The following is a 56,338-nucleotide window of genomic DNA, read 5'->3' as shown; positions in this document are numbered from 1 at the left end:
TGGCAGCGCCGAACATGTCCGCATCCTGTTCGAAGCGATGAAGCGGATGACGATCGACAAGGACGCGCATATGGGCGATCCCGCCTATGTCGACGTGCCCTATGAAAAGCTGCTGTCGAAAGAGCATGCAAAGGCGCATGCCGGCGCGATCAAGGCGGGCGAGATCGCCAGTGTTTCGCGTCCTGATGGCTCACAGCGCGACACTACCCACATCTCGGTGATCGATAAGGACGGCAATGCAGTCGCGATGACCCACACCCTCGGCAGCCCCTCGGGCGCGATCACCGACGGCCTCGGCTTCATGTATAATGGCACGATGAGCCGCTTTAATCCGCTTCCCGGCAAGCCCGGGTCGATCGCACCCGGCAAGCGGCGTCCCAGCTCGGCTGCACCGACGATCGTCTTCAAGGGCGACGAGCCCAGCATCGTCATGGGAGCGCCAGGCGGCAGCTATATCGCGCCGGCCGTTGCGCAATCCCTGATGAACATGATTGATTTCGACATGTCCGTGCTCGAAGCCGTCTCGGCGCCAAGGATTGTAGGGGTGTCAAACACGATCGACATCTGCAATCGGATTCGACACTCTGTCGAAGACGGGCTGCGGGCGCAGGGCTACCAGGTGGCGCGGTCGCCGCAGACATACGCGTTCGCCGCAGTCCACGCGATCAAGATTGACGGCGGCATCTCGAAAGGCGCGGCCGATCCGCAGCGCGACGGGATGGCGATCTCCGTCGGCTAAAGCGTGTCGCGCAAAAGTGCGCAGCGGTTTTGCGACAACGACATGCGTGAAAACAACGACGTCGATCAAAGTGTTACAGCGTCCTTCGCGGCTCTCGGAAGACGCGCGCTGGAGGGAGAGTTCAATGGTCACATCCATTATCAGGCGGTTGATACAGGCGCTGTTCGTCATTGTCGCGATGACGATCATTGTCTTCATCGGCGTCAATGTGATCGGCAACCCGGTCGACATCCTCATCAACCCGGACGCCAATCAGGCGGAGCGGGCACTGGTTATCGCCCATTACGGTCTGGATCAGCCGCTGTGGAAACAGTATCTGCTGTTTCTCCAAGGACTTCTGCATGGGGACTTCGGCAACAGCTTCGTTTATGGGCGGCCGGCGCTGGGTCTGATCCTCGAACGTCTCCCGGCGACGCTCGAACTGGCGATCACGGCTCTCGGCATCGCGCTGCTTTTCGGCTTGCCGCTTGGGCTGTATGCAGGGCTCTACCCCAATCGGATTTCCTCCAAGCTGATCATGAGCGGCTCGATTCTGGGCTTCTCACTTCCGACCTTCTGGGTCGGCCTCATGCTGATCATGGTGTTTTCCGTCGAGCTCGGCTGGTTGCCGACGAATGGCCGCGGCCCAACGCGGGAACTGCTTGGTGCACAATGGTCGTTTCTGACCGGAGACGGCATCCGGCATCTCTTATTGCCGGCCTTCAACCTGGCTCTGTTCAAGACGTCGCTCATTCTTCGGCTGACCCGCGCCGGTGTACAGGAGGTTCTTCCCCAGGACTATGTGAAGTTTGCCCGCGCCAAGGGATTGCGAGAGCGGCGGATCATTTCGGTGCACGTTCTCAAGAACCTGATGATACCGGTGGTGACCATCATCGGTCTCGAGTTCGGCTCACTGATCGCCTTTTCGGTCGTCACCGAAAGCATCTTTGCGTGGCCGGGCATGGGCAAGCTCATCATCGACTCCATCAACCTTCTCGATCGCCCCGTCATCGTCGCCTACCTGATGATGATGGTGCTGCTCTTCGTTGTCCTCAATTTCATCATCGATATCTGTTATACCCTTCTGGATCCTCGGGTCCGGCTGGAAGGAAAGGCTTGACCCCATGGCCGAACCAAACACGCAAGACACAAGCGCTCCAACGCCCGAACCCGGTCGTCTGTCGAAAGGGATCGCGGATTTCTTCAGCTCTCCGGCAGCCGCGATCGCATTCCTCACGCTGGTGATCATCTGTTGCCTGGCGTTGCTCGCGCCATGGATTTCCCCGCAAAATCCCTATGATTTGATGCAGCTCGACATCATGGACGGGCGACTGCCGCCGGGGTCCGAATCCATGACCGGGCTCGTCTATCACCTCGGTACCGACAGCCAGGGCCGCGATATCCTGTCCGGCATCCTCTATGGCCTGCGCACCTCGTTACTGGTGGGCGTTCTGTCGGCTTTCGCTGCTGCCATTATCGGAACCTCTGCCGGGCTGTTCGCCGCTTACATGGGAGGGCGCACGGAAACCGCAATGATGCGGCTCGTCGACCTGCAGCTGTCTTTTCCCACCATCTTGATGGCGCTCATGATGCTCGCCATCCTCGGCAAGGGTGTGTCCAACGTCGTGATCGCACTGATTATCGCCGAGTGGGCGACTTATGCCCGCACGGTCCGCGGCACCGCTCTGGTCGAGCGCGAAAAGGAATATATCGAGGCGGCCCGGATGCTGCGCCTGCCCGGATGGCGCATCCTCTTCAGGCACCTGCTGCCGAACTGTCTTGCGCCGGTCATCGTCATAGCCACCATGCAGATCGCCAGGGCGATCAGCCTCGAAGCAACCTTGTCCTTCCTCGGTCTCGGTGCATCCGTGACCGAACCCTCGCTCGGCATGCTGATCTCGACCGGCTACCAGTATCTTCTGACAGGCCTCTACTGGATCAGTTTCTTCCCAGGCATTGCCCTTCTGGTCACGATTGCGGCGATCAATCTCGTCGGCGACCGGCTACGCGATGTCCTCAACCCGAGGAACATGTCATGACCCCGTTGCTGCAAGTGAGCAATCTCGTCACCGAATTCGGCGACGGCAGGGGACGCCCCAGCCTTTGCGCCGTCAATGATGTGTCGTTTACGGTGGAGCGCGGCAAGGTCCTTGGTCTTGTGGGAGAATCCGGATCCGGAAAATCGGTGACCGGCTTCTCGATCATGCGGCTTCTCGATAAACCCGGCCGGGTTGCCGGCGGCAGGGTCATCTTCGACGGCGCCGACATTGCGAAATATTCGGACGAGGAGATGCGGCAGCTACGCGGCAAGCGGATCGCCATGGTATTCCAGGATCCGATGATGACGCTCAATCCGGTCCTGACGGTCGGGACGCAGATGGTGGAAGCCGTCCAGGCACATGAGCGTGTCTCAAAGGATGCCGCCAGGCAGTGGGCGCGGGATGCTTTGGCGCTGGTCGGAATACCAAGCCCTGAAGAAAGGCTTGCCGCCTACCCACATCAGTTTTCCGGCGGAATGCGCCAGCGCGTGGCGATTGCCATCGCGCTTCTTCACAAGCCGGACCTTATCATTGCCGATGAACCGACAACAGCGCTGGATGTGACGATCCAGAGCCAGATCATTTCCGAATTCCAGAAACTCACCGAAGGGGGAAATACGGCGGTGATCTGGATCACCCACGATCTGGCGATCGTCTCAAGATTGGCCGATGAGATCGCTGTCATGTATGCCGGCCGCCTCGTCGAGACCGGACCGGTGGGCAAGGTTCTGACCGATCCCCACCATCCCTACACTGCCGGCCTGATCGCTTCCGTTCCTTCGCAAAACAGACGCGGAGAGCCGCTTCGCCAGATCCGCGGCATGACGCCGGCGATCAACCGCCTCCCACAGGGATGCAGTTTTCGTACGCGCTGTGATCGGGCAACCGACGGCTGTCTGGTCATGCCGGCGCTCATGCCGGAAGGTGATCGCTCCTTCCGCTGCATTCACCCCGTAACGAAAGAGATAGCATGATGACCGCCATGCCCCTGATCGAAGCGAGGAACGTGTCGCAGCGCTTCGGAGCCAAGCCCGACCTGGCCGCCAAGATCGCGCTCAAGCTCAAGCTGGCCAAACCGGCGCCTGTCGTTCACGCACTTGATGATGTCAGCCTCAGCATCCGGCCTGGAGAGGTTGTCGGCCTTGTCGGCGAAAGCGGCTGCGGAAAGTCGACGCTTGGCCGCGCCATTGCAGGGATCACCTCGCCGAGCCAGGGCCACATTCTCTGGAAGGGGATGGACCGAAGCGCCATGTCGAAAGGCGAGCAGCATCAGTTCGGTCTCGCCAGCCAGATGATCTTCCAGAACCCGATGGCGGCTCTCAATCCGCGAATGACCGTCGAGGAGCTTATCTGGGAGGCGCCTCGAACACATGGGCTTGCCCGCTCGACGGAACGCGACGCCTATGTCGACAGATATTTGATGCTGGCCGGTTTCAACCCGGCCATGAAAAAGCGATACCCGCACCAGTTTTCCGGTGGCCAGCGGCAACGCGTCAACATTGCGCGCGCGCTTGCCGTGCAGCCGAAATTCCTCGTCTGTGACGAAAGCGTCGCGGCGCTCGACGTTTCCATCCAGGCCCAGGTCATCAACCTGTTCATGGAACTTCGTGACAAGCTCGACCTGACCTATTTGTTCGTCAGCCATGATCTCGGCGTCGTGGAACATATTTCCGACCGCGTTGCGATCATGTATCTCGGCCGCATCGTCGAAGAGGCGCCCGTCGAGGAAGTTTTCAGGCGGCCCAATCATCCTTACACGAAAGCGCTCTTGGCCGAGGTGCCGCGCATCGAACCCGGCAAACGACAGTTCAAGCCCGTCGATGGCGAACTCCCCAGCCCGATAAACCCGCCGAAAGGCTGTCACTTCCATCCGAGATGCCCATTCGCGATGGACCGCTGTCATATGGAAGTGCCGGTGAAAAAGGAAATTGCACCGGGGCATCTGTCGGCTTGCCATCTCAATGATGAATGATCTCAAACGACAGGACCGCTGACAGCGATCTGTTTGTGCAAGTGGTTCGCGGGTTTGTAGGCGTGGCGTCATCTTGGATGAGTAACGATTTGAGCAAAATTTATCCAGAAGGCCGGCAACTCGACCCCGGCCCTGAGGGAAGGGAAGAATTTTCTGTTGTCGCAAATGAAAAATCTGTTTTACTGATTTTCACTGCTGTGGCTTTAAGGGGGATATTGTCGATGGTGGGGACCCGCAGAGATATTTTGCTTGGTGGTTTGGCGTTACTTGGCGCCGGTGCAGTCGGGAAACCGGCGCTCGCCGCGGCGTCTTCCTATTTTGGTGGCACGATCGTCGATAATGGCGTGACGTTCCGAGGGACCAACTTCGCCAAGATCGACAAACAGTGGCACCGCCAGGTCGTCAAATACTTCAGCAGCGAGCCGATCGGCACCGTCGTCGTCGATACAAGGCACCATTTTCTTTACGTGATTATGGAGAACAAGACCGCCATCCGCTACGGCGTCGGCGTCGGTCGCGAGGGCTTCAAATGGTTCGGCCGCGCCACGATCGATGCCAAATCGCTTTGGCCGCGCTGGACGCCGCCGCCGGAGATGCGCAAGCGCCATCCAGAACTGCCGGAATTCGTGGCGGGAGGCTCCCCGAAGAACCCGCTTGGCCCGCGCGCCATGTACCTGCATCGCGACGGCGTCGACACCGGCTATCGCTTCCATGGCACGCTTGAGCCCTGGAGCATCGGCAAGGATGCCTCCAGCGGCTGTATCCGCATGTTCAACGAGGACGCCATCGATCTTTACCAGCGCTGCCCCATCGGCACGGCCGTACAGGTTCTCCCGCATATCGCCGACCAGGCTGAAAGCACCACTCAGGTCAGCCAAACAACTCCGGTCGAATAAGGAATATCACCCTGATGTCTATCACGACCGGATACACGAGACGCCTTCTTGCTGCGGCCATGCTCCTGGGGCTTGTGGCCTGCTCCACCACAGAAATCGCCTCCCTGGAAGAACCCACCGCAGCGCCGATGACCGGCCAGACCAACGATCCCGCGCCCGGTTTCGAAAAAGTGGCGGCGGGCAGCGAAGAGGATTTTATCCTCAATGTCGGCCGGCGGATCTACTTCAAGCAGGACTCCGCCGCGCTCGATTCCGTCGCCATGGCAACCCTGGATAATCAGGCCAATTGGCTCAATAGGAACCCGACCTGGCTGCTCAAGCTGCAGGGATTTGCCGACGATTCCGGTTCCGCTTCGAAGATGGAGACGCTGTCGCAGAAGCGCGCCGATGCGGCAATGGCCTATCTCACCTCGAAGGGGGTGGACGCCAAGCGCATGTGGGCCAGGGGCTACGGCAACGATCGCGAAGTTCGCGACTGTACGGATCGCTCCTGCAAGGTGCAAAACAGGCGCGTCGTCACCAATCTCCGCACCCAGCCCGACGCGGTCTGATCGCAGATCGAACCAACCAATCGTCTCTGAGAAGACTTACGGTTCAAGGTATCGGCAAGGCCCGGTTGAAGTACAACAAGGGCCTCGCCAGCCTACCGTTAATGTGAAGGTGGCAGCACATAATCGAATGGTAACGGCAGATCGATGACGAACCTGATATCCGCGGCATTCGCCGCCACGACCAGCTGATAGTCGCCCGGTTCGGCCCGAAAGGCACCGGCCCCGACGTCGAAATAAGCGAGATCGCGCGGCAGGATCTTCATTGTGACCGTGCCGGTCTCACCGGGCTGCAGCGATAGCTTTGCGAAGGCGCGCAGTTCCTTGTCCGGCCGCTCCACTTTGGTCTTCGGTGAACGCACATAAAGCTGCACCAGTTCCGATCCCGCCCGGTCGCCGATATTGGTCAGATCGACACTGACAGTCACGCCTTCGGCGCCCATTTCGCTGGCCGAAAGCCGCGGCGCACCCCAGTCAAAGCGCGTATAGCCAAGGCCGAAGCCGAAGGGGAAGAGCGGCTCGACGGCGCGTATGTCGTGATGACGGTAGCCGACGAAGACGCCTTCGGCATAGCGTACATGCCCATCCTTGCCGGGATAGACGATGGGATCGCCAGTGATGGCGGAATTGTCGGCCAGCGCCTTCGGGAAGGTCTGCGGCAGGCGCCCGCCGGGCTCGGCATCGCCGAACAGGATATCGGCGACGGCATTGCCCAGTTCCTGCCCCGGATACCAGATCTGCAGCACGGCGCGAACCTTGCCGAGCCAGGGCATTTCCACCGGGCCGCCGGTCTGCAACACGACCACGGTGTTTGCGTTGACAGCCGCAACCCGCTCGATCAGTTCCTCCTGCCGGCCGGGAAGCCGCATGTCGGGCAGGTCCAGACCCTCGGTATCCCATTCGCCATCGCGGCCGACGAAGAGAAGCGCAACATCGGCATTGCGGGCCGTCTCGACGGCTGCCCCGATATCGGCCTCGCCGAGCGGCTTTTCCAGACCGAAACGGACGGCGATGAGGTTGATGCCCTCCCCGCTCGCGGTAGACGGCTCATACTCGACGGTAACCGCATAGTCCCGGCCGGCTTCGAGCGTCAGGGTGCCGCGCTGCTCGTCATTGGCTGTGCCGAAATAGTTCTCGCCGCGCGTCCAGCCATCATGGCCGTCGACCGTCAGCACAGCATCGACGAAGAGCCGCGCCAGGCCGGCATTGGTCATGCCGAAGACATGATCACCGCTCTCCTCGGGCACGAATTGCATCTTCATCCGGGCCGAGAAATCTGCGGGGTCGAGTTCGCCCGACGGCAGCTCGAACCAGAAGAACTCGCCCTTGTCGACGGTCTCGACATGCAGCGGATTGCCCTGACAGCCACGCCCCTTGAAATATTCGACGGTGATCTTTCCCTTGAACACGTCGATCAGACGGTTGTGGCGGCAGCCGACCGCATGGCTGATGCTGTTGGCATTGGAAAGCGCGGCCCGAATGCCTTCGAGCGGGCTAACCGTATAATGCGCCGCCATCTGCGCACTGCCGCCGCCCATGACACGCGCGCTTGCGGCATTGGGGCCAATAACGGCAATCCGGTCGAGCGAGGTCTTGGCAAGCGGCAGGATGCCGTCGTTCTTGAGGAGGACCGCGCCTTCCGCGCCGAGGCGCCGGATCAGTGCCCGGTCTTCAGGCAGATCGATCGCCTGCTCGGTGAGATCGGGCTTCTTCTCGAAGGCGCCGACCCGCTCGAGCAGACACAACATGCGCCGCGCCGCCGCCCGCACAGTGGCGGCCTCAACCTTGCCCTCGCGCACGGCGGCAACCAGCTTCTCGCCGCGATCGCGCGCCGGACCCGGCATTTCAAGATCGAGACCGGCGTTGATCGTCTCTTCAGTCGAATGCGATCCGAACCAGTCGGACATGACGATCCCGTCAAATCCCCATTCCTCACGCAGCACCTTGGTCAGCAGCCAGTGATGCTCGCTCGTATAGGTGCCGTTGAGGCGGTTATAGGAAGACATGACGGCCATCACGCCGGCGCGGCGGACGGCCTGTTCGAAGGGCGGCAGATAGATTTCGCGCAACGTCCGCTCGTCGATATCGGAGGACATGGTCTGCCGCTCGATCTCGGATTCATTGCCGGCGAAGTGCTTGATCGTCGCCGCGATCCCCTCGCCCTGGACGCCGTCGATATAGGCGACGGCGAGTTCGGCGGTCAGCATCGGATCTTCGGAATAACATTCGAAATTGCGTCCGTTGAGGCCGGAGCGATGGATATTCACCGTGGGCGCCAGCAGTACCGCCGCACCCTTGCTCTTTGCCTGACGCGCCAGCGCCACACCCATCTGCCGGACGAGATCAGGATTCCAGGTGGCGCCGAGGGCGACGCCGACGGGAAAACAGGTCGCCTTGACGCCGGCGACCAGTGAGCCGGCGCCGCGGGCGCCATTCGGCCCGTCTGTCACCTTGATCTTCGGTACGCCGAGACGCTCGACAGGAACGGTCGTCCAGAAATCGGCGCCGGATAGCAGGGAGACCTGCTCCTCGAGCGTCATCTGGTCGAGAATGGAATCGATCATGCAAACCTCCCAAGAAAATCCTTAAACCTACCGATTACTCGGTATTTTTAAGATGTCAATCGGGCAAGCCTGATGTATGGATGAAGAGCACCGGAGAAATCAGTTGAGGCGCGCGCCGATCGCCGCTCCAAGAGGCAGGCAAGAGACGATGGCGGAATTATCAGAACAGAAGACCGGACAGGACGAAAAGCGGCAGCGTCGATCCACCAAGGGCGAAGCCCGCCGCGCGGAAATCCTGACGGCGGCGATGCGGCGCTTTGCCGAAGACGGCTACCAGAATGCCGCCATCGCCGACATCGCCCGGGATGTCGGCCTGTCGCTGCCCGGTCTTCTGCACCACTTCCCGACCAAGGTCGATCTCCTGCTCGCCATCCTCGCCAGGCGCGATCTCGAAAGCGCGGATTTCATCGGGCACTACCGCTCCGATCTCAGCGGCCTGCTCAAGGGCATGGTTGCAGTCTTCCGCCGCAACGCCGAAATGGTCGAGGTGGTCAGGGCCTTCGCCATCCTGAATGCTGAGAGCCTGATGAAGGATCACCCCGCCAAGCCATGGTTTCTCGCTCGCGCCACCCAGATGCAGAACGATGTCGCCTCGACCTTCGAACGAGCCATCTCAGATGGCACGATCGACGCCAAGATCGATGGCGAGGCGATGGCCGCCGAACTGATCGCCGTGATGGACGGCCTTCAGATGCTCTGGCTGCGCGATCCCACCCGCTTCGACATGGTCGGCGGCCTGGAAGCCTATGTCGGCCGGCTGTTGGCAAGCCTCGGTTTGGAAGACTGATTGGATTTATCTTCCATCAAGCCGGGCCAACCAGTTCACGATGCCGCTTACGGCTTCGCGATACCTCTGCCCGACCAGCAAACCCGTATATCTCGCACCCTGAATATCTATACGTGCCGCCAATGTGCCGCGCTGTCGCCCGGCCTCGTCCTCACCGCCGCATCGGAGCGGCGGTGAGGGCTCTCCCAAGAAAGCAACGTCAGGCCCTTTGCAGTCTCCAGGTCCTGATTTCGAACGGCATGATGTCGGCGGGTCCTCTCCGCTCCATCGGCTCTTCGAGAATGTTGAGCGGTTGCGACGCCGACCATCCGGAAGGCAAGGCAACCGCGAGCTGGCCGCGCCGGCCGGCAGGTTCGTAGAGGCGCAGGATCAGGTCGTTGCCCTCTTCTGCCGGTTTCAGGCCCGAGAAGGCGACGGGGGTGCCGGCGATGCTGAGTGGCGCGAAAGACCCGGCGGAGAGATCCTTGGCTTCGGTCGCGACGAGCGGCTGGTTGAGATCGATCGCCTCGTCGAGGACGCCGCCTTCATGCCAAGCGCCTTCATGCGGCATCAGCGCATAGGTAAAGCTCTGTTCGCCTTCGTCTGCCAGCGGATCAGGATAGATCGGCCCGCGCACCAGGCTCATGCCGATCACGTTGCCACGGGCGCTGTGGCCGTATTTGGCATTGTTGAGCACTGCGACGCCGAAGCCGGGTTCGCTGATATCGACGAAACGATGGGCGACGGCCTCGAACATTGCCTGCTCCCAGGAGGTGTTCGTGTGCGTTGCCCGCTCGACGAAGCCGAAGGCGCATTCGAACGTGGCCTTGCGAGCCCGGACGTCGACCGGGTTCAATGTTCGTAGCAGGGTGCGGCGGTCATGCCAGTCGATCGTCGTTTCGATATCAAGCCGTTTGGCGTTGGCTGTCAGCACATAGGTCTGGGTGACGCTTGAATTGCGGTATCGGTGGATGACGCGGATCGCCGCGCGGTGCGGGCCGCTTTCGACGAGGGCGATGCTCTCCGGCGCCTCAAGGCGGACGGCCTTTTCGGCATAATCCGCATCGATATCCCAGGCGTCCCAATTGCGCGGCTTGTCGGCCGGATAGACCCAGAGCTGGTTTGCCGAGCCATCGACCGATTCACGACCCGTCGCCTTGTGGATGAGGCTCGCAACCGCGCCATCCTTGCCGATGATGACGGCGAGATGGTCGTTTTCGAGGCGGTCGGGACCGGCCTTCAGCTCACCCGCCGGCTGGAGTGCGCGCTTGTCGAATACCGCGACGGATAAGGGGGCGACGATATCGGTGGCAGAGACGACAGTGCCGTCGGCAAACGTGGCGCTGAGCGCCCGCGGCGCAAGCGACGGATTGACGACAACGAGCGCATCGGCGATCCCGCCCTTCGGCAGATTGGCCGACAGCACTTGCAATGCATTTGCCTGCTCGTTCCTCGCATTGTCGATGACGCCATCGAGCTCCTGCTCCGCATCCTGATAGACTTCATGGATGCTCGAGCCCGGCAGAATGTCGTGGAACTCGTTCTTCAGCACCACGCGCCAATCCGCTTCGAAGCTTTTGGGCCTGTCGGCGCCCAGCAAATGCGCCAGCGACGCCAGAGTTTCAGCGGTGATCAGCGCCCGCTCCGCCTGGCGATGCTTGCGCTTGACGCCGCTTTGGCTCGTCAGCGTGGCGCGGTGCAATTCGAGATATATTTCGCCGTCCCACACAGGAAGGCTCTTTTCCCCCGCGGTGCGGTGCGCCTGCTCATAGAAGCTTTTGACCGTGCCCCAGCGCGCCTGCGGGATGGCCGGGAAATCACGCAACTGCACTTCGCGCTCGACCATTTCAGGCGTCACGCCGCCGCCGCCGTCGCCGTAACCTACAGCCAGAAGCGAGGTCTCATGCTGCGTCTTGCCGCGGAAATTCTTCCATGTCGGTACGTAGCAATCGGCCTGCACGAAGCCGTTATAACCTTGCATCGGATTGTCGAAGGTGTGGGTCAGCACCCGGCTGCCGTCGAGGCCCTTCCACCAGAAGAGATCGGAGGGAATATGATTGGTCTCGCTCCAATTGACCTTGATAGTGAAGAAGCTGTCGATGCCGCCTTGCCTCAGTATCTGCGGCAGAGCGCCGGAGAAACCGAAACAATCCGGCAGCCAGCAGACCGTGTGGCGCGTGCCGAAGGTCTTTTCGAAATAGCGCTGGCCGTAGAGAACCTGGCGGACGAGGCTTTCGCCGGTCGGCATGTTGGTGTCGGGCTCCACCCACATGCCGCCGACGGTTTCCCACTTTCCTTCCGCGACCTTCTGCTTGATGCGTTCCAGAAGCTCCGGGTCTTCCTCTTCCATCTGCGCGTAATAATGGGCGGTCGATTGGTTGAAACGGAAATCGTCGGAACGCTCCATCAGCGACAGCGCCGTATTGAAGGTGCGCCGCATTTTGCGCCGCGTCTCGCGATAGGGCCAAAGCCAGGCGAGATCGATATGCGCATGGCCGGTCAGCAGCAATTCGCCATTCGGGGGAAACCGCTTCTGCAGCGCCTTCAATCTTGCCGTCAAAGCCTCGAAGGCAGAGGCCGCCGAAGCGCTCTGCTCGTCGGTCAGTCCTGCGGGATTTGCCTCAAGCTCCGGCAGTTCCCAGATCTTCTGCTGCATCACGGCGTCCGACGTGCGGGAGACATAAGCCGCCGTATCCGAGGGCCAGTCGAGGTTGCGAAGCGCATGCTCGGCCGCCTCCATCAGATGCGGCACGACGTCATGCTCGCCCAACACGTCGATCGCTTCGGTAACCTGCTTCAACAGAAGATGCAGACGATGCGCCGGACCGTCGAGCCAGATGAACCGGGCCTTGTTCAGCCTCGGCGCCCGGTTCGGCTCCCCGAACGGAAAGCGGGCGACGCTTTCCGTCGCAATCTGGAAGCGGCGCCCCTTGACCGGAAATTCCTGATGGTAGGGATCGAGGCCGAATGTCTCGCTCTGGCCATCGGGATAGCTCAGCGTGATCAGGCTCTCGCCGCCGAGATCGAGCTGCAGGCGGATATCTTGGAGAGGCCAGCCCGCCGGGGCTTCAGCGCTCGCGGCAAAATGTACGACGCCCCGACGATGCGGCCAATCCTGCTGATGGCCGATCGACTCGCCCTCAAATGTCCAACCCTCGATCGCCGCACTTTGTCGATCCCGCCAATGCGCCAGCTCGGCAATGCGGACTTTGAGGCCATTGAGGCGTTGGGTGATAGTCAGAGACATGGCTTATCCTGTTGAAAATCGACGGCGAACGATCCGGAATCATGGCTTAGGGCGATGAAGATGGTGCGACAGAGACCGCGAAAGCTCGGTCCCGCTCCTCCAAGAGTTCCGAGCCCGTTAGATTAAGTAACTTTGATTTCCCGTCAAGCCCGAAGGAAATTCATTCGACGCCATTCTTGTCGATGTCCCAATCTCATTTCCATTTATCCCAGCTTCCTTTCCCAATGTTCGATAAGTCGCTTCCACCCGTTCAAAAAGGAGGCGAACGAACTCTGCTGGCTGCCAAAGCACCGAGAGGGATGATTGCCCGTACGTCTTGAACCGTTAAATTTGGCGACGACCGCGAAACGGGCATGCCGTGCGCGGGTCGTGGACATGGCGCTGAAGCCTGGGGCGTTGACCAGGAGATAGACTCAGTCATAAGCCGTACGGCGGTGTGTACCGGCAACAGAAATGGCTATGTCCGGGTGGCGCCCGTGGTTCCCGCGTCCGCGCCAACAGCTCTAACTCCGTCCCATATATCGCCTCGAACGTCTTGGTGCCCTTATGGACGGCGTGACCATACGGAAGCGGCGATTGGGCGGAATGGTGATTGAAACACAGCGGAATCGCTTGAGAATGGTGGGCCCGTTGCCCCATCCCCTGTCCGTCACGTGGGTGGTGGATTTCAGCCGGGGGCAGCACCGCTCGCCGGTATCGGGAAGCACCACGGTGCAGCCGAGGGCGGCGACGCGGGAAAGGTGCTGGCGATCGGAGGAATTCACCCCTAGATCCTGAAGGTAAACAGCTCATCTCGTCAATCTGGACGAGAACACGCCAACATGCATAATGCATCACGTGGTGGGGATTATTTTAGGCTCAATTCGACTTAGGTGGGGGATGCCTTTGGTGACTTCTCCCTAAAGGTGCCGTCATTGCGCGTTCCATTGCAGTGAACCGCGCCGGGTTTGCCGGAGGCTCCAACTTCTGAGAAAGTGGAGCCGATATGAGCAAGACAACAAACAAGTTTTCACCTGAAGTCCGCGCCCGAGCAGTGCGGATGGTTTTGGATCACCAAGTCGAATATTCCTCGCGATGGGCAGCGGTTTCCTCGATCGCCGCCAAGATCGGCTGCACGGCGCAGACGCTCAATGAATGGGTGAAGAAGGCGGAAGTGGACGATGGTTCCCGGCCCGGACTCTCAGGCGAAGTCGCCGAGAAGATGAAGGCGCTGGAGCGGGAGAACCGCGAGCTTCGGCAGGCCAACGAGATACTGCGCAAAGCGTCCGCTTATTTCGCGATGGCGGAGCTCGACCGCCCATTGAAGCGATGATCTCCTTCATCGACGAACACCGCTCGGTATTCGGGGTCGAGCCGATCTGCAGACTGCTGCCGATTGCCCCATCAACCTACTACGAGAACGTTGCCAAACGCCTGGACGTGGACCGGCTGTCGGTCCGCGCCCGCAGCGACATTGCATTGAAGATCGAGATACGCCGTGTGTTCGAGGCAAACTTCCGCGTCTACGGCGTGCGCAAGGTCTGGCGGCAATTGAAGCGGGAGGGCTTCGATATAGCCCGCGGCACCGTCGCCCGGCTCATGCGATCGATGGGACTTCAGGGTATTATCCGGGGCAAGCCGATCCGCACGACGATCCCGGACAAGACGGCTCCGAGCCCCCTTGATCGGGTGAACCGCCAATTCAAGGCTCCTGCGCCGAACAGGCTCTGGGTTTCGGATTTCACCTACGTCGCCACCTGGCAAGGCTTCGTCTACGTGGCCTTCGTCATCGACGCCTTCGCGCGCCGGATTGTCGGCTGGCGGGTGAGTCGGACGGCCCATGCAGGGTTCGTCCTCGATGCTTTGGAACAGGCCCTTCATGAGCGGCGTCCCGTTCATGGCGGCGGCCTGCTTCACCACTCGGACAGGGGCGTTCAAGGCAGATTCAACCGGTCGCCGCAACACCGCAAACTTGGAGGTGTTTATGGTGACGGGAAGACGAAAGTCGGAGCACTCAACGCGGCAAAAATTATCGTCGCCAGGTCGGCCACCTGTGTGGCAACGTGAGAACCTCTGCCGGTTCTGGCGAGAGGTGGCGGCGGGCTTGTCTAGCGAAGATGCCGCTGTGGAAGCCGGCGTTTCTGCGCCCGTTGGGAACCGCTGGTTTCGGAGTTCAGGTGGCATGCCTCCCACACATTTGTCGCCCTCAGCGGCACCAATCAAAAGCAGAAGCCTGACCTTCCGAGAGCGAGAGGACATAGCTTTGGAATGCGCTCGGGGTGCTGGCATCCGCGCAATCGCACACAAGCTGGGGCGATCGCCGAGCACAATCTCACGCGAGATCAGGCGCAACTCAGCGACCCGAAGCGGAGACTTCGACTATCGGGCCATTACCGCGCAGTGGCACGCTGATCGTTCAGCGCGACGGCCGAAAGCCGCAAAACTTGCAACCAACCTGGCACTTCGTGACTACGTCCAGGACCGGCTCGCGGGCCTTATTGCCACGCCGGGCGGCGTCGCCTTTGACGGACCTATCGTGGTATGGAAAGGACGACGGGCCGTTCATCGGCAAAGTCGACGTTGGTCCAAAGCCTGGAGCCCGGAACAGATCGCGCGGCGTCTGAGACTGGACTTTCCCGAGGACCCAACCATGCGTATCAGTCATGAAGCCATCTATCAGGCGCTTTACATCCAGGGCCGCGGCGCACTGAAACGAGACCTTTCGGCCTGCTTGCGCTCTGGACGGGCGCTGCGCTTACCCCGCGAACGTGCTCGTAACCGTGGCAAATCCTTCCTTGGTGATGCATTGATGATCAGCGATCGCCCCGCAGAGATTGGCGATAGGGCGGTCCCTGGCCATTGGGAGGGCGATCTCATTCTCGGTCTCAGCAGCTCCGCGATCGGAACGCTCGTAGAGCGCACGACGCGGTTTACAATGCTCCTACACCTGCCACGCATGGAACGTCATGGGATCGACAAATCCATCAAGAACGGTCCTGCTCTTGCTGGGCATGGCGCCGAAGCCGTCCGTGATGCTATCGCCGAAACCATCATGGAGCTACCGGCGCACCTACGCCAATCCCTGACTTGGGACCAGGGTGCCGAGATGGCTCAACACGCACAGCTTCGGATCGACACTGGCCTCGATATCTATTTCTGTGACCCTCAAAGCCCGTGGCAGCGCGGGAGCAACGAAAATACCAACGGCCTGCTGCGACAATACTTTCCAAAGGGCACGGATCTCAGCCAGCATAGCGCCGATGAGATCAACGCTGTAGCGCATGCTCTCAATAGCAGGCCCCGCAAAACGCTGGGCTGGCGCACACCTGCAGAGGCTCTCGACGGGTTGCTCAAATCAGATATGGTCAAGGGTGTTGCGGCGACCGATTGAATCTGCCCAATACGTGTCGATCAAGTATTCGGAGCGACTGGCCGAGGCAGGCATCGAGCCTTCCGTCGGAAGCGTCGGCGACTCTTACGACAACGCCCTCGCCGAAACGATCAATGGCCTCTACAAGGCCGAGGTCATCCATCGGCGCGGACCGTGGCGCAGCTTCGAAGCGGTGGAATTCGCGACCCTGGAATGGGTCGACTGGTTCAACCATCGACGACTTCTGGAGCCCATCGGCAACATTCCGCCAGCCGAAGCCGAGGAGCAGTATTACGCCATGCTGGACGAACCAGCCATGGCCGCATGACTTAAACCAAACAGCCTCCGGCAAACCCGGCGCGGTTCAGCCTGTGTCCACAAGTGCTTTATCACGCGCTACCTCCCACAAGTTGGCTTGGGTGGCGGTTTGATATCCGGTCTTTAGTTCGATACCTCGCTGGTCTTCTATATCTGCGATATCAAGCCGCCTTGTGAAGCGCTGGCCGTTGACGTTTACTTGAATGGTGACTTCGGGAGTACCCCATCCGATCTCTTCATCCCGCCTGACGGCCGCTGAGAATTCCTGAAATCCGCCTCACGGCGCCGCTATGATGATTTCTCCGATACTCTTCATTGTTGGGTTTGGAACCCGCTTTGCAGGCGGATTCCGTTATCGCGTTTCTTTTCTACCAACGTCCTTGATCACAAATAGCGATTGCTAGAAGCTCTTGGTCGGACCTTTCTCCAGCACCTTATGACCGCCGTATTTCCAAGCGGCGCGTCGGGCCAATGGCAGTCTTGAGGTCAGTGCTTGCGCTCGCCCTTGTCAACCCTGCCCAGGCTTGCCTCGTGTTTCGCGGGAGTTGCTTGCCGCAAGGAATGCAGGGCTGAAATCAGCTGGAAGGCGAGTTGTCATTCGCAGGCCCGATCTGCGCGTACCCAGCTTGTGACAGGTGCTCCTGGACGCTCGCGTGAATCAGCGCGGCCTCCACCTCGCCCAAGCTGAGCCCCTTATCGATCCCATAGTCCACGATAGTGTCGACCGGGACGCTGTCGGTCACGTTCATGGCGCGCATAGCCATGAAGTCCAGGACAAAGCGGTTATGAGCATCGGTATCCACGGCGCCTCCTGTCTGCCTGACAGATGCGGCAAACATCGCACGATTCCTGCGCGCTGTGAAAGCAGGATGGTTAAGACGCCGTGACGGAGAACGGCGTGATGGACAGGCTTCGGCGGCAGGGGCCGAGGCGCCCATTGAAACGGTTGATATCGCGCTCAAGCCTGCTATGTTCTCGATTTGTTTCGGCGCAAGTCATATGCCGATCCCATTGCCATCGCTGAAGCCGCCATGAACGACATGAGTTCGACTCCCGTCCGAAAAATCGTCCATGTCGACATGGACGCGTTTTATGCGTCGGTCGAGCAGCGTGATAACCCGGCATTGCGGGGCAAACCGATTGCCGTCGGCGGCTCGGCCGCTCGCGGCGTGGTGGCGGCGGCGAGCTACGAGGCGCGTGTCTATGGTGTCCACTCCGCGATGCCATCGGTGACCGCCAAGAGAAAATGCCCGGATCTGATCTTCGTGCCGCCGCGCTTCGATGTCTACAGGGCGGTGTCGCAGCAGATCCGCGAAATCTTCACCGAATACACGCCTCTGATCGAGCCGCTTTCGCTCGACGAGGCCTACCTCGATGTTACCGAGAATCTCAAGGGCATGGAGATTGCCACCGAGATCGCGCTGGAGGTCCGCGCCAAGATCAAGCATGTCACCGGCCTCAATGCCTCGGCCGGGATTTCCTACAATAAGTTCCTCGCCAAGATGGCGAGCGATCTGAACAAGCCCAATGGCCAGGCTGTGATTACGCCGAAGAACGGGCCGGCCTTCGTCGTGGCCCTGCCCGTCAAGAAATTCCATGGCGTCGGCCCCGCGACGACTAAGAAGATGCACCGGCTCGGGATCGACACCGGCGCCGATCTCAAGCAGCAGACCCTCGAATTCCTGGTCGAGCATTTCGGGACGTCGGGGCCATATTTTTACGGCATTGCCCGCGGCATCGACGAGCGCCAGGTCAAGCCGAACCGGGTGCGCAAATCCGTCGGCGCCGAGGACACCTTCTCAGAAGACCTCCATACCGTTGAGCCGGCCCGTGAAGGGCTTCAGCCGCTGATCGAAAAGGTGTGGGCTTATTGCGAGGCCAATGCGATCGGCGCCAAGACGGTGACGCTCAAGGTCAAGTATGCCGACTTCAACCAGATCACCCGCAGCAAGACGGTTCCCGCACCTCTGGCGGCGATCACCGAGTTGGAGGACATCGTCAGCCTTTTGCTGGTGCCGATCTTTCCGCCCCGAAAGGGCATTCGCCTGCTCGGCGTCTCACTGTCGTCGCTGGAGCGGCGGAATTCCGGAACGCAGCCGCAGTTGCGGTTGGCGCTTTAGACAGCCAGCATCGGCTGGGCAGAAGCGCCCGCGTGGCGCTTGAGCCGGAACGTCCGCGCCGCTAGCGGCCGTAGGATTTCCTCTTCGGGCACAAGTTCGTCGAGCCAGGCCATGCGTTGGTGCCGTGTCAGCACCGCCATCTGCCGGTCGTGGAACGGCGCGATATCAGGGTTCGCTTCAATCGTCAGGATGGCGTAGGCCTCCGGCCAGTCCTCGGTTGCCGGCCGCCAGATCCCCGCGAAATAGAACCAGTCGCCATTGGTGAGCGAGAAGCTGAAGCTCTTATGGCGAAACTCCGAGGCCGGCACCAGGCAGCGGTGGGTCGGGAACGTCCGTCCTTCCGATCGGACGACGTTGACGGCGCGGGGGCCGCCGTCGCGCGGGCGCAGTCCCCACGGCAGTTCCACCATCTCCACATCGCCGTCATGGCGTCTTATGATGACGCGGCGCTTGTCGAGTGGGGCGTCGGACTGGAAAACGGTCGCGTTCATAGTGATTGGAACATATCAGGAACGCGTACATTAGACAAGGTCGATGGATAATCGTGTGCGGATAGCCGAAAGCTGCTACTCTCAATGGATGCGCCCAAATGAGACCGAACTTCAGATGGTCATGCGGCATGTTCGCGATGGCGCCGCCATCGTCGCGCGCCAAACTGCGCTGATCAAAAGACTGGCTGGTCTCCCCCTGCCGACAAGACAAGCTGAAGACCTCCTCGTTCTGCTGGAGCGCATACAATCCGAGCACATATTGCACCTGCAGCGCCTCGGTCGTGAGGTGATGGCACCCACATTCGAAGGGAAGAGCAATGTGCAATGATTATCGGCTGATGGTGGATGTCGCCTCGGTTGTCGAGGATTTCGCCCACCTCAAGATCAAGATCCGTTTCGGTGAAGGCGCGCCGAACCTCGAAGCGCGCGAAGACATCAAGATAACCGATGTCGGCCCCATCGTCAGGACGATCGATGGTGTCCGCGACGAGGCCGAGCTCGTGCAGCGGCGCTGGAGCTGGCCGGGGCCGAACAAGCGGCCGGTCTATAATTTCCGTTCGGAGGGACGGGAGTTCACCTCCAATCGCTGCCTGATCGTTGCCGACGGCTTTTACGAGTTCACGGATCCAAAGGATGCCAAAAAGAAGCGCAAGGACAAGTGGCTATTTACCAAGAAGGACGAGCCGATTTTCTGCATCGCCGGCATCTGGCGCGAAACGCCGGAGATCGGCTAGGCCTTCACTATGCTGACGATGGAGCCGGGGCCGGACATCGCGCCGTACCACGACCGGCAGATTGTCATCCTCGAGCGCAACGCGTGGGCCGACTGGCTCGATCCAACTGTTTCTGCGAAGTCATTGATCAGGCCGCTTTTAGCGGGAACGCTATCGGTGGAGCAGGTCGGTTGACCGATAATCGCTGATTACACGTGACGTATGGAAGTGAGATTCGCCGTCCCCCGGCAGTGCGTTTGCTCGAACCCTCGCCCTACCTGACCTGTAGAGGCGAACTACTGAAGCTGTGTCCTGCACTCGCCTTGCCTTGTTAGCGTCACGGAAGCAGTCATATAAGGCGCGATGAATTCAGATTCCAAAATATTCGTTGGCTTGCGACCCCTCCGCAAAAAGACAGATTCGAACCGGAAGCCGGATGGTCCGAAATGCCAATGGGACGGGTGCCAAAAGGGCGGCATTCACCGCGCTCCCGTCGGACGGGATGGAGAGGGATTGTATCTGCTCTTCTGTGCCGAGCATATGAAGGACTATGGCAGAGGCTACAATTTTGCGAGCAATCTGTCCGATCCTGTCGTCGCTCGCTATCAGAGAGAAGCGGCAAGCGGCGCCCGTCCGACCTGGGGAAGCAGGATCCGTCAGCCTGCGGAGGCAGCGCTCCCCTTCACGGTCCGATCTGGTTCTGCAAAGGCGATGAATGCCCGCAGAAACGCTGCAGAACGTCAGGGGGCAAGAGCGGATCTTCAACGGCGCAAGCTGAAAGTGCTGGAAGCCAAAGCGTTCGAAACACTCGGCCTTCTGCCGGAGGCAAGCCCCGAGCAAATCAGAAGCCGCTACAAGCAGAAGCTAAAGATGCACCATCCTGACGCTAACAGCGGAGATCGGAATTCGGAGGACGAGCTTCGGGCTGCAATCGACGCCTATAAGATCCTCAAATTGAACGGCTTTTGCTGAACAAAAAGAGCGCTGGCGAGCAGCGGCTCGACCTCCATTAACGGCCCGGCCGCACGAGCGAGCGTGCAATATCGATGGGGTCGACACGCGAGGCGGTTGGGTCTTTTCTGTTCCAGGCGACACCGAGCCCCGATCTTGAACCGACACCCCTCACCCTCTTCAGCTCGAACCCGCGGTTCGGCAGATCCTGCGTCCATTCCGGGACGAAACCGATGCCAAGCCCGGCGGAGAGAAGCGATACAGCGAGAAGGTGTCGCCGCAGGGGTAGGCGACATTGCCGCTCAGATCGTGCTCCTTGAATTTTTCCGCAAAATAACGCTCGCTGTAGGAGGGGTTTTGGCGGGAGAAGGAGATGATCTTCTCCATCCTCGATGGCGGTCTCGCTCTTGGCGGACAATGGCCTGGAACGGCCAGGAGATAACGAGAAAGAAGCGTAAGGAGCCGCTCCACCTGCCGGATGAAGCCGAGATTGATGCGGCCTGCCTCGATATGGCGGATACTGTCATCGGTGGTACCGCTTTCGATATGCTGGCGGATATCGGGATATTTGCGGGCAATGCCTGAGAGGAAGGACGGCAGCATGCCGATCGTGGCGGGATAGACGGTACCGATCGCAATCTTTCGCGCCGTCTTGCCGGCGACCGATCAGGCGATCTAGCAAAAGTTACCGCGAACACTGTCAGCCGCGTTGAGCAGGACGATTTTGGACCGCGGGGCGCGCAGCCGGTTACTACCATTGGCGCGATAGGTATCGGGCGCCGGCACTGTGAGCCGCTTCGCGGGTCTTACCACAGGATCACAAACGGTGACCTGGACCCGCGACTGGTAACTCAGCATCCTGTGGCAATTGCCATCTGCCGCTCGGCCGCGGACGCGGTCCGTGGATATTATAACGTCTTGCTTTTTATTGGCGCAGCTTGGGCTTTGATAAAAGCCCAAGCTGCGGAGTAATTCCGGGAGCTCCGGAGCGGACCCGTTACATCATGCCGCCCATGCCGCCCATGCCGCTCATGTCAGGCATGCCGCCGCCGGTAGCATCCTTCTTCGGCAGATCGGCAATCATGGCTTCTGTGGTCACCAGCAGGCCGGCAACCGAAGCCGCGTTCTGCAGGGCGGTGCGCACAACCTTTACCGGATCGACAATCCCCATGGCGATCATGTCGCCATATTCAGACGTCTGAGCGTTGTAACCGAAGTTGTCGGTATTGCTTTCCAGGATCTTGCCGACCACGATCGAACCTTCGTCACCGGCGTTTTCGGCAATCTGGCGAACCAGCGACTGAAGTGCCTTGCGGATGATCGCTATACCGGCGTTCTGGTCGTCATTCTCGCCCTTGATATCGAGGACGATGGAAGCGCGCAGCAGAGCTGTGCCACCGCCTGGAACGATGCCTTCTTCAACAGCCGCGCGTGTGGCGTTGAGCGCGTCGTCGATGCGATCCTTCTTTTCCTTGACTTCGACTTCCGTCGAGCCGCCAACGCGGATGACGGCAACGCCGCCAGCGAGCTTGGCAAGGCGTTCCTGCAGCTTCTCGCGGTCGTAGTCGGAGGTGGTTTCCTCGATCTGAGCCTTGATCTGGCCGATGCGACCGTCAATATCCGCCTTGGTGCCCGCACCATCAACGATGGTAGTATTCTCCTTGGTGATAGAGACCTTTTTGGCACGGCCGAGCATCTCGAGCGTGACGTTTTCGAGCTTGATGCCGAGGTCTTCGGAGATGACAGTGCCGCCGGTCAGGATCGCCAGATCCTCCAGCATGGCCTTGCGGCGGTCGCCGAAGCCAGGAGCCTTGACGGCAGCGATCTTGAGGCCGCCGCGCAGCTTGTTGACGACGAGCGTCGCGAGAGCTTCGCCTTCGACGTCCTCGGAAATGATGAGCAGCGGCTTGCCACTCTGGACGACTGCTTCCAGGATAGGAAGCATGGCCTGCAGATTGGAGAGCTTCTTTTCGTGCAGCAGCACATAGGCATCTTCCAGTTCAGCCACCATCTTTTCGGCATTGGTGACAAAATAGGGGCTAAGATAACCACGATCGAACTGCATGCCTTCGACGACTTCGAGCTCGGTTTCGGCGGTCTTGGCTTCTTCGACGGTAATCACACCCTCATTGCCGACCTTCTGCATCGCGTCGGCGATATACTGGCCTATTTCCTTCTCGCCATTGGCCGAGATGGTGCCGACCTGGGCAATCTCTTCCGATGTGTTGATCTTCTTGGCCTTGGCCAGCAGGTCCTTCACGACCGCGGTAACGGCGAGATCGATGCCGCGCTTCAGGTCCATCGGGTTCATGCCGGCTGCAACGGCCTTGCCGCCTTCGCGAACGATCGCCTGGGCGAGAACGGTAGCTGTGGTGGTACCGTCGCCAGCGACGTCATTGGTCTTCGAAGCGACTTCGCGGACCATCTGGGCGCCCATGTTTTCGAACTTGTCGTCCAGTTCGATTTCCTTGGCGACAGCGACGCCGTCCTTGGTAATGCGCGGTGCGCCGAAGGACTTGTCGATCACGACGTTGCGGCCCTTCGGACCGAGCGTGACCTTCACTGCATCGGCAAGAATATCGACGCCCCGCAGCAGCTTCTCGCGTGCATCACGGCCGAATTTGATCTGTTTCGCAGACATGGAATAACTCCCGGGCCATTGGCCCCATGGTCTTCGTCAAAAGGAAATAAGGAAGCGGCCGAAGATCAGGCGATGACGCCCATGACGTCTGCTTCCTTCATGATCAGCAGGTCTTCGCCGTTGAACTTAATCTCGGTGCCGGACCACTTGCCGAACAGGATGCGATCGCCCGCCTTGACATCGAGGGGAACGATCTTGCCGCTCTCGTCGCGTGCGCCGGTGCCGACGGCGACGATTTCGCCTTCCTGCGGCTTCTCTTTGGCGGTGTCGGGAATGATGATCCCGCCCTTGGTCTTGGCTTCAGCCTCGATACGGCGCACGACGACGCGGTCGTGCAGCGGCCGGAAAATGGTATTAATCATTTTGGGGTTCCTCAACGGGGTCGCGGCCGAATGGCCAATCCCGATACCTCACCTTAGCAGTCTTGCGTTGAGAGTGCCAGCGAGGATTCGTGTCATGCCGGTATTTGTCGAGCCCATTGCGTTGCAGCGCGGTCGAAGACCGTACGCGGTAGCGCACCTAGATCGCTAGGGCCAAGTCTGCAAGAAGGGTCGAAATCGACGTGAGATGTATATGCTCTCATGCATCGGCGCGTATGTATGCCTGATATCGTGAAACAGATACCGCCCGCAGCGATTGCCATCTTTCCAACACTGGGTAAGAAACGCTTCGAAGTATAAAGGGAATGTGGGCTGCAGTGCAGCCCTGCGTCGATCGGGTGGGGATTCGAAAGTCAGCCATTTCGCGATGCTGTGTCGGCCATATCCGGTGCGACGTGCTATCTCGGAGCATGACAAACCTTCTTTGCTCAGGGCATGGACCGTATCGAACACCTGCCTGGCGAATAGGCTTCAGCCAAATATAGCCCAATCACAGCCGACGTCAGTGGCCTTCGTCATCTCGGCACTGGCGTTGCCTTCACGATTGCCAGCCCGGACCTTCAGGGCATCCACGCCAAGCTGAGGGGTGAGTTCATCCCCTGGTTGGGTGGCCAGGACATGCAGAAGTGGCAGCCCCACATCACGATCCAGAACAAGGTCTCGAGGTTGGTAGCGGATACTTTGCACGTGTCGCTCGTGAGAGAATTTCGACCGCATCCTATCGAGATTGTCGGCCTTGATCTGTGGCGGCATCTGAATGGTCCGTGGCAGCACGAAACGTTCGCGATGTTTGGCAAGGTTCCCTGACACGGATCACCGCACCAGGGGCCGGAGCTGCTGCACAGTCAGCCTAATACGAGCCGCTGAGGGGTTTTCAAGTGGGGTTCGGTGCTCTCGTCCACAATTACCCCTCAAACTGCCAAGCGACACCGACGAACGCCCGTCCCAAAACGAAAAAGCCTGCCGCGGGAGGAGGTGCGGCAGGCTTTCGAAAAGAACCGAACAACGACTGGGAGGAGGAGTGCCGCTGTTCCAATAGACGTCCCTTGGGAGGAGGAGTGGGCCGTCTGAAACACGAAGCTCTGCGGGAGGAGGTGCATTGCTTCGATGAGGATTAAGATATGCTATCGTCGCGGATTTAACAGTCTCAATGCTGCAGTGCAGGTATGCGCGAGAGCCATAGCTCCATATCTCGCAAAAGCGTGAAGTTGAATGAGATAAGCTCTCACTATCTTGAAACGAAAACGCCCGCATCATCAGCGGGCGTAGAAGCAATCAAAAGTGGGCAAGTACCCCTGTTAGCGAGCAACCGATGCGCGGGCAACGCTGCGAATATCCGCGCGGTCAATGCCAAGGTCTTGCAGTTCGCGACTGGACATGCGGCCAAGTTCGGTAACGGTCTGACGGAACTTGCGCCAGTTGTTGAAAGAGCGTGCTACGTTCATAATAATCCCCTTTCCGGAGAGCTTTTGACGTCAGCAACCCTTGGTCCCGGCGTCGTTTCGATGATTGGAATATAGTCCTTTCAATCGGTTTAAAACAGTGACCATAACTCACGCCACCCATGCGTCTGGCGCAAAGGTTTGAGGGGTTCTGCTTGAACGCTATGCAGATCGAGCCCTGAACCGATCGAAGGCCGTGAGGCGCTTGATCGCAGAGGCTCAGCCACATGCAGGCATGCTCCAGCGTCCGCGCCATGGGTAGGGTCGCAGAATTGATGCCTCCAAAGGACGTTCGCAGGCGCTGCTTTGGCTTAGACCTGAACAGCTTGAGTCTTCCCTGCAACACTCCGAGCAGAAAGCTCGCCAAAGGGGTTAGAAACGATCTTCACTATCGCCAAACTGGTCCGGCGCAGCCATCGTCGGATGGCAAATTCCAAATTGCCCCAAGGAGACCAAAATGCGGCGAGATCCTCTGACCGAACGGGAGACACGCAGGAAAATCTCCGATCCTTACGATGTCGATTACTTCGCGAAGAAACACGGGATAAGCTCCAAGGACGCATCGCGAATTATTAACCTGCATCGTTCTGATCGCGACTCGTCAGACCGGGCCGGATACCAGTTGAAAAGCACGCTGTGAACGCGTTCGTCCATCTTGCTCTCTAAGCCTTGAGCCACCGAGCGCGTTGCAGCCAAAAATAGCTCTGTGGCCGAGAGGTTAGAACGCGCGACCTCATCTTACAGGCCGACTACCCGACGAAGCGGCATGTACCGGCGGAACTTCGCGTCGTCTTTCGACACCTGATGCGGAGTTTTAGCGGTAAGCCGCATGGGATCTCGAGGGAAATGACTTAGCGAAACTCTGTGTTGTGGGATTCGAACTGTCAGCGTCCCATTCGCGGCGCAAATTATTCCGCTTGCTGTCCGTTTATCCACCGGTCGCCTTGAAGGGAATCGAACCGTCGACCACGTCTTTTGAGGCGGCGCGGGGCATAAACGGTATTTGTGGGACTGGACCCTGGTCAGACAGGGCTGGTTGCGTTCGCTTACTTCACAATGCGATAGGCGATATGCCGAGCGAGTGGCGTGTCGAGCATGCTGGTGGGCTCAAGCTTGATCTGGTTGGGCAGCGTGTCGAACAGGCGACTCCCAGCACCAAAGAGCACCGGCACGATATGCAACTCGATCTCGTCGACAAGCCCGCCGGCCAGTGCTTGGCGAAAGACGTCGGCTCCGCCCATGAGGCTCACATCCTTGCCTCTGGCCGCCGACTTCGCCTGCTTCACCGCGTCGGGAATTGTCCCAACCGCGTGATAGATTCCAGTGCTGTGCGAGGCGAGTAACGGCCGGTGAGTGACGACGAAAAGCGGCAGCTTTAACGGCCCCGTCGGCCCGTTCTCATCCCAGTATGGGATCGAGTCGTCATAGCATTTGCGCCCGCAGATCACGCTGCCAACATTGCTGGTGAGGCGCTGCACATATGCATCGCCCTCTGCACCGCTGTTGAAGAACCATTCGTGAAGAAATTCGCCGTTCTTGCCGAGTGGTTCCTCCCTGGTCTGGTTTCCTGCGGTAATGAAGCCGTCGAGCGACATGCTGATATTGAAAGCGACCTTGGTCATTTGCATCTCCGTGACCGATCGGTTGCGGTTACGCCTTCATGACGAATGAGAGTCGGTCAAATCTACATCGGGGACAAAAAATAACTCGTCGCGGCCTCTTGAAGCGTCCGAACTCCTCTGTGATGCACGGCATCTATCCGCAGCAGATTCCGGCAGCCACGCAAGGTGAATGAAGCCGCTCCTAAAGACTGCTCTCCGCCCCTCCCCACTTCGGCTTGTGTGTTCCGGTCGATCCATTATGCGATGTTCCTGGCCTAAACCGTGAACGCCATTGCAACAAGCCGGGCGCTGGCCTCGAAAGCTATCGCCGTGCCAGACCCGTTGACCCGCTATCCCAGTGTTGTCAAAGCTGGTTAGAGCCGCGACGGTTCCAGCCAATTAGAAACGCGACACTTGTTCCTCGGATCAGCCCCCGATCCGACCGGCTGGGCCGGGTTGCTAGGGAGGAGCGGGGGCGGATGAGATGCCTTCTGGCGAGCCAGCAGAACACGCCCGTCCCATCCTCCCTTGGCCTCCACTTCATCGCGCGACACGAGATGTCCTTCCCGAAGTGATCGCGCCAGCGCTTCCCGTGGTCCGGTGAAATCAGGCTGTGTCGAGACCATTGTAACTAGCGATAGTAGTCGGTAGATCCGCGCCTCCGTTATCGAACCCACCCAAAGCGGGGTCTGCTCTCTATCCTCGAGCTTCATATCGGTTTCCCAAAGACGGAGAACGAGCCGCGCGGTCGACGGGGCCAGCGCGGTTGAGGACCGAACGAAGGCTATATCCGGTAGACGGCCGCTGGCAAAATGAGGCACCACCGGAACAACGGTGGTATCTGTAGACGCGGTGAGCCATTTAAGTACAGTGACTGGCGTCCAACCGAGGGATGGCCTCCAACCGTCCTGCTGCAAAAGATCCTGCAAACCCTGCAGGCTCCCCGCCCACTGGAATGTGAGCGGCTCTTCCACTTCGCCGGTGAGATCGACCCGACGGTCCGGAAGGGTCTGCCAACCAGTCGTCCACCAATCAGCAACGGCGAGCGCATGTATCGCGTTTTTGGCCGCGTACCGCGCAATATCAGTGGAGTGGCTGTGATAGATGTTGCCGGCGCCTGCAAGGATAATGGCTGCGGACGCGGTCACGAGCAGCGCTGAAGATCCTATTCGTTCGACCGGACGCCGCAGATAAAAGATGGCGAGCAGAATAAACCATGCGGATCCAACCGCCGCTCCGCCGGCCACATCGGAGAACCAATGTGCACCGAGGTATAGACGCGAGCACGCGATCATAAAGATAAGAACTGCGGCTCCCGTGCCGATCAAGACGCGCAGTGCTGGGCGAAGCTCGCCGGCGATCAGAAATGCAAGAAAGCCATAGAGCGCCATGTTCGTCGTGCTATGGCCGCTCGGAAAAGAAAACGCGCTCCAACCGGAATACAACAGCTCATCCGGTCTTGCCCTGTGAAGTGCCACCTTGATGACCGTATTGAGAGCCGACGCGCCACCGACAGCAGCCAGCCAGAAGGCAGCCGTGCGCCAAGCCCGCTTCCAAGCAAGCCATAGGAATATGACTGTGGTGACGACCACCACAACTTTGGTGTCACCAATCTCCGTGATGGCAACCATGATCGCATCGCCTAGCGGCGTGCGAACCTCCTGCAATGCGTTATAAATGGCGTGGTCTGCGAGAACCAGCGGATCACCATTGACCACATCTTCGAGAATGCCGAGGAACAACCAGGCGGCCCCGCCGAGTAAGCCAAGCATGATGGCGAGAACCCACGCTTCCGGGCGCGCCGGATCGAGCATGTCGCCGACACGGCGGCTGAGCCACGTGTTGCGGGTCTCAGACCACCTTCGTGCCTCTGTGACGAGAACCTCCAGAAGGGGAAAACCTCGCCTTAATACCCACCGCCCAAGACGCCACGTCACCCAACCCGTTGCGAGCAGAATGACTAAAAGGATTGCCAACGGCCTTGCTGCCGAGCCAAGAGCACCGAACGTTACACCGACGAGAACGCCCGGTAGAATGTGTGACGGTGCCCACACCAGGGCCGAAGTGATGTTGACCGCATAGAACCGCCTGACGGGCATCCCGAGCATGCCCGCGAGAAGCGGGATGAATGCTCGAACACCAGGCGCAAAACGGGCGATAAACACGTTCTTGTCACCGTGCCGCTTGAAGAAGGCTTCGCTACGCTCGATCAGCTCCGGGTATCGCTTTAGCGGCCAGAGGCAGAGAATCTCGCGATGGTATCGGTGGCCGAGCCAGAATGATAAGCCGTCTCCGACGATCGCGCCAAAAGTCGCTGCGGCCATCAAGGGCCAGAGGAGGAGAACGCCATTCGGCACTAGCGCACTTAAGGCAATTATGACCGCCGTGCCGGGGACAACGACGCCCATGATTGGGATCGACTCGGAGAGTGCAAGCAGGAACACTGCAATGTAGGCAATATGGGAATGCGCGCTCAGCCAATGGATCACCGATGAGAGAAACCCCGCGAGCATTGCCGGTAACCTAAAAGATTCGAGTGATCAGGCGGTCAGCTTTGGTGCCTTCGCGATATATTGCAAGGACCATGAGTGCTGCGATGACACCGGTCAGTGCTCCGCCGAAGACGTCGCTGGCGTAGTGGGTCCCGATGTAAATGCGGGAGAAGGTGACAAAGCACGCCGCCGCAAGGAAGGCAAATCCGGAGCGTCGGGCGCCGTGAAGGAGAAAAGCGGCCGCAATCGCAAAGGTCGCCGTTGCATGATCGGAGGGAAACGAAAAGTCGGCGCTCCGTTCGATCAGCAGGTTTGTTACTCCGCTGTCATAGGGACGAGCCCGGTGGATAAAGAGAAGAATGAGTTGGTTGAGGCCGAGTCCCAGCAAGAACGAGAAGCCTGCCGCCACGATGACATGCCGTATATGCGGCCTGTCAGACCCGCGCCACCATTGCAGGGCTACCGCCATCACCATGACCGGGACGCCGATACCGGAGATCCAGACCATCAAGTAGTCGATCGCAGCGCTATGTCCCGCCAATCCATTAATGGCACGAGTTACAGCTACGTCGAGTCCATACATTGTCACACTCCAGTTCAACCCTTGCAGCCCCGAAGACATCAATCTCGGCTAGTCAACTGACGCTTGGATATTGGTTGGATCTCCACCTGCGCTCGGATTGTGACAGCCACGAAAGCGGCGCCAGCAAGGAATGTCGCCGCGGGCCGGTGATGTCCCAAAGTGCGCTGTCGACCGCTTCAGAGTCCGTCGTTGGCGGCAATCAGCTTTTTGCCCTCACCCACCGCCAGCAGCGCCCCATCTTGACCGACGACGACCAATTCGTCACCTCCGTGCCGCAGGCTCATGAAGGCGACGATCGTGACGATCGCGGCGAGAAAGATTGCACTCGTTATGATCGTGCCGAGGCCGAGGCCGCCATATTGCGCGGGCTGAGACATCAGATCGCCGAACGAAGCTCCCAGGGGCCTGGTCAGGATGTAGACCAGCCAGAAGCCGAGTATCGGGTTGAGACCCAGGAAGAAATAGCCGATGCTGAGCGACAAGATGATCATCCCGAACAGGATGCCGGTCGCCAAATATCCAAGCGCGAACTTCTCGGCGACCAGATCGCCCGCCGCAGTGCCGAGCGCAAAGGTGAACAGGATAGCGAGCCAATAGAAGGCCTCGCGTCGATTGGTGAATATGGAGTGGATCGAAAGCGTACGCTCTGTCTGGAACCAGAGTAGGAAAGTCAGCGCCAAGGCGATCGAGAATGCGATGGTCGTATCCAGCAGCGGTACATTGAAGTTGTCGACCAGGTTGTCGGTAATCAATGTGCCAACGATGCTGATGAGCACCACCGAAAGCCAATAGGCGGCAGGAACATACTTCTTCTGGGCAAATTGCCAAACCAGTGCGCCGGCGAGAATTGCTGACATGATCAGCGATGTCGCCGTCAGTCCCAAGCCCATTTGCATGTTGAGATAATCGGCCGCCGTTTCGCCCATGGTAACGGCCATCAGTTTGATGAGCCAAAAGTCGGCCGTGACGCGGGGAACGCGATTGTAGACAACAGCTTTCGCGGTTTCTGTCGTAGCGGGCATGGCGAGTATCCTTGAATGGGCGATGAAACGTCTCGCGGTTGAGCGGCGCGAAGGGCGCGGAACAACGGTTCGCGTCGGCCTACTGAGATGGCTGGGCCGGATGATTGAGAACCGCCATAAGGGTGGCGAGCGTCTTGTTGACGTTGTCGGCCGACGGGGCCGATTGGCGTAGCGCCTTGAGCGCAGCATCGGAGGCAGCGTCGATGCTGTTCCAGTCGTTCGGATTCAGCGGACGGATTGCGCTCTCGGCCTGATCCCATGCGGTCTCGTAGTCCGTGATCCGCTTTGCGGCCGATGTCAGATCACCCTTGGCAGCGAGGGCCTGAACGTCGGCAACGATGGTCTTGAACGATGAGAGATCACCGAGGTCTGCCGTTTTGGCCGGCGCATTGTTGGCATAGAGTTCAAAACCCGTGAAAGCCGCCACCGGAGCAATAATGAGCGCGATGGCGAGAAAGATCTGTCTCATTCAAAAATCCCCTAAATTCTGGAACGCGTCACGCCTGCATCGGCTTCGGGGTGGTCGGCTGCCCCTCGCTGCCGCCGACGCACTCTCCGTCTAGCCATTGGCGTTTGCATTGTCCGGCAATGACTACGCAGATACTATTAGCGGAGAATTAGAGCCGATGCCGGTGTGGGTCCTGACACGTAAGCAATCGGTCGCAATCGCGTACAAAAGCGGGGGCCGGCGGTGCCGCCGGCCCCGCAAGCCTCACTTCTCCGGGGTCAGGTGAGAGACGACCGCCTTGCCGCCTTTGATCGCGAAGGTTAGCTGAACCTTCTCGCCGACGCGGAGTTTGGTATCCTCGATCCCTTCGGGCAGGGTATAGTTCTTGCCGTCCGACAACGTGATCGTATCGGCCTTCTTGCTGATCGCGGTGATCATGCCGGACGTCTGGGCAGCGAGTGCCGTGCCCATCGGTGCCAGCGCCAGTATTGCGGCCATAAGCATTTGTGGTTTCATTTCTTTCTCCTTTCATGGTTTCTGCCCCCAATCTGTAGAATTTTTCGCAAGGCAGCGCCGGCGCGGCCGATGCTTATTCGCCTCTCAACTTCTCGGTGACGTGTGCCCCGCTGCGCATCGCCTCGCTCGTCGCGGCCAGCAGAGCGGCGCTGGTCGCGGTGAGGACGAGGGCAGCGAAATAGCCCCAGGGCAACGAAAGCGACTCGGGTGGCGGGTCGAATACCCCAGTCAGCAGCTTGACGAGCACATGGGCTATGAGCGCTCCGGCCGAGAGGCCGAGAAGCATGCCGCCGCCGACTACCAATCCAGCTTCGCTCCAAACAAAGGCGCCAAGCTGCCGCGGCTTGGCACCAAGCGCGACGAGGATGGCGAAAGAGCGTTCCCGGTCGGCCAGCCCTAGCCCCAGGACCAGTCCGCCCGAGACGGCAAGCATGACCAACGCGAAGATCAGCTCAAGCCGCGTCAAACCGGCGAGGTCGATCGCTGTGAGGCTCGATCCGATCAAAGCAACGGCATCACCAATCTGACTGACCTTGAGCGCTGGCAGATCCGCGATCGCGCTTCGGACAGTTCGGGCGACCCGGGCCGGATCGCCGTTCGATCGGATCAGGACAATCTCGCTTCCCGCGGAACCGGTCTGTTGCGCAATGTAAGCTGCGTTGGCGACCAGAAACGAATCCCTGGGCGCCGTGGGGAATTCGCGCACCACGCCTACGATGTGAAAAGGCACGATGTGGTATTGGTGATCAGCCGCGTTTTGCAGACGAAGATTGATGCTGTCGCCGCGACTGAGCTGATAATCGTTCACGGTCTCCTGCGATACGAGCACGCCATCGGATGTTCGTGCGAGATCGGCGAGCGTCGCCCCGGCGTCGCCATTGGCGAAATAGGCATCGGACATCGCTGTGGCTGACCCGATGCGCGCCGGATCGATACCATAGAGATCCTGAAGGTCCGTTCCAACGTAAGCGTATCGATGTTGCATCGGCTGGGCGGCCAGCACCCCCGGCAGCTTGGAAAGACGATCGAATGCCTTGGATGCGGGCTCGGCGGGTGTGCCCGTAACGGTGACGTCGGCGCCATTGGTGAGCTCGGCGTCGATCCGGGCCTGAGCCTCGTAGGTCGCGTTGAAGATTGCGGTCGATGCCGCGAAAGCGAAGGCAAGCGCTGCAAGGCCTACGCCAGCGGTCAGCCGCGGGCCCTGCCGCCCGAAGGTCGCGGCGATGACATCCGCGAGAGAACCGGCGACAGGTCGCAGGCCTCTGGCGATGACCGACCGGCCGTGCTGCAGCCCGGCCCCGACCAGCCGCACGGCAAGCAGCGCCAACCCGCTCCATAGGAGGACAGGAGGCAGGAAGGACGTGTAGTCGACCGCCGTCGCTGCCACGCCCTCCGGGGCAAGGACGACTTGGTATCCGCTCGCCGCCGACCGCCAGTAGAACGCGGCGGCTAGCACGAGCAACACCAAGTCGACATAGCCGCGACTCCAGAGCGGCGTCCGGTGCTTGCCGATTGACCGGCGTGCGGCGGCAACCGTCGAGCCGCGAGCGTCGCGCCAAGTGGGGATCAGGATCGCCGCAAGAGAAAGCGCCACTCCGGCCACGACCACCGTGCCGAGCAGGGCAACGGCTTCGCTGCGCAAGAGCGCCACCCCAAGGATGAGGTATCCGGCCACAGCTCCGACGAAAATACCAAGTAGCGAGCCGCCGATGCCCGCGACAGCCGCCTCGACCGCGGCAAGGCGAAGAACAGTGTCAACCGTCGCTCCGCGCAGCCGCAGCAACGCTTGGTCGCGGCGGCGCCTGTCCCGTCCGGCGCCTGCGACGGCAAGTGTGAGCAGGACAGCGAGGATGACCCCTGGGGCGCCAAGGAACAGGAAGACCAGCCGCGCATAGAGGGCATCCTCGCGCACGGCTTCCAGGCGAGCCGCCAGATTGTTTGCAAGCAGCGCCGCACCGGCGGCGCGGGCCTCGAAATTTTGGCCGCGCTCGGTCGCCCATGTGCTCGCGGCAAGCGGATCGGATGGCAGGTCGTGATGATCGAGCCTGATGTGGAACTCGCTCCGAACGGTATCCTGCCGGCCGGCGCCTTGCTGCTGGAACACCTGCTCCCACTGAGACATCGGCAACAGCAAAACGTTGTCGGGCGGGGCTTGTGGTGCGGCGCCAGGCGGGACACCGATCGCCTGAAACATCGCATCGGCGTTCGGCAAATCGACGATGCCGGCGACCGTCACGCTGATATCAGGCGCTTGGTGGCGGTGGATGGTGACTTCATCGCCCAACGAGATATGCAGGTTGGCCGCAGTTTGCTGCGCCACCAGGACACCGTCGACCGATCCGAGCAAGCGCCGGATCTGGGCCGGGAACTGGCCAACATAGCTCGCTTCCATGCCGAGTACGGTGCCGCCGCCCGTGGTCTGGACGGTGCCCCCAGTGTTCGCCTCGAAGCCGGGCACGTCGGCATAGCCGACCAGCTGCAAAGCGGCAACCGGCGCGGCAGAGCGGATTCCGGCCTCGACCGCGCCACCATCTGCCCCCGGCAGTAGCTGGACCTGCCAGTCGACGGGAACCTGGGCGATCGATCGCGCGGTCATCTCGGCCGCGCTGGACTGCAAAAAGGTACCCAGACACGTGACGAAGGCAACGGTCAGCGCGACACCTCCGATGGTGCCGACAAGGCGACCCGAACGGGTTCGGACAAGTCCGATCAACCAGTGCTCGTACATTCGGTCCTCGCGCCCATAATCTCGAATTTGCCGTGTCGCATCCGCCAGATGCGGTTCATCTTTGCAGCCACACGCTCGTCATGCGTAGCGATGACGATGGCGCTCCCCGACTGCCGACCCCAGGCGAGGAGCCTGTCGACCAGCATGGCGCCGCCCGCCTGATCGAGTTGTCCCGTCGGCTCGTCGGCGACGATCAGTTGCGGACTGGTCGCTACGGCCCGGGCTACGGCGATCCGCTCGGCTTGGCCGCCGGAGAGCTGTTCCGGCAGCTTTGCCGACAGGGCTTCGACCCCAAAAGCGGTAAGCGCAGCCAGGGCCCGCGCCTCAGCTTCGGCGCCGTTGCTAAGAAGGATCGGTAACTCGACGTTCTCGGAAGCAGTCAGCGCGGGCATCAGGTTTGCCGACTGGAAGACGACGCCGATCCGCTCCGGGCGCAACGTGTCGGGCGGACCGAGCCCGGGCCACTCGATTCGGCCGGAGCTTGGGCGATCCAGCCCGGCGATCAGGTTCAAGAGTGTCGTCTTGCCACAGCCAGAAGGCCCGATGATTGCGACAGTCTCACCTGCGTCAATTCTGAAGGAGCAGCCCTGGACGGCCGAGACAACCCCCCGCTCGCGCTGAAAGCTGCGCCACAAATCGGCAGCAATGACCAATGGCTTAATCATGTGCGATGCGTCCGTCCCGGATATTGATAATGCGATCGGCGCGGGCGGCGAGCGCGCTGCTATGGGTGACGACGAGAACGGCTGTACCAGCGCGGCAAATGTCGATGAGGCGATCGATGACACGCTGTTCCGTTGCTGCATCCACCTCGGCGGTCGGCTCGTCGCAGAGCAGGATCGACGGCTTTGCCGCGAGAGCGACGGCAAGTCCGGCTCGCGCCGCTTCGCCGCCCGAAAGATGGGCGGGCAACATGTCGGCGAGACCGTCGAGGCCGAGATTGCCGAGCAGGCCATCGATTTCGCCAGGCCGGTCGGAGCCGGATATCTGCATCTGGAGACGAACGTTGGCCCGCACCGTCAAATGCTCGAACAGATTGGCGGACTGCATGAGCATGCCGAAATGGCGGGCTCTCAGGCGAGCCCGATCGGGTTCCGGGCGCCGGGTCATGCGCTCGCCGAGGATCGACACTGTGCCGCCATCCGGCTCGTCGATGCCGGAAAGACAGGCAAGCAGTGTCGACTTGCCGCTACCCGACGGGCCTCGCAATACCGTGAATTCCCCACGCTCAAGTGTCATGGTGACCCCGCGCAGCGCCACGACCTCGTCGTCACCGGTGTGAAAGAAACGGTAGAGCTCGGTTGTCTTCAGTACGGTCATGCGTTCACTTCCATTGCAGCGAATTGGAGATCAGCTGCCACTGGTCGACGTTATCCGCGCCGGCCGGCGCAGCCAGATCGAGGGTGATCGTCTTGCCGCCTTTGAACAGAATGAAACGCTCGTGCTCCAGGCGGATCTGCTTGTTCGTGACCGGGTTTGCCGCGGAATTCGACTGGTAGCTGATGCGAACAGCCGGTCCGGCCACGAGCTTCACGGCCTTGACCGCGGTGACCTTGACGGCGTGCCCGGTTTTCTCGAGCTCTGGGACTTCGCCAGCCCGGACCGAGGCAACCGTCGGAGCCGCATTCGCCGTCCCCAGCGCAGCGTCGATTTCATCGTATTTGTCGAAGAACCGAACGCTGGCGCCGCTCAGTTTCCGCGACCATCCCTCTGGCACTTTCAAGCTGAACCCATCCGGCGCGGTGTAAACCACAAAGACTTGGTTGTCGGGAATGTCGCCCGGCGGGTTCGTTTCAGGCGCAACGAGTTTTTCCTGCGCCGCGGCTGGAAGAAGTGCGCCAGATGCCACCATCAGCAGCGTGGCGAATGCGGCGGCGATCCAACAACGAACGGTCATGACTGAGACTCCTTTGCAAACCAGCAAGGGCATATGACGCTCGTAGAATTAGGAGGGTCTTAGGCGGCTGCTCGCCCCCAAGCCGAGCGACAGCGCCGGTTCGTTTCGGATGCGGCCCATGAATTGCGCACGCCTCTCTCGGCGCTCCAGATTCAGCTCGACAACCTTCGGCACGACGACCGCGATGGCCGATTTGCCCAGGGGTTGTCCGAGCTGGAGGCCGGCATCGGCAGGTCCACAAGCCTTGTAAACAAGCTCTTGCGCCTCGCCCATTACGATGCCCGCGAACCTGCGCCGAGCCCGCGGCCGGTCGACCTCGCCCAGCTTGCTGTCGACACGATCGCACGCCTGACCCCGCTCGCTGGCAGCCGGTCGATCGATCTTGGCATTACCCGCCGGGATGAGGCCGTCACGATCGGCGCGCTTGCGGATTTCGAAATCATCCTCGACAATTTGGTCGAGAACGCCGTGCGGTACACACCGTCGGGTGGAACCGTCGATGTCGCGGTGGAGGTCACCGGAGAAGAAGCACGGATCGAGATCCGCGACACAGGACCCGGCATCGCCGAGGACGACATGACACGCGTCTTCGAGCGGTTCTTCCGTGCCAACCCTCACGATAGCGAGGGGAGCGGCTTGGGGCTGGCGATCGCCAAGGCGGCAGCCGAAAGACAAGGGGCGCGGGTCGCGCTCTCCATGCGCCAGGACCGGCCCGGCCTCATCGCGTGCCTCGTTGTACGGCTGGTCCCAATGAAGGCGTCGCGTTAGTTCCCGCCTGACAAGTATGATGCGGTAGAATGCGAACGGATTGATTACGATGATTGAGTGAGAAAATGCAACGGATCTAGGTTTCGTTGAGGGTCGTCGACACCGGGATGGCGCGAGCGTCCCAATTGAGCAGCAGCGGATACGCGCTGCGCCTCGGTCGGAACCTTTTTCTCATCCTTGATCCGCCTGAAAGCTGGTTGAAAGCTTGGGCCAGCTATCTTCGCCCTTATCGCAGAGGAGCGCGTAGCCATCGTGGCGACGTAGGTGCGATACGAAAACTCAGGAGGAGACCCCATGCGTTCTACACGCACGTTATTCAGTTCAGCTGCACTGTCTGTCGTCATGCTCGCGTCGATGCTTGCAGCAAATTCTGCGCATGCAGCCGGCAAGATCACGCTGATGGTCGGCGGCTACGAAAAGCAGATCTATCTACCCGCAAAACTGGCTGAAGGCCTCGGTTACTTCAAGGATGAAGGCCTCGATGTCGAGCTTCTGAACGAACCGGCCGGCGTTGATGCGGAGAACCAGCTTCTGGCCGGCGCGGTCCAGGGCGTTGTCGGCTTCTATGACCATTGCGTCGACCTGCAGGCGAAGGGCAAGTTCGTCGAATCGGTCGTCCAGTTCAGCCAGGCTCCGGGCGAAGTCGAACTCGTCTCGGCCAAGCATCCGGAAATCAAGTCCGTCGCGGACTTCAAGGGTCATGGCGCCGGGGTCACCGGTCTTGGTTCCTCGACTAATTTTTTGACCCAGTACATGGCCAACAAGGCCGGCCTGAAGTCCGGCGACGTCACCTCCGTTCCGGTCGGTGCTGGCGCGACCTTTATCGCCGCCATGCAGCAGGATGCAATCCAGGTGGGCATGACGACCGAGCCGACGATCTCCCGTCTTCTGAAGACCAAGGAAGCAACCGTCCTCGTCGACATGCGCACGATGGATGGTGCACGCCAGGCGCTTGGCGGTACCTACCCCGCAGCCTCGCTCTACATGGAAACTTCCTGGGTCGATGCCCACAAGGACGATACCCAGAAGCTTGCCAATGCCTTCGTGAAGACACTGCGCTTCATCAATACGCATTCCGGCGCCGAGATCGCCGACAAGATGCCGAAGGACTATTATGTCGGCGACAAGGAAGGTTACGTCAAAGCGCTCGACGAAGGTAAGGCGATGTTTACCGCCGATGGCGTGATGCCGGAAGATGGTCCGAAGACCGTTCTCTCTGTTCTTTCTTCCTTCTCGAAGAATATGCAGGGAAAGCAGATCGATCTTTCGAAGACCTACACCACGGAATTCGTCAAGAAGGTCATGTAGGCGGCTTTCAGAACCGCCTCCGGCACATTCGCCGGGGGCGGGCATGTCCTCGGCTTCGCAGGCGAGCCTTACCGGCGCGCGTCAGGAAAAACCAATGTCAGACATCCACATTCGGAAGCCGGCAATCGAGCTTCTCAATGTCAGCAGGCGCTTTGTCTCTCCGACAGGCAAGTCGCTGACAGCGTTGCGCGATTTCACCATGTCCGTGGAAGAAGGCGAATTCGTCGCTGTCGTTGGCCCGACTGGCTGCGGCAAATCTACCACGCTTAACCTGGTAACGGGGCTTGCGCGGCCCAGTTCCGGCGAGGTCAGGCTGATGGGCGGACCGGTCGATGGTATCGATCCGCGCGTTGGCTTCGTCTTCCAGACGGACGCGCTCTTTCCCTGGAGGAATGTCATCGACAACGTTATGGCCGGCCCCCTATTTCGCGGCAAGAGCAGGAAGGAAGCAGAAGATAGCGCCAAGCGCTGGCTTCAGCGCGTCGGCCTTTCAAAGTTTCTGCATCACTATCCGCATCAGCTCTCGGGTGGTATGCGCAAGCGCGTCGCGCTGGCGCAAACCTTCATCAACGAGCCGGAAATCCTGTTAATGGATGAACCCTTCTCGGCACTCGACGTGCAGACCCGCACCGTGATGCACGAGGAATTGCTGAGACTGTGGGCGGAACGAAAGGCTTCGGTCGTTTTCGTGACCCATGATCTGGAGGAAGCCGTCGCGCTTGCCGATAAGGTCTACGTGCTGACAGCCGGCCCAGCCACGGTCAAGTCCGTCTACACGATCGATCTTCCGCGCCCGCGCGTCGTGTCGGAAATTCGCTACGAGCCCCGCTTCATCGACTATTGCAAGGCGATCTGGGAGGATCTCCGCCAGGAGGTCGAGGCCAGCTATCGCCGTTCCAGCGAAGCTGCATAAGGAGACAAGCATGGCAAACATTATCGCAGACAACGTGCCGGCCGTCGTCTTTCGCCCCGGCACATCGGATTCCGAAATCGAAGCCGCCGCGCTTGGCGCGATCAAGAGACGCAAGCAGCAGGTTATGTCGCTGCAGATCGGGATCTTCGTCGCGGTTGTGGCACTCTGGCAGCTGTCATCCAACCTGCTTTGGATCGATCCGTTTTTCTACTCCAGCCCGAGCGACATTATCTTCCGTCTCTATGATTGGGCGGTCAACGGCACCAGTGAAGGTTCACTCTGGTATAACCTCTGGGTGACGATGGAAGAGGCTCTGATCGGCTTCTTCTGCGGCTCCATTACCGGTGTCATCGTCGGCGTAAGCCTCGGTCGCAACCGTTTTCTGTCGGATGTTCTGTCGGTCTATATCAAGGCGATCAATTCCATCCCGCGAGTGGTTCTGGCACCGATCTTCATCATGATCCTCGGCCTTGGCCTGCCATCCAAAGTGGCGCTTGCCTTCATCATGGTGTTCTTCGTCGTGTTCGCCAATGCGTTCCAGGGGGTTCGTGAAGCCGACCGCAACATGATCGCCAATGCGAGGATCCTTGGTGCTTCCGATTGGCAGGTCACGCGGGCCGTGATCGTTCCTTCGGCCATGAGCTGGATTTTTGCGAGCCTTCACGTCTCCTTCGGCTTTGCCATCATCGGCGCTATCGTCGGCGAGTTCGTCGGCGCCCGCTTCGGCATCGGCCAGCTAATTTCAATCGCCAAGGGCACCTTCGACGCAGCGGGCATGTATGCCGCGATCGTCCTTGTGATGATCGTGACGCTGATCGCGGAATTCATCATGACGCAGATCGAAAACCGCTTGGCGAAGTGGCGCCCGCAGCAGAGCCTCGATATTCAATAATCGCCCCAAGGACAGCACAAGGGAACACCGACGCCCCCCGGCGCCGGTGTTTTTATATTGGCAGGATCTGTTCGATCAGGATCTGACAGCCGGAATCCGGACCGTCAGCAGCAGCCCTCCGGTCGTTGCGTCGCTGAGCGAGACATTTCCGCCGGCGCCGTTCACCACTTCGCGCACGATCGCCAATCCCAGCCCGCTTCCTTCAGCCTGTGTTCCGATAACCCTATAAAACCGCTCGAACACATGGTCCCTTTCCGGCTCGGGAATGCCGGGGCCGCTGTCCTCGATCTGCAGAACGGCCTGGTCACCCTCTCGCGTGGTCCTCACTGTCACGGTCCCGCCAGGCGGGGTATAGCGCAGAGCGTTATCCACGAGGTTGACGACCATCTCGCGCAGCATCGTGCCATCGCCCTCCACGACAATCGGCTGCTCGTCGGCCTCGAGGCCGAGGTCCAGACCACGCCCCAATGCTTCCTCTGCATGATATTCCAGGACCTGGCGGACGGTTGCTGCAAAATCGATCCTGTCGCTACGAGGCCGACGGCTTCCTGGCTCGGCACGCGAGAGCGTCAGCAGCTGGCTTGCCAGTCGTGTCATCTGGCGCGTGCTGGTTCGCAGGGACTGCAAAGCCTCGTCGCGCCGCGCCGGGTCGATCTCGCGCGCCGCCACGCTTGCCTGCGTCGCAATGAGCGCGAGGGGCGTGCGCAATTGGTGTGCTGCGTTTGCGACAAACCGCCTCTGTGCCGCGATCTGGTTTTGCACGCGCTCCATATGGTCGTTGAGCGTCGCGACAAGGGGGCGCAGTTCCGTCTGCACAATGTCAGGCGACAGCGGATCAAGCCGCTCGCGCCCCCGGTCGCGAACGGCGTCGCGCAGGCGCAGAACCGGCGCCAGGCCGCGCTGCAGACCGACAATCGTGACAGTTCCAGCAAGCAGTACGAGGACCAGCTGTTTGCTAAAGTCAGAGAACCAGAGCCGGTCCCTCATCGCCGTCCACCCGTTGCGGGTCGCCGCGACGGTTACCGAGATATCGCCATCTTGCTTCAACCCGACCAGAGGGTGGTAAAGCGTCAGCAGGCGCACCGGGCTGTCGTGAAAGACTGCTTCTTCGCCGATCCCCGGCCCAGTCGATTCCGGGAGGTCTGGAAATCCGGCGACGAGATTGCCCCAGGCCGTGTTCACCCGGTAGAAAACGCGGTCCTGATAACCGGTATCGAACATTTCAAGCGCCGCCGGCGGTATATCGATCTGTGCTGCTCCGATTTCGTCGACGGTGACATCTTCGGCAATGACGCGCGCCGAGGCCATCAATGTCTGGTCGAAGATAAGGCTAGCCGTCGCATTGGCTGTGAGGAAGCTGAGGTAGAGATTAATGCAGATCGCGCCGATGAGGGTCAGAAACACCCATGTCAACAGCTGGATGCGCAGACTTGCGCCGAGCAGCCGGGTGGTTTGCCAAGCGCCTTTTCCGAGACTTTTGACGTTTTCACCCAGCATGGCGCAACATGTAACCAAGGCCACGGAGCGTTGCAATCTGGGCGGAGCTGCCCTCGAGTTTCTTTCGCACGCGATGGACGTAGATTTCGATCGCGCTTGCGTCCGCCGTGTCGTCGAAGCCGAAGACGCTTTCCAACAATGTTGCCTTTGCGACCGTCGTGCCGACCTTCAGGACAAGGAGTTCGAGTACCGCATGTTCTCGCGGCGTTAGAACCAGCGTCTCGCCCGCCAGAGTGAACTGGCGCGTGCCGCCGTCGAAAATTAGGTCTCCGATGGCTATCTGGGGCGCTGCCCGGTCATGGCCGCGCCGGACAAGCGCGCGGATGCGGGCCTCCAGCTCCGCTATTTCGAAAGGTTTGGCAAGATAATCGTCCGCGCCGCCATCCAGCCCGGCGACCCTGCCGTCGAGGCTGGCATTGGCGGTGAGAATGATAACGGGGACCTTGTTGCCGGCTTGTCGGAGCCCCTTGAGCAGTGTCATTCCGTCAATTTTCGGAAGCGACAGATCGAGAATGACGACGGCATACTCCGCTACCTTCAGGAGATGCCCCGCGTCTTCGCCATCATGTGCGGTATCGACCGCATAATTCGCCTGCTTGAGCGCCTTGGCAAGCCACGCCGCTAACTCATGATTGTCTTCGACCAGCAGGATTTTCATAGGAGGACACTACTACAAATCATCCGGGAATGTCGCGACGTTAGAGGTATCTGCTCCTAGCATATAAGAAAAGATGGCACAGTTGATGAGACTTGTCGGAGAACTGAGTTGGTAGAGTCCTTCCAAATTTCATAGGGCCATCACTTGTGCATGAATTTTCGCCTCGCAGCCCGCGCGACGCTCTCGGCCAGGATCAGCAGGCATCCGATGATCAGTATGCCGGCGCCGATTGAGCCGCCGAGCAGCCCCCATTTCACTGAAAAGCCGACGGCGATGATCAGGACTAGCGCCAAAAGGGCCAGTGCGCCGTCGTCGATGAACATGCCGACGAGTTCGTGGATGGCGATTTTGAGAATGTTCATTGGGCAGGTTCCATATGCGCGTTGTGGTAGCGGCGAAGCACTTTGACGGCCACCAACGAGAAGAGCGCCAATACGCCGAAGATTGGCAGCAGCGAGAGATCGGCCCCCGGCCAATCCGTGCCGATGCCTTCACCCACCCAGAAAATACCAAACGCACTCAGCATCAGGCCAACCACGAGTTTGAGCGTGTTTTCCGGAACGGTCGAGAGCGGCTTGTGGACGAAAAGGCCGATAAGGAGAACGAGAAGGCAGGCCGCCAACGCCCCCAGGCTCGCATAGCCGAGCATGCCGGGCCGTGCGCCGGTGGCGATCACAATGAACACCACCTCCACCCCTTCGAGCAGGACGGCCTTGAATGCTACAACGCCGGCTAGAAAGTCTGCCCTGCGGTTGTCCGCCTGCCGACGAAGGCTGCCCGTCTCCTCGGCAAATGCCATTTCCTCGTCATGCAGGGCGATGAAACCAGAAGCACGCAAAATGGCTTTTCTCAGCCAGCGCAGGCCGAACAGAATCAGCAGCGTGCCGATGACGAATTGCATAATGTCGATCGGGATGAGGCCGAGCAGCGGCCCCAAGACCAGCACCAGAACGGCGAGAACGACAAGCGCCAGGCCCATGCCCATGAAGGCCGGCCGCCAACTCTGGGTCACGCCGACCGCAAGGATAATGGTGAACGCTTCGACGACCTCCACGAAGGAGCCTAGAAAGGCTGCTGTCACCGTGGAGATGATACTTGTTATTGTTGTCATGATTAGTGTCCGTGTTTAGTCCAGGAGAGTTCGGAAATCGATGTGCACGAGGAACCTGCAGGCACCAGCAGCGTCCGTCAAATGCGCTGTCGACCACCTCGCGGGTCAATGGCGGACAGCCATCTTCCTGCCGGCCGATAAAGTCGTTTTGCAGCTGGCCACAAGACTCTGCCAATTAATTCAAATAGATAACACGCCACATTCCTCCGGATGCAGCAACATGGCGACGGTGCCATTTATATCGCGCTTCGTCGCCGGTGAGAGTCCACAAACTTCTGCGGCGCCGCCTGTTATGGAGAACGTCGCGTTCCATATGCGTATTTATAGATTGTTCTTGATACGAAACTTATAGGCAATACGCCTTGGCGCCGCACCTTGGGGCCTTTCTATGCATCGTCTGAGCATAAGGTCGAGTCTGCTGCTGGCTTGAGATTGTGATCTAGGCGCGATCGTTTCCGTCACCACCTGCCACAACAATGCTTTAAATCGCCATTCACATCGGCAGCATTTGCCGACACGAGAAGCGGAGGGAACGTGCGTATTCTGCTTGTTGAAGACGACAGCATTCTCGGCTCATCGCTGAAGAGGGCGCTGGAGAAACATGCCTATGGAGTCGACTGGATGCGCGACGGCCAGTCAGGTCTTGAAGCGGCAGAGCACTCGCATTTTGCAGCCGTCATCCTCGACATCAACCTTCCGGTACTAGGCGGCATCGGCGTCCTCAAAGGCATAAGGCGGAAGGGTAACACGGTCCCGGTCCTGCTCCTGACAGCTCTCGATGCCGTCAGGCAGAAGGTGGAAGGGCTCGACGAGGGCGCCGACGACTATCTGATCAAACCCTTTGACCTTGACGAATTGCTTGCACGCCTGCGCGCCCTCATCCGTCGCCGCGAAGGCCGGGCCGAAAGCATCTTGCGGTGCGGTGATATCGAGGTGGATCCGGCGGCGATGGTGGCGCGCAAGGGCAGTCTGCAGGTTCACACCACGGCCAAGGAATTTCACCTGCTCAAGCTCTTGATGGAGCGAAGTGGTCGCTATGTGACCAAGAACGATATCGAATACGCTCTCTACGATGCCAACAGCACCGTCGAAAGCAATGCCATCGAGGTGACGATCTACAATCTGCGCAAGAAGCTCGGAACCGATTTCATCAAATCGATCCGTGGCATCGGTTACATGATCGAGCGATGAGCCAGTCAACCCTCACACGCAAGATTTTCTTCAGGATCGCACCTGTCGTGGTGGTGACGATTATGGTGATCGGCGCTTTCGCCTTCAACAGTGGCACACGCGAGATCAACAACATCTATGATGCGCAGCTCATCAACGATGCAAACGTCTTGTGGCGATTGTTGCATAACCGGCTGCAACATTCGCTCGACCGCACGCCGCAACAGGTCGACGATATCGATTTCAGCATGGACAATCAGCTCGCCTTAAATGAGGATGCTGACGACTACGCCGACGCGCACATGTTCCGCGCCTGGGTAGACGGCAAGATCATGTTCTTCAGCAGCACTGCCTTTCAGTCCGACGTGCCACACCAGCAGGCGGGTTTCACGAACCTGAGCTATCGCAACGAGGACTGGCGCGTCTATTCGCTGCCGATCCCGGATTCCGGAATCGTCATGGAAGTCGGCGAGAAGATCTCGCTACGCCAGACACTGGTATCCAACATCTTGTTGAACCTCTTCTTTCCATTGCTCGTCTTGGTACCGGTGATCGGCTTCTTGATCTGGCTCGGCATCAATAGCGGCCTGCGCACCATCCATGGACTGGTCCACCAGATTCGAACCCGTTCCCCCGACGACCTTTCAGAAATACCGGTCGGCGATCTGCCTAGAGATCTCTTGCCGCTCGGCCGTTCAATCAATCAGCTTCTCGGCAAGCTCGGGCGCTCGCTGACGCTGGAAAGGCGCTTTTCGGATCTCGCCGCCCATCAACTGCGTACGCCGCAAGCAAGCATCAAACTACTCTTGCAGATGTTAGATGGCACCGACGACGAACACGAGCGCAAGGCGATCATTGCCGATCTGGTCACCAGCAACAACCGGGCAACCCATCTGATTGAGCAATTGCTGCGCCTTGCGAGGGTAAGCCATCATCCCTTAAATCCGATGCCTGTTCGTCTCTACCATCTGATGGCATCGACGCTCGCGGAAGTCGGCAACTTTATCACCAGCCGCAAGCTCGATGTCTCTTTGGTCGGTCCTGAATCGGCTGAGGTGAGGACGGACGCATCGCTGCTGCAGATGATGGTCGGCAACCTCCTGGACAACGCGATAAAGTACACCCCACCCAGCGGTCGGATCGAGGTGGTTCTCGCCCCGGAGGCTGACTTCTGGCTGATTTCAATCAGTGACAGCGGACAGGGAATTCCGCCCGATGAACGTGAGGCCGTCTTCAAGCGCTTCTATCGTCTGGACACCCTCAGCGCCGAGGGCGCCGGCCTCGGGCTTGCCATAGTCGCCGATACCGCGGATCGTCTTGCGGCATCGGTGAAACTTTCGACACCTGTCTGGGGACAGGGCTTACGGGTGGAGCTGCGACTGCCGAAGACCTGAACCCGGACCGATATCTCCCGTTCCCGATCGAAGCCCTGTAGAAACTGACCACGCTCTCAAAGCGCGGCGAGAATCGCAGGCATTTCAGGACGCGGCGTCCCGCATATTTCATTTTCGCATCATTTTCCCTTCAGTCCTGCCTCATCGACGCCCGGTAAACACCGCCGCAGAGAGTTCGAAAGGGCATTTGATGCAGGTCTTCTCCGATTTTGACGGCACGATTTCCATTCAGGACGTGACGGACATCGTACTGTCGAACTTTGCCGATCCCGAATGGGAAGAGATCGAAAAGCAATGGAAGGACGGCCTGATCGGATCGGCCGATTGCATGCGCCGGCAGATTGCCCTCATCCGCGCAAGCCGCGGCGACCTCGGCGCACTGCTCGATACGGTCGCGATCGACCCCGGCTTCAAGTCTTTCCTCGACGATTGCCGCCTGGCCGGCCTGCCGGTGAGCGTCGTTTCCGACGGCGTCGACCATTTCATCCGTCACGTCCTGCTGCGTAACGGCATTGCCGATCTTGCCATCATTGCCAACCGCCTTACCTGGCGCCTCGTCGACGGCCGCGAGGCCTACGCCCTGTCGCCCGCGCTCACGGCGGCCGGTTGTTCGTCGGGTTCGGGTGTCTGCAAATGCCATGTCATCTGGGGCATCGAACCACACATCTATATCGGCGACGGACGAAGCGATTTCTGCGTTGCCGGCATGGCCGATCTCGTCTTCGCCAAGGACAGGCTTGCCGATTACTGCACCGACCGTGGCATCCCCTTTATCGGCTTTGCCGACTTCACCGATCTGCGTTCCAAGCTGAAAGCAGTCCTTCCGGGCATCGCGCGCCAAGGCCGCGCGGTCCCCCAATCCCAAATCGCATGAACCAGACGAAGAGGCATATGATGAACATTGTGAATGTCGAAACCTTCACCGAAAAGTCCCCGCTGTCCGGACGGTCGGAGGCCGAGCTGCGGCTGATGGAAGAAGCCTATTGCTCGCATGGCGATACGGTCCATTACGCGGCGGAGCCGAAATTCTTCGAGGAATGCGAAGGCTCCTACCTTTATGACGCAAAGGGGACGCCATTCCTCGATCTGCAGATGTGGTATTCGGCCGTCAATTTCGGCTATCGCAACGAGAGGCTGAATGCCGCCGTCCATCGGCAGCTCGACCGGCTGCCACAGGTCGCCTCGCAATATCTGCATCGCGAGAAGGTCGAGCTTGCGACGATGATCGCGCAAGATGCCGAGCGCAAGTTCGGCCGCAAGGGGCGCGTTCATTTCAATGTCGGCGGCTCGCAGGCGGTCGAAGATTCGCTGAAGCTGGTGCGCAATTATACAGGCGGCAAAAGCCTGATGTTCGCCTTCGAAGGCGGCTATCACGGCCGCACCCTCGGCGCCTCGGCCATCACCTCCAGCTACCGGTATCGCCGCCGCTTCGGCCATTTCGGTGAACGAGCGCAATTCATCGAGTTTCCCTATCACTTCCGCGGCCCGAAGGGCATGTCGAAGGAAGAATACGGAGAGCATTGCGTGCGCAAGTTCGCGCGCCTCTTTGAAAGCGAGTATAACGGCGTCTGGGATCCCAAGGTCGGCAGCGCCGAATATGCGGCCTTCTATATCGAACCGATCCAGGGCACCGGCGGCTACGTCATCCCGCCGATGAACTTCTTCACCGAACTCAAGAAGGTCCTGGATCAGCACGGCATCTTGCTTGTCGTCGACGAGATCCAGATGGGCGTCTACCGGACCGGCAAGCTCTGGTCGATCGAACATTTCGGCGTTCAGCCCGACGTTCTCGTCTTCGGCAAGGCGATCACCAATGGGCTCAACCCGCTGTCGGGCGTCTGGGCCAGGGAGGAAATGATCAATCCGACGGTCTTCCCGCCCGGCTCCACCCATTCCACCTTCGCCAGCAACCCGATGGGCACGGCCGTTGCGCTCGAAACCATGAAGATGCTGGAGGAGGAGGATTTTGGCGCCGCGATCATGGCCAAGGGCGCCTATTTCCTCGATGGCCTGAAGCAGCTTCAAAAGCGTCATGCGATCGTCGGCGACGTCGACGGCCTCGGATTGGCTCTGAGATGCGAGATCTGCAAGGAAGACGGTTTCACGCCCGACAAGGCGACGATGGACTGGCTTTGCGACGAAGGCATGAAGGGCGACCTCCAGGTCGGCGACAAGGTCTATGGCCTCGTTCTCGATGTCGGCGGCTACCACAAAAACGTCATCACCCTGGCGCCGAACCTGCTGATCTCACGCGAAGAGATCGATCTGGCGCTGACGCTGCTCGACCACGTCTTCACCCGCGCGGCCCGGAGGTAGCACGGTGCAGCTTCTCCTCCTTCATCTCGACGATGCTTTGGAGTTGCAGCCGGACTTCGTGCGCGCCTGCACGCTTGCAGGCGCGTGCCACCATGCCGACAAGCGGGGCGGCAGCGCAATCAGATTATGGGGCAGGCAGAAGATGCTGTCCGAACTCGGCCGGGATATCTCCCGGGCGCTGCCCTCTCGAGGCCGGGGACCGCAGCTTGCCTTCATGGGCTCGGGCGATTTCCATCATGTGACCGCTCTGCTTCTCGATATGGCCCTCGAACGGCGGCCGGTTTCGACCACTCTCGTTCATTTCGACAATCACCCGGACTGGGTGAATTTCGAGGGCGGCATGCATTGCGGCTCGTGGATCAACAGCGCCCTGTCGAACCCGAGGATAGACAAGGTCGTCACCGTCGGCGTCTGCAGCAGCGATCTGCGCAACCCCGAACGCAAGGGAGCCAATCTGCGGTGGCTGAGGGAAGGCAAGCTGGAGCTTTTCCCTTACGAGCATCCGCCAAGCCGCGTCTCTGCCGAATATGGCAGCGGCGCCAGCTACCGGCAGGACGGGCGCGCCCTGTACTGGAATTCCATCTCCGAGATCGGCGAAGAGAATTTCATCGACCTGATCCTCAGCCGCATCGGCACCGAGGCGGTCTATTTCACGATCGACAAGGACGTGCTTGCCGCCGATGACGCCGTGACCAACTGGGATCAGGGTCGCATGCGCCTGCCCTATCTGATGGCACTGATCAGCGAGATCGGCAGCCGCCATCGCGTCGTCGGCGCCGACGTCATCGGCGATTATTCGGTGCCGAGTTACGCGGGCGGCCTCAAGACCCGGCTGCTGAAGCAGGCGGAAATCTTCATCGATCAGCCGCGGCTGCGGCAGGCGGCGGATGCCGTGCGCAACATCAACAGCGCCGCAAATCACGCGTTGCTGGAAGTCCTGGCGGAATCGATGGAATGACCGGCGGCCTCACCTTGCCGATGTTCGGCCTGATCCTGTTCTGCGTGGTCGCCGAAACCGCCCGCGAGGTCTGCTTCAAGCAGGCGGCCAGCGACAGCGCCATTCTGGCAACCCTGGCCAAGCCTCTGACCTGGCTCGGCATCGCCTTCTGGGCGATCGAATTGCTTGCCTGGACGGCCGTGCTCACCCGCGTGCCGCTGACCATCGCCTTTCCTCTGATGGCGCTCAGCTATGTCGGAACCGTCGTCGCCGGTGCCGCCGTCTTCAAGGAAAATATCAACCTTCGCCACGCGGCGGGCGTGTTTCTCATTACCGCCGGCGTGGCCTGCGTGGGAGCAACCGGACTATGAAAATCTTTGCTCATACCAGATGGGATGTCGCCCCCGTGCTTGCGGCCTTTGCGCATCTTGTCTTTGACGTCTACCTGATCGTCGGCTTTGAAAGCCGGCCGCTCTGGGTCTCCGCGATCCTGGGTTGCCTTTATGCCGTATCGATATCCTGGAACATCAACAGCATCTCGCACAATTTCATCCACACGCCCTATTTCAAGCCACGCTGGATGAATTACGGCTTCAGCCTGCTGGAATCGGTGGCGATCGGTTTTTCTCAGACCTATTACCACTGGGTGCACATGCGCCATCATTCCGGCAACAGCGACCGGCCAGATGAGAACGGCGGTACGATCGATCTCCTGTCGATCTATCGCTATGGCCGCAACGGCGAGCCGGAGAATGTCTGGTCCTACACGCTGAAAAGCTTCTTCCGTGACAGTCTCGGCGATATTCACAAGGCCATCGCCAAGAACCGTCCTTTCGACGCCGCGTGGGGCCGTTTCGAACTGCTTGCCTTCCTCGGCCTTGCGGCGATAGCGCTGATCTACGATTGGAAAGCCGTGCTGTTCTTCGTGCCGTTTTACTACGCCGGCAACTGCCTGTCGTCGCTCAACGGCTATTACGAGCACCTGCATGGCGATCCGGACGAACCGATTGCGTGGGGCGTGAGCAGCCACAAGCCGTTCTACAACTGGCTTTGGTTCGGCAATGGCTATCATGCCGAACATCATTACCGGCCGCGCACCCACTGGACGAGGCTTGCGGCACTGCACGAACAGATCAGGGAAGACCAGGAAAAGGCAGGCACGCATGTGATCAGCACCTGCCATGCCCTGGGCTTCATGGCTCCGGAAAACCGCGAGATGGAGCTTCGGCATGAGGTCTGAGCAGTTGAGCTTCTTCCTGCCGGGAACGAACGGCAAAGGTGTGCTGCTGATCCACGGCTTGACTGGCGCCCCGGCCGAAATGAAGCTCGTGGCGCGCCGACTCAACCGGCGCGGCTACAGCGTTCACGCGCCGTTGCTGGCCGGTCATGGCGAAGACATCAGGACGCTGCGCCGCACGCGGTGGGAAGACTGGTTGGCAAGCGTTGTGCGCGGATCCGAATTCCTGGCAGAGCGCACGCAAGCGGTTTTTGCCGCCGGCATCTGCGTCGGCGGCAAGCTGTCATTGCTGGCCGCCAAGCACCGGCCGGACCTGATCAAGGCTGTCGCTATCTACTCGCCCTGCTTCCACTACGACGGCTGGGATGTTCCGCGACATTATACGATGCTGTCGCCGCATATCGGCTGGCTGTCGCGGGTGCCCTTTCTCGACCGGCTCAATTTCAGAGAAAATCAGTCGCTCGGCATCAAGGATGATCGCAGGCGCCGCCTGGTCGAGGACATGGCGGGCGAAGGCATGCTCGACAAATTTCCCGGCCGCGGCATCGTCGAGATGTATCGATTGGGCAAGGCGCTTCGCGGAACCCTGCCTGAGATTCAGACGCCAACGCTGATCCTCCACGCCGAAGAGGACGATCTCAGCAACCCCCGGCATGCGCTTTATATATCCGATCACATCGGCGGGCCGCATGAACTCAAGTGGATCAAGGACAGCTACCACATGATCCATCTCGACCAGCATCGACAGGTCGCGGAATTCACGGCCAATTTTTTTGAGGCAGGCCATGCTGAAACTCGCTTATAGACAATTTCCCGCAGAAGACGGCGAGCCGGTCGCACAGGTCTACGACACGATCCGCGCCATCGGCCGCGAAGCGTGGAATGCCTGTTACCGCGGCCAGGTCGAAGATTATGATTGCCTGCTTGCGATCGAAGACGCCGGCATCGGCGAATTCGATTGGCGCTACATTACGATCGCCGAGAACGGAAGGATCAGCGCCGCCATGCCGGTGTTTCTGTGCCCCTATCCGCTGGACACGACACTAGAAGAGGGTTTAGCGCGCCGGCTGATCCGCCGCGTGCGACAACACGTTTCAGGCTTCCTGGTGCTGCGGCTTGCCTGCCTTGGCTCGCCGTGCACCGAAAACGGCGTCATAGGCTTTCATGCCGAGGTGCCGGAGGACCGTCGTGAGGCGCTGTTCGGCGAACTGCTCGACGCCTTCGAAAGGCTTGCGGCTCGGGAAGGCTGCGCGCTGATGGGGATCAAGGATGTTCCCGCGCCGGTCGCCCTGGAATTCGGCGCCGTGCTTTCGGAGCGGCGCTATGCCCCAATCTGCGGCCTGCCATCCGCCTGGCTCGATATCGATTTTCGGACGATCGACGAATACATGGCCCGGCTGTCTGCGGGCACGCGCAAGGACATGCGGCGCAAGATCAAGTCCTTCGACGCCGTCAGGGTCGAATTCAGAACGGATGTGGGTGACGTGCTGCCGCGGATCATGGCGCTCTACCACGATACGCGCAATCGCAGCGAATGGCAGTTCGAAGAGCTGACGCCCGCTTATTTCGAGGGGATACTGACCCATATGCGCGGCCGTTCGTTCTGCGTCCTCTATCTTGTCGAGGACGAGCTGCTGGCTGCCAATCTCATCGTTCATGATGATCGCGTCGCGATCGACAAGTTCTTCTGCATGGATGGCGAACAGGGACGGCCGTACAATCTCTATTTCCTGAGCTGGTTCACCAATCTGCGTTACTGCCTCGATAGTGGTCTCAGCCGTTACCGGAGCGGCCAGGCATATTATGAAAACAAGGTGCGGCTTGGCAGCCAGCTGGCGGCCAACACCATGTTTTTCCGCCACCGAAATCCTGTGCTGCAGACATTGCTGCGGCTGGTCTCTCCGCTTTTTTCCGCGGAGCAGGCCAAGTGATGACGTCGATGCGCCTGACATGGCTCGCCGTGCCTGTCCTCAACACGCTGTTTCAGATTTTCATGAAGCTCGGCGCGATGCAGTTGAACCGTGCCGAGGGGGGGACCTTGCTGCACGACGCGCTTGCCTCGCACTGGATCCTGGCAGCCCTCGTCGTCGAGGTCGTCTGCTTCTTCGTCTGGATGACGGTGCTCGCCGAACTCGACCTCAGCCGGGCCTTCCCGCTCTCGGGTATCAGCTATGTCCTAATCATTGCAAGCGGCTGGTTGATATTCGGCGAGCCGATCGTCGCACTCCAGATCGTCGGCAGCGGCCTGATCCTTGCCGGCGTCTGGCTGATCGCCGGCGCATCGGAGGCGACGCACGCGGTCGATGAGCCTGGCAGCGTGCACGCCCTGCGCCGCGCGCATCCTGGCGAGGATCGGTGATGGCGCAAGCACAAGGCTTCATCCTCCATAGGATCGGTGCTGCGGCCGCGGCTTTCACCAACTGGATCATGGCGCGGGCGCTTTCGCTCATCGTCACGCACGGCTCCCTCGACGTTACCATGTCCAATGGCCGCCTGCTCTCCTTTGGTGACGCATCCGGTGAGCGGGTGCATGTGCGCTTTGCCGATCTCGCTGCGCAATGGGCCTTCCTGATCGATGCCGATATGCGGCTCGGCGAACTCTACATGGACCGCCGCTTTCTCGTCGAACAGGGTTCACTTTTCGACTTCCTGGCGATGATGCTGCGTGAGGCCCAGAACGCCAAGCATCCGCTCATCGCCCGGCTGATCGATCATGCGCGCACCTGGCTACGCATCTTCCGCCATCGCAATCTGCCGGCCCGCTCCAAGGCCAATGTCGCCCACCACTACGATCTGGATGGCCGGCTCTACGAACTCTTCCTCGATCGGGACCGGCAATATTCCTGCGCCTATTTCGACAGCCCCGACCAGTCGCTCGATGCGGCGCAGCGCGCCAAGAAGCGGCATCTCGCCGCGAAATTGCGGCTTGAGCCCGGCAAGAGCGTGCTCGATATTGGTTGCGGCTGGGGTGGGCTGGCCCTGCATATGGCAAGGCATGTGCCGCGCGGGCATGTGCTCGGCATCACCCTGTCGGAAGAGCAGCATGACTACGCCCAGAAACGGCTTGCCGAACACGAGCGGATGGAGGCGGATATCCGGTTTGCCCTTCAGGACTATCGCAGCTTGAGCGGACGGTTCGACCGGATCGTGTCGGTCGGCATGTTCGAGCATGTCGGCCTGGCATCCTATCGCGCCTTTTTCGACACATGTGCGGATCTGCTGGAAGATGACGGCATTATGGTTTTGCACACGATCGGCTGCTCTGCGACACCCGGGTTCACCACGCCTTGGCTCGACAGATATATATTCCCCGGCGGCTACATTCCCGCGCTGTCGGAGATCCTTCCCGAAATTGAAAAAGCCGGTCTTCAGGTTACCGATATCGAGGTCCTGCGCCTGCACTATGCCTGGACGCTGGCACATTGGCGAAAGCGCTTCCTGGCGCGCTGGCAAGAGGCTGCCGCACTTTACGACGAACGCTTCTGCCGCATGTGGGAATTCTACCTTGCATGCGCCGAAGCCGCATTCCGCTACGAGGATCTGGTGGTTTTTCAGATCCAGTTAAGCAAGCGCAACGACGTCATTCCCGTGACGCGGGACTATATCGGCCAGCATGAGAAAGCGGCAGCGCAAAGCTCAAAAGCCTATCTGGAAGGAGCGATTGAGCGTGATACCGATGACGTTCTGATCGGCTGAGCCAAGTCTTGAGGTTATCGGGCTGTCGGCCGCATCGCCTACCAGGCGGCTATATTTGTCGTAGGCCTGCACGCTCCAGGCCGATGAGAGCGTATAGGTGGCGGCCACCGTGAATCCGATGGATTTGAGACCGCCATTCGCGTCAAACGCCTCGACGCGACCACTGTTGGCGGCTTCCTCTGCGGAAACCGCGAAATTGTTGCGTATATAGGTGCGGTTTGCCAGAGACAGGCGCGGACCGGCAGACAGCAGCCAGCGATCGCCGACGGGCTGGAACCAATCGAGATAAAGATCTGCAAGCGCACCGTCGCCGCCCCACAACGCTTGACGTGTTTCCGCCCGAACACGCAGGCGATCCTCTATCGGCCAGTACTGCGCAAAGACGCCGGCGTCCAGATTCCACTGGACCGAATGCAAACCCTGCAGTTCGGATTCGTCGAATGCCGATCGTCCACCTCTCAGGCCGACGACGGGGCCGATTTCGACGCCGCCGATATCGAAGAGCCCGTAGTCGATATTATCATCCGGCGCGCTGTATTCAGGCGCCTCGCCAAGTCGGCGAAAATCGAAAGACGGCATGCCGCTGAAGGAAAGATGCTTCGATCCTTCATAGGAGGGACCGTATTCCACGGATCCGCCAAGCGTTATGATCCACTGATTATCGGAGGATTTTGCATTCTGGCTCAAGGCCGAATGAGAGCCCAGGAATATCAGCGGCAACGATAGCGCCGCCGCGCGGAATAATGCCGTATCCGATGAGACCATATACGCCCTGTTCCGCACCTCGAACGTCAGCGAACGATCCCACTTTCGCAGGCGGCGCCGTTGCAGTCTTTTAAAACAATTTCCTATTCTAGCCAACTGCCTTGGGGCATGCAGACAGGGCAATCGGGTGAATTAACAGGTGACAATGGGCTGAAAAGCTGAATCTGTCGGCATCCTCTAATTGGTGGGAGGATGAAGTCGATGGACGATGTGGCTTGCGATCTCGATGCAGTCGCCGAGACGGTTGTTTTTCTGAGCTATTTCGATGACCTGCATGATGGCCGGCAAATCGCGAAGGTGAAATACCCGCTCGCGGAAGTGTTGCTGCTGTGTCTGTTGGCGGTGATCGCCGGGGCGGAAACCATCACCGATATCGCCCGCTTCGGCGACAAGAAGCTCGCACTGTTGCGCCGGTTCCGCCCGTTTCGCGAGGGCACGCCGGCCCATGATCATCTGGGCGATATCCTCGCCACCCTGGATGCCGAGCATTTTCAACGCTGTTTCGTGGCTTGGGTCGCCTCTCTGATTGGCGTTCCGGAAGGCGTCGTCGCCATCGATGGCAAGACCGTTCGCCGCTCGAAGGGGGTAGACAAGGACGCCATCCAGATGGTGTCGGCCTTTGCCGCCCGCCAGCGTCTGGTGATGGGTCAGGTCAAGGTGGCGGACAAGGCCCAACGAGATCGTCGCCATCCCCAAGCTGCTGGACATGCTGGCCATTGAGGGCGCCGTCGTGACCATCGACGCCATGGGCTGCCAACGGGCCATCGCCCAGAAGGTCGTGGACCAGAAGGCCGACTACATTTTCGCCCTCAAAGGCAATCAGGGTACCCTGCGCGATGATGTCGAACTCTTTGCCACAGAACAAAAATCCAAGTCTTTCCAAGACACGACCGTCAGCCGCCATCGCACGGTCGATGGCGATCACGGACGCATCGAAACGACGGACATCACCGTCATCCACGACGTCGAGTGGCTTCAAAAGGATCATCGGTGGCCCGCCCTGAACAGCGTCGTCATGGTTGAGAGCATCCGCGAAACCGGCAACAAGAGCGAGCGCGAGACTCGCTTCTACATTACCTCGCTGGTGCTCGTCGCCAGCCTGATCGGCCCCCTTGTATCTGCACGTTAGAGATTTTGTGCGATGGAAGCGATTGAGCCTCTGGCCGGGTGGCCACCCGGCCAGAGGCGTGACGAAGTCGCCCGTTCCCCCTCTGGTTACAACCGTGGATGAGCC

The 56,338-nt window shown here is 60.0% G+C and carries 53 protein-coding genes, 7 pseudogenes and 1 other annotated feature (1 of these 61 cut by a window edge); of the genes and pseudogenes, 34 read left to right on the top strand and 26 right to left on the bottom strand.

The window, feature by feature from the left end; translation table 11 throughout:
- From ggt to HJB89_RS26430, 7 genes are all read left to right on the top strand, one after another.
- Positions 1-739 carry the 3' end of a gamma-glutamyltransferase gene (ggt, locus tag HJB89_RS26460; RefSeq protein ID WP_221150779.1) on the top strand. The gene continues 872 nt to the left of window position 1, outside the view, so only the last 739 of its 1,611 coding nucleotides appear in the window; its start codon lies beyond the left edge, outside the window; the stop codon is at positions 737-739.
- 124 nt (positions 740-863) lie between these two features.
- Positions 864-1,838 carry an ABC transporter permease gene (locus tag HJB89_RS26455; protein ID WP_065282810.1) on the top strand — a complete coding sequence of 325 codons (975 nt, stop codon included), beginning with the start codon at positions 864-866 and terminating at the stop codon, positions 1,836-1,838.
- A gap of 4 nt (positions 1,839-1,842) precedes the next feature.
- Positions 1,843-2,757, top strand: a complete 915-nt coding sequence (locus HJB89_RS26450; RefSeq protein WP_221141795.1) for an ABC transporter permease — start codon at positions 1,843-1,845, stop codon at positions 2,755-2,757.
- On the top strand, positions 2,754-3,731 hold the full coding sequence (locus HJB89_RS26445; RefSeq protein ID WP_207584513.1) for an ABC transporter ATP-binding protein: 978 nt from the start codon (positions 2,754-2,756) through the stop codon (positions 3,729-3,731). The genes HJB89_RS26450 and HJB89_RS26445 overlap by 4 nt, the downstream gene beginning before the upstream one ends.
- A complete protein-coding gene (locus HJB89_RS26440) occupies positions 3,728-4,729 on the top strand; it encodes an ABC transporter ATP-binding protein (protein WP_207584512.1) in 1,002 nt (333 codons plus the stop codon). Before HJB89_RS26445 ends, HJB89_RS26440 begins: the two co-directional genes overlap by 4 nt.
- Before the next feature lie 221 nt (positions 4,730-4,950).
- Positions 4,951-5,625, top strand: a complete 675-nt coding sequence (locus HJB89_RS26435; RefSeq protein ID WP_207585187.1) for a L,D-transpeptidase — start codon at positions 4,951-4,953, stop codon at positions 5,623-5,625.
- Positions 5,626-5,639: 14 nt separating this feature from the next.
- Positions 5,640-6,176, top strand: coding sequence for an OmpA family protein (locus tag HJB89_RS26430; protein ID WP_207584511.1), 537 nt, complete (start codon positions 5,640-5,642; stop codon positions 6,174-6,176).
- A gap of 98 nt (positions 6,177-6,274) precedes the next feature.
- On the opposite strand, the gene HJB89_RS26425 is transcribed toward HJB89_RS26430, so the two are convergent.
- Positions 6,275-8,737, bottom strand: a complete 2,463-nt coding sequence (locus tag HJB89_RS26425; protein WP_221150778.1) for a beta-glucosidase — start codon at positions 8,735-8,737, stop codon at positions 6,275-6,277.
- 148 nt (positions 8,738-8,885) lie between these two features.
- Between HJB89_RS26425 and HJB89_RS26420 the strand changes: the two genes are divergently transcribed.
- Positions 8,886-9,524, top strand: a complete 639-nt coding sequence (locus HJB89_RS26420; RefSeq protein ID WP_221150777.1) for a TetR/AcrR family transcriptional regulator — start codon at positions 8,886-8,888, stop codon at positions 9,522-9,524.
- Between the two features lie 6 nt (positions 9,525-9,530).
- Here HJB89_RS26420 and HJB89_RS33860 read toward each other — a convergent pair.
- The 3 genes and pseudogenes from HJB89_RS33860 to HJB89_RS33855 all read right to left on the bottom strand — a co-directional run.
- Positions 9,531-9,672: pseudogene (locus HJB89_RS33860) on the bottom strand (hydrolase); the annotation flags it as partial.
- 51 nt (positions 9,673-9,723) lie between these two features.
- Positions 9,724-12,750: a glycoside hydrolase family 38 C-terminal domain-containing protein gene (locus tag HJB89_RS26415; protein WP_221150776.1), complete on the bottom strand. Its 3,027-nt coding sequence runs from the start codon at positions 12,748-12,750 to the stop codon at positions 9,724-9,726.
- Positions 12,751-13,167: 417 nt separating this feature from the next.
- Positions 13,168-13,542 carry a Ref family recombination enhancement nuclease gene (locus HJB89_RS33855; RefSeq protein WP_409201833.1) on the bottom strand — a complete coding sequence of 125 codons (375 nt, stop codon included), beginning with the start codon at positions 13,540-13,542 and terminating at the stop codon, positions 13,168-13,170.
- A 193-nt stretch (positions 13,543-13,735) separates the two neighbouring features.
- Here HJB89_RS33855 and HJB89_RS26405 point away from each other — a divergent pair.
- From HJB89_RS26405 to HJB89_RS26395, 3 genes and pseudogenes are all read left to right on the top strand, one after another.
- Positions 13,736-14,667: pseudogene (locus HJB89_RS26405) on the top strand (IS3 family transposase); the annotation flags it as partial.
- Positions 14,017-14,133, top strand: a sequence feature (AL1L pseudoknot). Its footprint overlaps the pseudogene before it by 117 nt.
- A 46-nt stretch (positions 14,668-14,713) precedes the next feature.
- Positions 14,714-16,120, top strand: coding sequence for an IS30 family transposase (locus HJB89_RS26400; RefSeq protein ID WP_221150775.1), 1,407 nt, complete (start codon positions 14,714-14,716; stop codon positions 16,118-16,120).
- Positions 16,121-16,124: 4 nt separating this feature from the next.
- Positions 16,125-16,427: pseudogene (locus HJB89_RS26395) on the top strand (integrase core domain-containing protein); the annotation flags it as partial.
- A 565-nt stretch (positions 16,428-16,992) separates the two neighbouring features.
- On the opposite strand, the gene HJB89_RS26390 reads toward HJB89_RS26395, so the two are convergent.
- Positions 16,993-17,220, bottom strand: a complete 228-nt coding sequence (locus HJB89_RS26390; protein ID WP_221141813.1) for a hypothetical protein — start codon at positions 17,218-17,220, stop codon at positions 16,993-16,995.
- 228 nt (positions 17,221-17,448) lie between these two features.
- On the opposite strand from HJB89_RS26390, the gene dinB reads away from it, so the two are divergent.
- The gene (gene dinB, locus HJB89_RS26385) at positions 17,449-18,537 is read left to right on the top strand and encodes a DNA polymerase IV (RefSeq protein ID WP_207584482.1); all 1,089 of its coding nucleotides are present in this window, start codon (positions 17,449-17,451) and stop codon (positions 18,535-18,537) included.
- Here dinB and HJB89_RS26380 read toward each other — a convergent pair.
- A complete protein-coding gene (locus HJB89_RS26380) occupies positions 18,534-19,028 on the bottom strand; it encodes an SOS response-associated peptidase family protein (RefSeq protein WP_221150774.1) in 495 nt (164 codons plus the stop codon). The two genes, dinB and HJB89_RS26380, sit on opposite strands and share 4 nt — an antisense overlap.
- A 43-nt stretch (positions 19,029-19,071) precedes the next feature.
- On the opposite strand from HJB89_RS26380, the gene HJB89_RS26375 reads away from it, so the two are divergent.
- The 3 genes and pseudogenes from HJB89_RS26375 to HJB89_RS26365 all read left to right on the top strand — a co-directional run bounded on the left by HJB89_RS26375 (position 19,072) and on the right by HJB89_RS26365 (position 20,713).
- Positions 19,072-19,356, top strand: coding sequence for a hypothetical protein (locus HJB89_RS26375; RefSeq protein WP_246762817.1), 285 nt, complete (start codon positions 19,072-19,074; stop codon positions 19,354-19,356).
- Positions 19,346-19,936 (top strand): annotated as a pseudogene (locus tag HJB89_RS26370) (SOS response-associated peptidase family protein). Before HJB89_RS26375 ends, HJB89_RS26370 begins: the two are co-directional and overlap by 11 nt.
- Positions 19,937-20,104: 168 nt before the next feature.
- On the top strand, positions 20,105-20,713 hold the full coding sequence (locus HJB89_RS26365) for a J domain-containing protein (RefSeq protein ID WP_207584479.1): 609 nt from the start codon (positions 20,105-20,107) through the stop codon (positions 20,711-20,713).
- Between the two features lie 37 nt (positions 20,714-20,750).
- On the opposite strand, the pseudogene HJB89_RS26360 reads toward HJB89_RS26365, so the two are convergent.
- From HJB89_RS26360 to HJB89_RS26345, 4 genes and pseudogenes are all read right to left on the bottom strand, one after another.
- Positions 20,751-21,358: pseudogene (locus tag HJB89_RS26360) on the bottom strand (LysR substrate-binding domain-containing protein); the annotation flags it as partial.
- 331 nt (positions 21,359-21,689) lie between these two features.
- Positions 21,690-23,333 (bottom strand): chaperonin GroEL, encoded by a 1,644-nt coding sequence (groL, locus tag HJB89_RS26355; RefSeq protein ID WP_221117962.1) that lies wholly within the window; start codon positions 23,331-23,333, stop codon positions 21,690-21,692.
- A 65-nt stretch (positions 23,334-23,398) separates the two neighbouring features.
- Positions 23,399-23,695 carry a co-chaperone GroES gene (gene groES / locus HJB89_RS26350; RefSeq protein WP_207584475.1) on the bottom strand — a complete coding sequence of 99 codons (297 nt, stop codon included), beginning with the start codon at positions 23,693-23,695 and terminating at the stop codon, positions 23,399-23,401.
- 240 nt (positions 23,696-23,935) lie between these two features.
- Positions 23,936-24,163: pseudogene (locus HJB89_RS26345) on the bottom strand (ISL3 family transposase); the annotation flags it as partial.
- 39 nt (positions 24,164-24,202) lie between these two features.
- Here HJB89_RS26345 and HJB89_RS33850 point away from each other — a divergent pair.
- A complete protein-coding gene (locus HJB89_RS33850) occupies positions 24,203-24,520 on the top strand; it encodes a 2'-5' RNA ligase family protein (protein ID WP_409201835.1) in 318 nt (105 codons plus the stop codon).
- Between the two features lie 491 nt (positions 24,521-25,011).
- Here HJB89_RS33850 and HJB89_RS26335 read toward each other — a convergent pair whose 3' ends face one another.
- From HJB89_RS26335 to HJB89_RS26285, 11 genes are all read right to left on the bottom strand, one after another.
- A complete protein-coding gene (locus HJB89_RS26335) occupies positions 25,012-25,158 on the bottom strand; it encodes a DUF1127 domain-containing protein (RefSeq protein ID WP_080753481.1) in 147 nt (48 codons plus the stop codon).
- Between the two features lie 1,043 nt (positions 25,159-26,201).
- Positions 26,202-26,777 (bottom strand): dihydrofolate reductase family protein, encoded by a 576-nt coding sequence (locus tag HJB89_RS26330; protein WP_207584474.1) that lies wholly within the window; start codon positions 26,775-26,777, stop codon positions 26,202-26,204.
- A gap of 353 nt (positions 26,778-27,130) precedes the next feature.
- The gene (locus tag HJB89_RS26325; RefSeq protein WP_221150772.1) at positions 27,131-29,269 is read right to left on the bottom strand and encodes a bifunctional DedA family/phosphatase PAP2 family protein; all 2,139 of its coding nucleotides are present in this window, start codon (positions 29,267-29,269) and stop codon (positions 27,131-27,133) included.
- A 10-nt stretch (positions 29,270-29,279) separates the two neighbouring features.
- Positions 29,280-29,831: a phosphatase PAP2 family protein gene (locus HJB89_RS26320; protein WP_207584473.1), complete on the bottom strand. Its 552-nt coding sequence runs from the start codon at positions 29,829-29,831 to the stop codon at positions 29,280-29,282.
- 176 nt (positions 29,832-30,007) lie between these two features.
- Positions 30,008-30,853 (bottom strand): hypothetical protein, encoded by an 846-nt coding sequence (locus HJB89_RS26315; RefSeq protein WP_221150771.1) that lies wholly within the window; start codon positions 30,851-30,853, stop codon positions 30,008-30,010.
- A gap of 79 nt (positions 30,854-30,932) precedes the next feature.
- Positions 30,933-31,322, bottom strand: coding sequence for a hypothetical protein (locus HJB89_RS26310; protein WP_207584471.1), 390 nt, complete (start codon positions 31,320-31,322; stop codon positions 30,933-30,935).
- 243 nt (positions 31,323-31,565) lie between these two features.
- A complete protein-coding gene (locus tag HJB89_RS26305) occupies positions 31,566-31,817 on the bottom strand; it encodes a DUF1344 domain-containing protein (protein WP_207584470.1) in 252 nt (83 codons plus the stop codon).
- A 73-nt stretch (positions 31,818-31,890) separates the two neighbouring features.
- Positions 31,891-34,530 carry an FtsX-like permease family protein gene (locus HJB89_RS26300; protein ID WP_259669683.1) on the bottom strand — a complete coding sequence of 880 codons (2,640 nt, stop codon included), beginning with the start codon at positions 34,528-34,530 and terminating at the stop codon, positions 31,891-31,893.
- The gene (locus HJB89_RS26295) at positions 34,527-35,210 is read right to left on the bottom strand and encodes an ABC transporter ATP-binding protein (protein WP_207584468.1); all 684 of its coding nucleotides are present in this window, start codon (positions 35,208-35,210) and stop codon (positions 34,527-34,529) included. Before HJB89_RS26295 ends, HJB89_RS26300 begins: the two co-directional genes overlap by 4 nt.
- The gene (locus tag HJB89_RS26290; RefSeq protein ID WP_221150770.1) at positions 35,203-35,865 is read right to left on the bottom strand and encodes an ABC transporter ATP-binding protein; all 663 of its coding nucleotides are present in this window, start codon (positions 35,863-35,865) and stop codon (positions 35,203-35,205) included. The genes HJB89_RS26295 and HJB89_RS26290 overlap by 8 nt, the downstream gene beginning before the upstream one ends.
- Before the next feature lie 4 nt (positions 35,866-35,869).
- Complete coding sequence (locus tag HJB89_RS26285; RefSeq protein ID WP_246762811.1) at positions 35,870-36,475, bottom strand: hypothetical protein; 606 nt, start codon at positions 36,473-36,475, stop codon at positions 35,870-35,872.
- 69 nt (positions 36,476-36,544) lie between these two features.
- Between HJB89_RS26285 and HJB89_RS33415 the strand changes: the two are divergent.
- The 5 genes and pseudogenes from HJB89_RS33415 to HJB89_RS26265 all read left to right on the top strand — a co-directional run.
- Positions 36,545-36,712, top strand: a pseudogene (locus HJB89_RS33415) (histidine kinase dimerization/phospho-acceptor domain-containing protein); the annotation flags it as partial.
- A complete protein-coding gene (locus HJB89_RS26280; protein ID WP_259669690.1) occupies positions 36,701-37,210 on the top strand; it encodes a cell wall metabolism sensor histidine kinase WalK in 510 nt (169 codons plus the stop codon). The pseudogene HJB89_RS33415 and the gene HJB89_RS26280, both read left to right, overlap by 12 nt.
- Before the next feature lie 294 nt (positions 37,211-37,504).
- Entirely contained in the window at positions 37,505-38,518 is a 1,014-nt protein-coding gene (locus HJB89_RS26275; protein ID WP_221150769.1) for an ABC transporter substrate-binding protein, read from the top strand.
- Positions 38,519-38,612: 94 nt separating this feature from the next.
- Positions 38,613-39,431: an ABC transporter ATP-binding protein gene (locus HJB89_RS26270; protein ID WP_221150768.1), complete on the top strand. Its 819-nt coding sequence runs from the start codon at positions 38,613-38,615 to the stop codon at positions 39,429-39,431.
- A 10-nt stretch (positions 39,432-39,441) separates the two neighbouring features.
- Positions 39,442-40,323, top strand: a complete 882-nt coding sequence (locus HJB89_RS26265; RefSeq protein ID WP_221150767.1) for an ABC transporter permease — start codon at positions 39,442-39,444, stop codon at positions 40,321-40,323.
- Positions 40,324-40,398: 75 nt separating this feature from the next.
- Here HJB89_RS26265 and HJB89_RS26260 read toward each other — a convergent pair whose 3' ends face one another.
- The 4 genes from HJB89_RS26260 to HJB89_RS26245 all read right to left on the bottom strand — a co-directional run bounded on the left by HJB89_RS26260 (position 40,399) and on the right by HJB89_RS26245 (position 43,589).
- Positions 40,399-41,820 carry a sensor histidine kinase gene (locus tag HJB89_RS26260; protein WP_221117886.1) on the bottom strand — a complete coding sequence of 474 codons (1,422 nt, stop codon included), beginning with the start codon at positions 41,818-41,820 and terminating at the stop codon, positions 40,399-40,401.
- The gene (locus HJB89_RS26255) at positions 41,810-42,478 is read right to left on the bottom strand and encodes a response regulator (RefSeq protein ID WP_221150766.1); all 669 of its coding nucleotides are present in this window, start codon (positions 42,476-42,478) and stop codon (positions 41,810-41,812) included. Before HJB89_RS26255 ends, HJB89_RS26260 begins: the two co-directional genes overlap by 11 nt.
- 140 nt (positions 42,479-42,618) lie before the next feature.
- On the bottom strand, positions 42,619-42,840 hold the full coding sequence (locus HJB89_RS26250; protein WP_207584461.1) for a hypothetical protein: 222 nt from the start codon (positions 42,838-42,840) through the stop codon (positions 42,619-42,621).
- Positions 42,837-43,589: a COG4280 domain-containing protein gene (locus HJB89_RS26245; protein ID WP_221117887.1), complete on the bottom strand. Its 753-nt coding sequence runs from the start codon at positions 43,587-43,589 to the stop codon at positions 42,837-42,839. The genes HJB89_RS26250 and HJB89_RS26245 overlap by 4 nt, the downstream gene beginning before the upstream one ends.
- Positions 43,590-44,123: 534 nt before the next feature.
- On the opposite strand from HJB89_RS26245, the gene HJB89_RS26240 reads away from it, so the two are divergent.
- The 11 genes from HJB89_RS26240 (at position 44,124) to HJB89_RS26190 (ending at position 54,339) form a co-directional block, all read left to right on the top strand.
- Positions 44,124-44,780 carry a response regulator transcription factor gene (locus HJB89_RS26240; protein WP_221132993.1) on the top strand — a complete coding sequence of 219 codons (657 nt, stop codon included), beginning with the start codon at positions 44,124-44,126 and terminating at the stop codon, positions 44,778-44,780.
- Positions 44,777-46,153 carry a HAMP domain-containing sensor histidine kinase gene (locus tag HJB89_RS26235; protein ID WP_221117889.1) on the top strand — a complete coding sequence of 459 codons (1,377 nt, stop codon included), beginning with the start codon at positions 44,777-44,779 and terminating at the stop codon, positions 46,151-46,153. The genes HJB89_RS26240 and HJB89_RS26235 overlap by 4 nt, the downstream gene beginning before the upstream one ends.
- Before the next feature lie 190 nt (positions 46,154-46,343).
- Positions 46,344-47,027 carry an MtnX-like HAD-IB family phosphatase gene (locus tag HJB89_RS26230; protein ID WP_221117890.1) on the top strand — a complete coding sequence of 228 codons (684 nt, stop codon included), beginning with the start codon at positions 46,344-46,346 and terminating at the stop codon, positions 47,025-47,027.
- Positions 47,028-47,047: 20 nt separating this feature from the next.
- Positions 47,048-48,469, top strand: coding sequence for an aspartate aminotransferase family protein (locus HJB89_RS26225; RefSeq protein WP_221117900.1), 1,422 nt, complete (start codon positions 47,048-47,050; stop codon positions 48,467-48,469).
- Between the two features lie 4 nt (positions 48,470-48,473).
- Entirely contained in the window at positions 48,474-49,427 is a 954-nt protein-coding gene (locus HJB89_RS26220; RefSeq protein WP_221117891.1) for an arginase, read from the top strand.
- Positions 49,424-49,777: an EamA family transporter gene (locus tag HJB89_RS26215; protein WP_221117892.1), complete on the top strand. Its 354-nt coding sequence runs from the start codon at positions 49,424-49,426 to the stop codon at positions 49,775-49,777. Before HJB89_RS26220 ends, HJB89_RS26215 begins: the two co-directional genes overlap by 4 nt.
- Positions 49,774-50,646 carry a fatty acid desaturase gene (locus HJB89_RS26210; RefSeq protein ID WP_221132991.1) on the top strand — a complete coding sequence of 291 codons (873 nt, stop codon included), beginning with the start codon at positions 49,774-49,776 and terminating at the stop codon, positions 50,644-50,646. The genes HJB89_RS26215 and HJB89_RS26210 overlap by 4 nt, the downstream gene beginning before the upstream one ends.
- The gene (locus HJB89_RS26205; RefSeq protein WP_221150765.1) at positions 50,636-51,448 is read left to right on the top strand and encodes a carboxylesterase; all 813 of its coding nucleotides are present in this window, start codon (positions 50,636-50,638) and stop codon (positions 51,446-51,448) included. The genes HJB89_RS26210 and HJB89_RS26205 overlap by 11 nt, the downstream gene beginning before the upstream one ends.
- Positions 51,429-52,574, top strand: a complete 1,146-nt coding sequence (locus HJB89_RS26200; protein ID WP_221150764.1) for a GNAT family N-acetyltransferase — start codon at positions 51,429-51,431, stop codon at positions 52,572-52,574. The genes HJB89_RS26205 and HJB89_RS26200 overlap by 20 nt, the downstream gene beginning before the upstream one ends.
- Positions 52,574-53,002: an EamA family transporter gene (locus HJB89_RS26195; protein ID WP_221117896.1), complete on the top strand. Its 429-nt coding sequence runs from the start codon at positions 52,574-52,576 to the stop codon at positions 53,000-53,002. The genes HJB89_RS26200 and HJB89_RS26195 overlap by 1 nt, the downstream gene beginning before the upstream one ends.
- Positions 53,002-54,339 (top strand): cyclopropane-fatty-acyl-phospholipid synthase family protein, encoded by a 1,338-nt coding sequence (locus HJB89_RS26190; protein WP_221150763.1) that lies wholly within the window; start codon positions 53,002-53,004, stop codon positions 54,337-54,339. The genes HJB89_RS26195 and HJB89_RS26190 overlap by 1 nt, the downstream gene beginning before the upstream one ends.
- On the opposite strand, the gene HJB89_RS26185 is transcribed toward HJB89_RS26190, so the two are convergent.
- Entirely contained in the window at positions 54,280-55,104 is an 825-nt protein-coding gene (locus HJB89_RS26185; RefSeq protein ID WP_221117898.1) for a MipA/OmpV family protein, read from the bottom strand. The genes HJB89_RS26190 and HJB89_RS26185 overlap by 60 nt on opposite strands.
- 201 nt (positions 55,105-55,305) lie before the next feature.
- On the opposite strand from HJB89_RS26185, the gene HJB89_RS26180 reads away from it, so the two are divergent.
- Positions 55,306-55,824 (top strand): ISAs1 family transposase, encoded by a 519-nt coding sequence (locus tag HJB89_RS26180; RefSeq protein ID WP_221150762.1) that lies wholly within the window; start codon positions 55,306-55,308, stop codon positions 55,822-55,824.
- Complete coding sequence (locus tag HJB89_RS26175; protein WP_221150805.1) at positions 55,811-56,233, top strand: ISAs1 family transposase; 423 nt, start codon at positions 55,811-55,813, stop codon at positions 56,231-56,233. The genes HJB89_RS26180 and HJB89_RS26175 overlap by 14 nt, the downstream gene beginning before the upstream one ends.
- The last annotated feature ends 105 nt before the right edge of the window (positions 56,234-56,338 follow it).

Origin of the sequence: Rhizobium sp. NZLR8, assembly GCF_019685025.1 — a bacterium.
Classification (GTDB): domain Bacteria; phylum Pseudomonadota; class Alphaproteobacteria; order Rhizobiales; family Rhizobiaceae; genus Rhizobium.
The sequence above is the reverse complement of the archived record's forward strand: the minus strand, read 5'-3'. Positions and strand labels throughout refer to the sequence as shown.

Excerpts from the sequence above, each read along its gene's own strand:
- HJB89_RS26230 (WP_221117890.1), top strand. The coding sequence starts at position 46,344 with ATGCAGGTCTTCTCCGATTTTGACGGCACGATTTCCATTCAGGACGTG.
- HJB89_RS26425 (WP_221150778.1), bottom strand. The coding sequence starts at position 8,737 with ATGATCGATTCCATTCTCGACCAGATGACGCTCGAGGAGCAGGTCTCC.
- HJB89_RS26235 (WP_221117889.1), top strand. The coding sequence starts at position 44,777 with ATGAGCCAGTCAACCCTCACACGCAAGATTTTCTTCAGGATCGCACCT.
- HJB89_RS26210 (WP_221132991.1), top strand. The coding sequence starts at position 49,774 with ATGAAAATCTTTGCTCATACCAGATGGGATGTCGCCCCCGTGCTTGCG.
- HJB89_RS26290 (WP_221150770.1), bottom strand. The coding sequence starts at position 35,865 with ATGACCGTACTGAAGACAACCGAGCTCTACCGTTTCTTTCACACCGGT.
- dinB (WP_207584482.1), top strand. The coding sequence starts at position 17,449 with ATGAACGACATGAGTTCGACTCCCGTCCGAAAAATCGTCCATGTCGAC.
- HJB89_RS26450 (WP_221141795.1), top strand. The coding sequence starts at position 1,843 with ATGGCCGAACCAAACACGCAAGACACAAGCGCTCCAACGCCCGAACCC.
- HJB89_RS26175 (WP_221150805.1), top strand. The coding sequence starts at position 55,811 with ATGCTGGCCATTGAGGGCGCCGTCGTGACCATCGACGCCATGGGCTGC.
- HJB89_RS26420 (WP_221150777.1), top strand. The coding sequence starts at position 8,886 with ATGGCGGAATTATCAGAACAGAAGACCGGACAGGACGAAAAGCGGCAG.
- HJB89_RS26335 (WP_080753481.1), bottom strand. The coding sequence starts at position 25,158 with ATGAACGTAGCACGCTCTTTCAACAACTGGCGCAAGTTCCGTCAGACC.
- HJB89_RS26200 (WP_221150764.1), top strand. The coding sequence starts at position 51,429 with ATGCTGAAACTCGCTTATAGACAATTTCCCGCAGAAGACGGCGAGCCG.
- HJB89_RS26225 (WP_221117900.1), top strand. The coding sequence starts at position 47,048 with ATGAACATTGTGAATGTCGAAACCTTCACCGAAAAGTCCCCGCTGTCC.
- groL (WP_221117962.1), bottom strand. The coding sequence starts at position 23,333 with ATGTCTGCGAAACAGATCAAATTCGGCCGTGATGCACGCGAGAAGCTG.
- HJB89_RS26185 (WP_221117898.1), bottom strand. The coding sequence starts at position 55,104 with ATGGTCTCATCGGATACGGCATTATTCCGCGCGGCGGCGCTATCGTTG.
- HJB89_RS26295 (WP_207584468.1), bottom strand. The coding sequence starts at position 35,210 with ATGATTAAGCCATTGGTCATTGCTGCCGATTTGTGGCGCAGCTTTCAG.
- HJB89_RS26380 (WP_221150774.1), bottom strand. The coding sequence starts at position 19,028 with ATGAACGCGACCGTTTTCCAGTCCGACGCCCCACTCGACAAGCGCCGC.
- HJB89_RS26365 (WP_207584479.1), top strand. The coding sequence starts at position 20,105 with ATGAATTCAGATTCCAAAATATTCGTTGGCTTGCGACCCCTCCGCAAA.
- HJB89_RS26265 (WP_221150767.1), top strand. The coding sequence starts at position 39,442 with ATGGCAAACATTATCGCAGACAACGTGCCGGCCGTCGTCTTTCGCCCC.
- HJB89_RS26305 (WP_207584470.1), bottom strand. The coding sequence starts at position 31,817 with ATGAAACCACAAATGCTTATGGCCGCAATACTGGCGCTGGCACCGATG.
- HJB89_RS33855 (WP_409201833.1), bottom strand. The coding sequence starts at position 13,542 with ATGAGCTGTTTACCTTCAGGATCTAGGGGTGAATTCCTCCGATCGCCA.
- HJB89_RS26435 (WP_207585187.1), top strand. The coding sequence starts at position 4,951 with ATGGTGGGGACCCGCAGAGATATTTTGCTTGGTGGTTTGGCGTTACTT.
- HJB89_RS26190 (WP_221150763.1), top strand. The coding sequence starts at position 53,002 with ATGGCGCAAGCACAAGGCTTCATCCTCCATAGGATCGGTGCTGCGGCC.
- HJB89_RS26205 (WP_221150765.1), top strand. The coding sequence starts at position 50,636 with ATGAGGTCTGAGCAGTTGAGCTTCTTCCTGCCGGGAACGAACGGCAAA.
- HJB89_RS26320 (WP_207584473.1), bottom strand. The coding sequence starts at position 29,831 with ATGTATGGACTCGACGTAGCTGTAACTCGTGCCATTAATGGATTGGCG.
- groES (WP_207584475.1), bottom strand. The coding sequence starts at position 23,695 with ATGATTAATACCATTTTCCGGCCGCTGCACGACCGCGTCGTCGTGCGC.
- HJB89_RS26400 (WP_221150775.1), top strand. The coding sequence starts at position 14,714 with ATGGTGACGGGAAGACGAAAGTCGGAGCACTCAACGCGGCAAAAATTA.
- HJB89_RS26440 (WP_207584512.1), top strand. The coding sequence starts at position 3,728 with ATGATGACCGCCATGCCCCTGATCGAAGCGAGGAACGTGTCGCAGCGC.
- HJB89_RS26255 (WP_221150766.1), bottom strand. The coding sequence starts at position 42,478 with ATGAAAATCCTGCTGGTCGAAGACAATCATGAGTTAGCGGCGTGGCTT.
- HJB89_RS26260 (WP_221117886.1), bottom strand. The coding sequence starts at position 41,820 with ATGCTGGGTGAAAACGTCAAAAGTCTCGGAAAAGGCGCTTGGCAAACC.
- HJB89_RS26180 (WP_221150762.1), top strand. The coding sequence starts at position 55,306 with ATGGACGATGTGGCTTGCGATCTCGATGCAGTCGCCGAGACGGTTGTT.
- HJB89_RS26285 (WP_246762811.1), bottom strand. The coding sequence starts at position 36,475 with ATGCCCTTGCTGGTTTGCAAAGGAGTCTCAGTCATGACCGTTCGTTGT.
- HJB89_RS26330 (WP_207584474.1), bottom strand. The coding sequence starts at position 26,777 with ATGACCAAGGTCGCTTTCAATATCAGCATGTCGCTCGACGGCTTCATT.
- HJB89_RS26195 (WP_221117896.1), top strand. The coding sequence starts at position 52,574 with ATGACGTCGATGCGCCTGACATGGCTCGCCGTGCCTGTCCTCAACACG.
- HJB89_RS26275 (WP_221150769.1), top strand. The coding sequence starts at position 37,505 with ATGCGTTCTACACGCACGTTATTCAGTTCAGCTGCACTGTCTGTCGTC.
- HJB89_RS26310 (WP_207584471.1), bottom strand. The coding sequence starts at position 31,322 with ATGAGACAGATCTTTCTCGCCATCGCGCTCATTATTGCTCCGGTGGCG.
- HJB89_RS26445 (WP_207584513.1), top strand. The coding sequence starts at position 2,754 with ATGACCCCGTTGCTGCAAGTGAGCAATCTCGTCACCGAATTCGGCGAC.
- HJB89_RS26325 (WP_221150772.1), bottom strand. The coding sequence starts at position 29,269 with ATGCTCGCGGGGTTTCTCTCATCGGTGATCCATTGGCTGAGCGCGCAT.
- HJB89_RS26315 (WP_221150771.1), bottom strand. The coding sequence starts at position 30,853 with ATGCCCGCTACGACAGAAACCGCGAAAGCTGTTGTCTACAATCGCGTT.
- HJB89_RS26375 (WP_246762817.1), top strand. The coding sequence starts at position 19,072 with ATGGATAATCGTGTGCGGATAGCCGAAAGCTGCTACTCTCAATGGATG.
- HJB89_RS26430 (WP_207584511.1), top strand. The coding sequence starts at position 5,640 with ATGTCTATCACGACCGGATACACGAGACGCCTTCTTGCTGCGGCCATG.
- HJB89_RS26215 (WP_221117892.1), top strand. The coding sequence starts at position 49,424 with ATGACCGGCGGCCTCACCTTGCCGATGTTCGGCCTGATCCTGTTCTGC.
- HJB89_RS26455 (WP_065282810.1), top strand. The coding sequence starts at position 864 with ATGGTCACATCCATTATCAGGCGGTTGATACAGGCGCTGTTCGTCATT.
- HJB89_RS26415 (WP_221150776.1), bottom strand. The coding sequence starts at position 12,750 with ATGTCTCTGACTATCACCCAACGCCTCAATGGCCTCAAAGTCCGCATT.
- HJB89_RS26270 (WP_221150768.1), top strand. The coding sequence starts at position 38,613 with ATGTCAGACATCCACATTCGGAAGCCGGCAATCGAGCTTCTCAATGTC.
- HJB89_RS26245 (WP_221117887.1), bottom strand. The coding sequence starts at position 43,589 with ATGACAACAATAACAAGTATCATCTCCACGGTGACAGCAGCCTTTCTA.
- HJB89_RS26250 (WP_207584461.1), bottom strand. The coding sequence starts at position 42,840 with ATGAACATTCTCAAAATCGCCATCCACGAACTCGTCGGCATGTTCATC.